At 35.6% G+C, this 47,992-nt stretch carries 45 protein-coding genes (1 of these 45 only partly in view); 24 read left to right on the top strand and 21 right to left on the bottom strand.

All coding sequences use genetic code 11. The annotated features are described in order from the left end of the window. Positions 1–423 precede the first annotated feature (423 nt). The 8 genes from M0R38_07560 to M0R38_07525 all read left to right on the top strand — a co-directional run bounded on the left by M0R38_07560 (position 424) and on the right by M0R38_07525 (position 9,021). Positions 424–774 (top strand): hypothetical protein, encoded by a 351-nt coding sequence (locus tag M0R38_07560; protein ID MCK9481599.1) that lies wholly within the window; start codon positions 424–426, stop codon positions 772–774. 215 nt (positions 775–989) lie between these two features. Then, positions 990–1,760, top strand: a complete 771-nt coding sequence (locus M0R38_07555) for a nucleotidyltransferase domain-containing protein (GenBank protein MCK9481598.1) — start codon at positions 990–992, stop codon at positions 1,758–1,760. 156 nt (positions 1,761–1,916) lie between these two features. Beyond that, complete coding sequence (locus M0R38_07550; protein MCK9481597.1) at positions 1,917–3,164, top strand: hypothetical protein; 1,248 nt, start codon at positions 1,917–1,919, stop codon at positions 3,162–3,164. A 641-nt stretch (positions 3,165–3,805) separates the two neighbouring features. Then, positions 3,806–4,483: a hypothetical protein gene (locus M0R38_07545; GenBank protein ID MCK9481596.1), complete on the top strand. Its 678-nt coding sequence runs from the start codon at positions 3,806–3,808 to the stop codon at positions 4,481–4,483. Between the two features lie 151 nt (positions 4,484–4,634). Beyond that, complete coding sequence (locus tag M0R38_07540; GenBank protein MCK9481595.1) at positions 4,635–5,351, top strand: hypothetical protein; 717 nt, start codon at positions 4,635–4,637, stop codon at positions 5,349–5,351. A gap of 762 nt (positions 5,352–6,113) precedes the next feature. After that, positions 6,114–7,181, top strand: coding sequence for a hypothetical protein (locus tag M0R38_07535; protein MCK9481594.1), 1,068 nt, complete (start codon positions 6,114–6,116; stop codon positions 7,179–7,181). A gap of 62 nt (positions 7,182–7,243) precedes the next feature. Beyond that, complete coding sequence (locus M0R38_07530; GenBank protein ID MCK9481593.1) at positions 7,244–7,612, top strand: hypothetical protein; 369 nt, start codon at positions 7,244–7,246, stop codon at positions 7,610–7,612. A gap of 206 nt (positions 7,613–7,818) precedes the next feature. Beyond that, on the top strand, positions 7,819–9,021 hold the full coding sequence (locus M0R38_07525) for a hypothetical protein (GenBank protein MCK9481592.1): 1,203 nt from the start codon (positions 7,819–7,821) through the stop codon (positions 9,019–9,021). 760 nt (positions 9,022–9,781) lie between these two features. Here M0R38_07525 and paaJ read toward each other — a convergent pair. From paaJ to M0R38_07490, 7 genes are all read right to left on the bottom strand, one after another. Next, a complete protein-coding gene (gene paaJ / locus M0R38_07520; GenBank protein MCK9481591.1) occupies positions 9,782–10,267 on the bottom strand; it encodes a phenylacetate-CoA oxygenase subunit PaaJ in 486 nt (161 codons plus the stop codon). 16 nt (positions 10,268–10,283) lie between these two features. Further along, positions 10,284–11,054 (bottom strand): phenylacetate-CoA oxygenase subunit PaaC, encoded by a 771-nt coding sequence (gene paaC, locus M0R38_07515; GenBank protein ID MCK9481590.1) that lies wholly within the window; start codon positions 11,052–11,054, stop codon positions 10,284–10,286. Further along, positions 11,051–11,428, bottom strand: coding sequence for a 1,2-phenylacetyl-CoA epoxidase subunit B (paaB, locus tag M0R38_07510; GenBank protein ID MCK9481589.1), 378 nt, complete (start codon positions 11,426–11,428; stop codon positions 11,051–11,053). The genes paaC and paaB overlap by 4 nt, the downstream gene beginning before the upstream one ends. 21 nt (positions 11,429–11,449) lie before the next feature. Further along, positions 11,450–12,439, bottom strand: coding sequence for a 1,2-phenylacetyl-CoA epoxidase subunit A (gene paaA / locus M0R38_07505; protein ID MCK9481588.1), 990 nt, complete (start codon positions 12,437–12,439; stop codon positions 11,450–11,452). A 13-nt stretch (positions 12,440–12,452) separates the two neighbouring features. Further along, complete coding sequence (locus tag M0R38_07500; protein MCK9481587.1) at positions 12,453–13,031, bottom strand: TetR/AcrR family transcriptional regulator; 579 nt, start codon at positions 13,029–13,031, stop codon at positions 12,453–12,455. Positions 13,032–13,130: 99 nt separating this feature from the next. Next, the gene (locus M0R38_07495; GenBank protein MCK9481586.1) at positions 13,131–14,522 is read right to left on the bottom strand and encodes a hypothetical protein; all 1,392 of its coding nucleotides are present in this window, start codon (positions 14,520–14,522) and stop codon (positions 13,131–13,133) included. After that, a complete protein-coding gene (locus M0R38_07490; protein MCK9481585.1) occupies positions 14,515–15,702 on the bottom strand; it encodes a glycosyltransferase family 4 protein in 1,188 nt (395 codons plus the stop codon). Before M0R38_07490 ends, M0R38_07495 begins: the two co-directional genes overlap by 8 nt. Positions 15,703–15,893: 191 nt before the next feature. Between M0R38_07490 and M0R38_07485 the strand changes: the two genes are divergently transcribed. The 7 genes from M0R38_07485 to bcp all read left to right on the top strand — a co-directional run bounded on the left by M0R38_07485 (position 15,894) and on the right by bcp (position 26,879). Further along, positions 15,894–16,694 carry an FkbM family methyltransferase gene (locus M0R38_07485; protein ID MCK9481584.1) on the top strand — a complete coding sequence of 267 codons (801 nt, stop codon included), beginning with the start codon at positions 15,894–15,896 and terminating at the stop codon, positions 16,692–16,694. 147 nt (positions 16,695–16,841) lie between these two features. Then, complete coding sequence (gene mfd / locus M0R38_07480) at positions 16,842–20,117, top strand: transcription-repair coupling factor (GenBank protein ID MCK9481583.1); 3,276 nt, start codon at positions 16,842–16,844, stop codon at positions 20,115–20,117. Between the two features lie 67 nt (positions 20,118–20,184). After that, a complete protein-coding gene (locus M0R38_07475; protein MCK9481582.1) occupies positions 20,185–21,807 on the top strand; it encodes a hypothetical protein in 1,623 nt (540 codons plus the stop codon). Between the two features lie 2 nt (positions 21,808–21,809). After that, positions 21,810–23,276, top strand: a complete 1,467-nt coding sequence (locus M0R38_07470; GenBank protein MCK9481581.1) for a DUF5723 family protein — start codon at positions 21,810–21,812, stop codon at positions 23,274–23,276. A 20-nt stretch (positions 23,277–23,296) separates the two neighbouring features. Continuing rightward, entirely contained in the window at positions 23,297–24,454 is a 1,158-nt protein-coding gene (locus M0R38_07465) for a hypothetical protein (protein MCK9481580.1), read from the top strand. 113 nt (positions 24,455–24,567) lie between these two features. After that, positions 24,568–26,424 (top strand): M23 family metallopeptidase, encoded by a 1,857-nt coding sequence (locus M0R38_07460; GenBank protein MCK9481579.1) that lies wholly within the window; start codon positions 24,568–24,570, stop codon positions 26,422–26,424. Further along, on the top strand, positions 26,421–26,879 hold the full coding sequence (bcp, locus tag M0R38_07455; GenBank protein ID MCK9481578.1) for a thioredoxin-dependent thiol peroxidase: 459 nt from the start codon (positions 26,421–26,423) through the stop codon (positions 26,877–26,879). The genes M0R38_07460 and bcp overlap by 4 nt, the downstream gene beginning before the upstream one ends. A 3-nt stretch (positions 26,880–26,882) precedes the next feature. Here the strand turns inward: bcp and M0R38_07450 are convergent, their stop codons facing one another. The 7 genes from M0R38_07450 to M0R38_07420 all read right to left on the bottom strand — a co-directional run bounded on the left by M0R38_07450 (position 26,883) and on the right by M0R38_07420 (position 32,671). Beyond that, the gene (locus M0R38_07450) at positions 26,883–27,479 is read right to left on the bottom strand and encodes a DNA-3-methyladenine glycosylase I (protein MCK9481577.1); all 597 of its coding nucleotides are present in this window, start codon (positions 27,477–27,479) and stop codon (positions 26,883–26,885) included. Positions 27,480–27,484: 5 nt separating this feature from the next. After that, positions 27,485–28,141 carry a hypothetical protein gene (locus M0R38_07445; GenBank protein ID MCK9481576.1) on the bottom strand — a complete coding sequence of 219 codons (657 nt, stop codon included), beginning with the start codon at positions 28,139–28,141 and terminating at the stop codon, positions 27,485–27,487. 115 nt (positions 28,142–28,256) lie between these two features. After that, entirely contained in the window at positions 28,257–29,942 is a 1,686-nt protein-coding gene (locus tag M0R38_07440) for a hypothetical protein (protein ID MCK9481575.1), read from the bottom strand. Between the two features lie 3 nt (positions 29,943–29,945). Beyond that, the gene (locus M0R38_07435; protein ID MCK9481574.1) at positions 29,946–31,061 is read right to left on the bottom strand and encodes an Ldh family oxidoreductase; all 1,116 of its coding nucleotides are present in this window, start codon (positions 31,059–31,061) and stop codon (positions 29,946–29,948) included. Beyond that, positions 31,033–31,755 (bottom strand): (Fe-S)-binding protein, encoded by a 723-nt coding sequence (locus M0R38_07430; GenBank protein ID MCK9481573.1) that lies wholly within the window; start codon positions 31,753–31,755, stop codon positions 31,033–31,035. Before M0R38_07430 ends, M0R38_07435 begins: the two co-directional genes overlap by 29 nt. Before the next feature lie 66 nt (positions 31,756–31,821). Beyond that, complete coding sequence (arsC, locus tag M0R38_07425; protein MCK9481572.1) at positions 31,822–32,166, bottom strand: arsenate reductase (glutaredoxin); 345 nt, start codon at positions 32,164–32,166, stop codon at positions 31,822–31,824. A gap of 10 nt (positions 32,167–32,176) precedes the next feature. After that, positions 32,177–32,671, bottom strand: coding sequence for a gamma carbonic anhydrase family protein (locus M0R38_07420; GenBank protein MCK9481571.1), 495 nt, complete (start codon positions 32,669–32,671; stop codon positions 32,177–32,179). Between the two features lie 30 nt (positions 32,672–32,701). On the opposite strand from M0R38_07420, the gene hutI reads away from it, so the two are divergent. Beyond that, the gene (gene hutI, locus M0R38_07415; protein MCK9481570.1) at positions 32,702–33,952 is read left to right on the top strand and encodes an imidazolonepropionase; all 1,251 of its coding nucleotides are present in this window, start codon (positions 32,702–32,704) and stop codon (positions 33,950–33,952) included. 176 nt (positions 33,953–34,128) lie between these two features. Here hutI and M0R38_07410 read toward each other — a convergent pair whose 3' ends face one another. The 6 genes from M0R38_07410 to M0R38_07385 all read right to left on the bottom strand — a co-directional run bounded on the left by M0R38_07410 (position 34,129) and on the right by M0R38_07385 (position 39,186). Continuing rightward, positions 34,129–34,569, bottom strand: a complete 441-nt coding sequence (locus M0R38_07410) for a DUF4920 domain-containing protein (protein ID MCK9481569.1) — start codon at positions 34,567–34,569, stop codon at positions 34,129–34,131. 1 nt (position 34,570) lies between these two features. After that, a complete protein-coding gene (gene fumC, locus M0R38_07405; GenBank protein ID MCK9481568.1) occupies positions 34,571–36,001 on the bottom strand; it encodes a class II fumarate hydratase in 1,431 nt (476 codons plus the stop codon). A 20-nt stretch (positions 36,002–36,021) separates the two neighbouring features. After that, a complete protein-coding gene (locus M0R38_07400; GenBank protein MCK9481567.1) occupies positions 36,022–37,293 on the bottom strand; it encodes an adenylosuccinate synthase in 1,272 nt (423 codons plus the stop codon). A gap of 26 nt (positions 37,294–37,319) precedes the next feature. Beyond that, positions 37,320–37,844 carry a transcriptional repressor gene (locus M0R38_07395; GenBank protein ID MCK9481566.1) on the bottom strand — a complete coding sequence of 175 codons (525 nt, stop codon included), beginning with the start codon at positions 37,842–37,844 and terminating at the stop codon, positions 37,320–37,322. A 101-nt stretch (positions 37,845–37,945) separates the two neighbouring features. Next, on the bottom strand, positions 37,946–38,332 hold the full coding sequence (locus M0R38_07390; protein MCK9481565.1) for a DUF1634 domain-containing protein: 387 nt from the start codon (positions 38,330–38,332) through the stop codon (positions 37,946–37,948). Between the two features lie 5 nt (positions 38,333–38,337). Then, positions 38,338–39,186 (bottom strand): sulfite exporter TauE/SafE family protein, encoded by an 849-nt coding sequence (locus M0R38_07385; GenBank protein MCK9481564.1) that lies wholly within the window; start codon positions 39,184–39,186, stop codon positions 38,338–38,340. Positions 39,187–39,460: 274 nt separating this feature from the next. On the opposite strand from M0R38_07385, the gene M0R38_07380 reads away from it, so the two are divergent. The 6 genes from M0R38_07380 to nth all read left to right on the top strand — a co-directional run bounded on the left by M0R38_07380 (position 39,461) and on the right by nth (position 45,763). Continuing rightward, positions 39,461–39,994, top strand: a complete 534-nt coding sequence (locus M0R38_07380) for a hypothetical protein (protein ID MCK9481563.1) — start codon at positions 39,461–39,463, stop codon at positions 39,992–39,994. Positions 39,995–40,004: 10 nt separating this feature from the next. Beyond that, the gene (locus tag M0R38_07375; protein ID MCK9481562.1) at positions 40,005–41,549 is read left to right on the top strand and encodes a methylmalonyl-CoA mutase family protein; all 1,545 of its coding nucleotides are present in this window, start codon (positions 40,005–40,007) and stop codon (positions 41,547–41,549) included. A 224-nt stretch (positions 41,550–41,773) separates the two neighbouring features. Beyond that, positions 41,774–43,216 (top strand): chromosomal replication initiator protein DnaA, encoded by a 1,443-nt coding sequence (gene dnaA / locus M0R38_07370; GenBank protein ID MCK9481561.1) that lies wholly within the window; start codon positions 41,774–41,776, stop codon positions 43,214–43,216. Positions 43,217–43,238: 22 nt separating this feature from the next. Continuing rightward, positions 43,239–44,153: a phosphatase gene (locus M0R38_07365; GenBank protein MCK9481560.1), complete on the top strand. Its 915-nt coding sequence runs from the start codon at positions 43,239–43,241 to the stop codon at positions 44,151–44,153. Then, on the top strand, positions 44,150–45,127 hold the full coding sequence (locus M0R38_07360; GenBank protein MCK9481559.1) for a lipoate--protein ligase family protein: 978 nt from the start codon (positions 44,150–44,152) through the stop codon (positions 45,125–45,127). The genes M0R38_07365 and M0R38_07360 overlap by 4 nt, the downstream gene beginning before the upstream one ends. A gap of 3 nt (positions 45,128–45,130) precedes the next feature. Beyond that, positions 45,131–45,763 (top strand): endonuclease III, encoded by a 633-nt coding sequence (nth, locus tag M0R38_07355; protein MCK9481558.1) that lies wholly within the window; start codon positions 45,131–45,133, stop codon positions 45,761–45,763. 52 nt (positions 45,764–45,815) lie between these two features. On the opposite strand, the gene M0R38_07350 is transcribed toward nth, so the two are convergent. Next, positions 45,816–47,333, bottom strand: coding sequence for a DUF5106 domain-containing protein (locus tag M0R38_07350; protein MCK9481557.1), 1,518 nt, complete (start codon positions 47,331–47,333; stop codon positions 45,816–45,818). A 65-nt stretch (positions 47,334–47,398) separates the two neighbouring features. On the opposite strand from M0R38_07350, the gene M0R38_07345 reads away from it, so the two are divergent. Both M0R38_07345 and M0R38_07340 read left to right on the top strand, forming a co-directional pair. Then, complete coding sequence (locus tag M0R38_07345; protein ID MCK9481556.1) at positions 47,399–47,743, top strand: MGMT family protein; 345 nt, start codon at positions 47,399–47,401, stop codon at positions 47,741–47,743. Between the two features lie 69 nt (positions 47,744–47,812). Further along, positions 47,813–47,992: the beginning of a hypothetical protein gene (locus M0R38_07340; GenBank protein MCK9481555.1), read on the top strand. The gene runs 399 nt beyond the window's last position; the window shows 180 of its 579 coding nt (coding positions 1–180); its start codon is at positions 47,813–47,815; its stop codon lies off the right edge, out of view.

The raw sequence follows: 47,992 nt of genomic DNA, 5'->3' as shown, positions 1-47,992 counted from the left end.
GCTGTATCAAGGGTTTGTGATAATAAGCGATAAAAATTGTCAGTTGGTACCAAGCTGTCAATGCTTACTTGATACAACATTTTTGGTTGAATATCCTTACGTCCCTGCATGCATCAAAGATAAAAAAAGAAATTTTTAAGGCAAAATATACGACACTGACAATCAATTAATTATGCACATTTATTGCACTTTTGTTAATACATGCATAATTGATTTATATTTGCCTAATGAAGTTATGGGTGTGGTTGTGCAACAGGCACAGGCGTTTGGCTCAATGGCGGGTGAAGTGCTTAATTGAACATTCTACCTCGCATCAACTTTTGTGGTGTATTGACAGTATTGTGCTCCGAAATCCGCCACTGCGCCAAGCGCCAAACCGTTGTCGGTAATTTTAGAACGAACCTTTAATAAAAACTTAATAATATGACTATAGATGAAATAAGAGAACAAATAGCTGAAGAAATTAGTACAGATATGGAAATTTGGAATGATGTCCTTAACAACACAAATCCGGGCAATTATGGTTGTGACTTTTGGGAAAGTGAAGTAGATTATAATAATATTTTCGTTGATATTCCTAAACGGGAATTTACGGTAAAAAGCGGAAACTTTTCAGCAGATTTGGTAATGGGAGCAAGTAAAGGCGATCATAGCTTTAATCAGAATTACAGTAAGCCATTTTCGGCAAAGGGAAAGTTTGATTTCAAAAATGCAAAACAAATTACTATATCTGACATTTCAATTGATATAGATTCAGATATCTACGGAGATTAAAAACTATCTTCATTTCAACATTTGTTGGTGAAAATCGCCACTTCAGCAAGCTAGTCAGAAGTTGGTGGTAATTTTACCGAACACTATAATAACATAATAGAAAAGATAATCCGATGAAGCTATAAGTAACTGTCCGAACAAATAAAACAGAACTCTCTAACATTGCTTTTAAAAGTAATGAGGGTTTGTATTATTCACTTTTAAACCCAAAAAAAATGATACAGTTACAAATGATTAGTAAAACTAAATCTATAGCCCAACAAGACAAAAATGTTTCCGTAGTTTTTATGTATGGTTCATTCACTAAAAACGAAGGAGACAAATATTCCGATATCGAATTTTATATTTTCTTGAAAAGTAAAGATGATTTTTCATCAGAAAAATGGGTAAGCCAAATTCACCCAGTTCTATTGTATTTTACCAACGAATATGGAAGTGAAGTGGCTATTTTCGACAATATGGTCAGAGGCGAATTTCATTTTTTAACAACAGAAGAAATTGAAATTATTAAATCGTGGGAAGGTATGGTTGCTTTTAGCGACTTTGACCAAATGAATTTAGTAGACAAAGACGGACTTTTAGCAAAAACGCTCAATCAGATTAAAATAAAATCACCAGAGCGAAATACAAATCAAAACACTCTGTGGCTAAGTGAATCGCTTTTGAATGTTTTGCTAACAACAAGCAACCTGATTAAACGTGGTGAATTTGCTCACGCTCATCAAAGTTTGTCTAATGTTCAGAAATATTTACTTTGGCTCTTAAGAATAACAGCCGACAAAATACAACATTGGGAAAGTCCGACCAAATGTCTTGAAAAAGATATTGACTCAACTTGGTATTCAGCATACAAGACAGTTACATCTGATTTGCAACCTGAAAATTTACGATTGTCTTTTAAAAACTCTTTAAAATTAGCCGAAAGGCTGTTTGAACAACTTAATGTCGAACCAAAATTGAAAGGAATCCTGAACAGAATAACATAAAAACTACCGCCAACAAGCGGTTTGAACGCAAGGCAGGCGAAACACTTCGATAGAACATTTTCGATATGATAAAAATATTATCTTCGTATCAACATTTGTCGGTAAAATCCGCCCTGCGTCAAGCCGCCAAACCGTTATGGCTAATTATAAAACGACATGAATAGAATTTCAGACAGAACATACGAAGACTTTTATAATGCCTTGTTCAACGACATAAAGTTGAAAATAGCGACTGAGTCGGATGACTATATAATAGCTCAACCGACCGAAGATTTGGTTAAATTTTATATGGACATTGCGCTAGACCCGATTGAACTCGACCCAAATAAGGAAGAATCAATTGAACATAAAAAATTCATCAAAACTATATATGCACATGAAAGAGAATCGGGCTATCAACAGGACGGTGATTTAAAAATCGAATGCGAGAATATTTTGGTAAAAATACCTATTCAACCAAATAAAAAAATTGACCAGATATTTAAGTTGAGAACGAATTCAATTTCACTTTCGGGCGGATCGCAGTTTGAAATTAAAGGCAATTATTTTGTTATTACAGTTGAGATGAAAGGATATGGACGAAATTTAACTAATGAACAAGTTCGAGATGTAATCACATCTAACAGGTCAGGAATTCAAAATTTGCTCCATTCAAAAAATGCTGAAATAGAGGTTGAAAATTCAAAGCTAGAACAACGATTGACGCAATTCATCAACGAAAGGAAAAACAAGTTAGACGCAGATAAAAACAGATTAAATGATTTAGTTAATCTCGTTAAAATACCACTAGCAAGAAAAGACAGTGACATAATTAAACAAATACAAGTAAATAAAAAGCCATTCATTGCTAAAATAAAACCAAAAACACCTGACGAAGATTATCAACTTGACAGAGAAAAGGTTGTAGATATTATTAAACTCTTAAATAACCAATGTCTTCAATTTGAAAAAACACCCAAGACTTATGAAAAGTTTGACGAACCCAATCTTCGTGATTTACTGCTCTCCAACCTTAACTCAATATTTGAAGGTCAAGCAACCGGTGAAACATTCAATAATAAAGGCAAAACAGATATTTATTTGAATATTGACAAGGGAAATATTTTAGTTACTGAATGTAAATTTTACGGAGGCGAAAAATTATACCACAAGACTATTGAACAACTTTTAGGATACTTAACGTGGAGACAGAATTATGGAATAATGCTTAGTTTTTGTAATCAAAAAAACTTCTCAAAAGTTCTTGACGAAGCAGAAACAATCATTAAGGCTCATGATTCTTATGAAAGTGGATTTCAAAAATTGGATAGAGCACATTTTATATCAAAACACAATCTCCCAGGAGACGAATATAAGTACGTTGAAATTCATCATTTATATTACAATTTATATTGCGAAAAATAACTAGCCATAACACGGGTAGCTGTTGCACAACTCTCTAAAAAAGAAAAAAACATCAAAAACGGCTTCATTAGAAGCGTTTTAAGCACACTTGTTTTTTCAACTATGCTTTTTAAGTTGGTTTTTTTGGTGGTTTATATAGGAGTTGTGAGCGTTGTGATGTAGTCAATAAAAAAACGAAAGGTGTTTTGCGCAGTTGCCTCTATTTTTTGCATGGCTTGCGCTATGCTGTATCAAGGGTTTGTGATAATAAGCGATAAAAATTGTCAGTTGGTATCAAGCTGTCAATGCTTACTTGATACAACATTTTTGGTTGAATATCCTTACGTCCCTGTATGCATCAAAGATAAGAAAAGAAATTTTTAAGGCAAAATATACGACACTGACAATCAATTAATTATGCACACTTATTGCACTTTTGTTAATACATGCATAATTGATTTATATTTGCCTAATGAAGTTATGGGTGTGGTTGTGCAACAGGCACACGGGTTTGGCAAAAGTGGCGGTTCAGTGCTCCGCAGACACATTTGTGGTTAATCAAAGTTTGGTTCTCCGCATCAACATTTGTGGTGAAAATCGCCACCTTCGCCAAGCCCTAAAACGTGCCTTATTTTAAGAGACCGACAATCAAACGACAATGAATGACTAAAATTAAGCTTAAAATATCATTATTGACACTGTTGACTTTGACTTCATGTATGGTTGTTAACCACAAGAAATATGTTATCAATTTAGACAAAGTTGGAGACAAGTTAAGACCTATAAGAACTGACGGCTATTACTACCAAGAAAAAGAAGAAATGACATTCCCTTATTTTAAAAACTCATACGGTGGTTTCAGTCAAGACAGCACAAAGCCATATTTACAAAAACAAATTAGACCTTTGACTCTTCACAAAGACGGTACTTTATTGACTTTTGGTATTTCAACAGGTTTTCAAGAAAACTATGTGTTTGACTATTCAACTAACTGCGGACTACTTGACCAAAATACATTTGACAATGCTAAAAAGCATTTTGAATGTGACATAAGAAATTACAAAGACAGGTATCCTATTTGGGGAAAAGGTGTTTTCAAAACGGAGAATAATGAAATTATTATTCAGTATTACGTAAATTGGATTGGAGCATATTATTTAGTTGAAAAGAAAGGCGATATATTAAATGACAGCACATTTGTTCTAAAGAAAGTGTTTGACTATAAATTAAACGAAGGAAAAGACATTAATGAACAATATAAATTTCAACAGTTTGACATTAAACCGGACTCTACAAATTACATAATGAAACACAGACGAAAATTTAAAAACAAGGCATAACAGGCGCTTGGCAAAAAAGCGGGTTTAGTGCTAAATTGAAGCTTTGTGCTTCGTATCAAGTTCAGTGCTGGCAGACTGTTTAGTGCTTCGAAATCCGCTTCTTCGCCAAGCGCCAAAACGTTATGGGCAACCTTAAAAGACGACACCGAAAATGAAAAGAATAACATTAATAATATTTTTAATCACGACAGGCTTTGTTTACGGACAATCTGACTTTAAATCACTATTAGAGAACGCACAAAATTTGAAAGTGCCATACACATCTCAATATAACAGTGACATTCAGAATCAAAGGAAAATATTGACTGATAAAGACAGTACATTTCTTGTAACTAAATTGATTTCAACTCAACCAAAAAGAGTCAACAATATTGTAAGTTCTCCGTTTGGACAAATGGACTGTGAAGACGTTAAAAACTGTCTGGACCTTGAAAACTTAGAAGAAATAGCAATAATTGGATTTATAAAAGTGGACAGTAACAACTATCTACTTCACATCACACTGACACCAAAAGGACAATACGCTATGTCTATAGGCATATTAGCAAGTATGAATAAGGAAGGACATTTAAGTGATTGGTTCTTTGCTGACTTAGGAACAGGTGGAAATCCTAATGGTAACCTATCAAGAGAATTTAAAATTGATAATAATTATATCATAACAATTTCAGAGTCATCTTGGGGCAGAAACAACATTAATTATTCCTTGACGGCAGAGTATAGAGTTTTTCGTTTTGAAAAAAATGACGATAGTGAAAATACTGAAGATGACCATAATGATTACGATAATAGCTTGGAAAATAAAATAGAATACTTTGATTTAGAAGAAGGAAAATTTGAACTGACTAAATTATGCTTGAACATCTGAAAACAAACGATAAGAGAAAGGCAGCCCATAATACGGGTAGCTGTTGCACAACTCTCTAAAAAAAGAAAAAAACATCAAAAACGGCTTCATTAGAAGCGTTTTAAGCACACTTGTTTTTTCAACTATGCTTTTTAAGTTGGTTTTTTGGGTGGTTTATATAGGAGTTGTGAGCGTTGTGATGTAGTCAATAAAAAAACGAAAGGTGTTTTGCGCAGTTGCCTCTATTTTTTGCATGGTTAGCGCTATGCTGTATCAAGGGTTTGTGATAATAAGCGATAAAAATTGTCAGTTGGTACCATGCTGTCAATGCTTACTTGATACAACATTTTTGGTTGAATATCCTTACGTCCCTGCATGCATCAAAGATAAGAAAAGAAATTTTTAAGACAAAATATACGACACTGACAATCAATTAATTACGCACATTTATTGCACTTTTGTTAATACATGCATAATTGATTTATATTTGCCTAATGAAGTTATGGGTGTGGTTGTGCAACAGGCACAGCGGTTTGGCAAAATGGCGGGTTCGGTGCTAAATTGAACTTTGGGTTTTCAAATGAACATTAGTGCTAAATTGAAAGTAAGTGCTTCTAAATCCGCCACTTCGCCAAGCTGCAAAACGTTATGCCCAATACTATGACAACCCATTAATTCACAAACAATAAGAAAAAATGACATGTACAATACTTACACAAAAAGGTTTGGAATCAAGAAAATAAAATTTGAACTTTATATACTAAATTTGAATGAACAATCCAAATGAAATTATCGTATAAAATTATTACCATTTACAATATAGGGAGTTTGGTTTACCTATTATCAGAATTCCTAAAAGGAATTTTGTTCATGCCAGCTTTGTTATTTATTTTAATAGTTTTTCATCCTCACAATGTTTTTAGTCAGGTACAGAGAATTCCGCATGGTGTTCTTATAGATTCAAATTCAATAAAATTAAGAGATAATTTACAATATTTCAATAGCAAGAAACACAGCAATCTTGACAGTTCATATTTTTGGGTCATGAATGCAGAATGCAAGCCAATAGAAAATGCCCGAATTATTTTAAGCAATTACAAGGGTTTTTCTGACACTTTTACAACACACAGTTATGATGGTCTATATTTCATAAAAACACCAACAGTAGGAGTCTATAAAATAGAAGTTGAGGCACAGGGTTATGAAAAACAAATGCAACACATACAACTTAATCCACATGGAAGGTTAAGAAAAAGGATAGCCTTGGGAAAACCGGGAGATTTTTATTTACCAACCCCCATGGGTTTTTTTCCACTTTCTTCACCTTTGGAGAATGTTTCTTTTGAATTGGCAGATTCTTACTATTCTGATTCTTCGAAGATGGCATCATTCATTCTTGAATTTTGGAAAGAAATAAAAAAACTTAGAAGGATTGCAGATCCATCAGACACCAACCATATTATATATGATACAAACATACATTGGCCTACAGACTCGGCAAAGAGAAGCGAGTTTAGAAAAGCCATTGAAGAAAGCCAGTATTTAAAAACTTATAAATTGCAGTATGTTTTAGAATGTGCTTATGGTGCCAATGGCATAGATAAAACTTTAGATTTTATGATAAATGAATTAGTTGACGAAAAAACCATTCGGTCAGTTTTAGAAAGCAATAATTTTGGTATTTATAGAATTCGAAAAACACTCGATAAAAATTGGATTATTACAACCAATTATAATGCCCCAATGTCTAGAGATATATTCACTGACATTCAAAAAATAAATCAGGCACTTCCAATGATTTGGGTCATATTAAATAGTTATGGCTGCATAGAACATAGTAATAGAAGATAAAAAAACCAATAATTAATATGAGAATAGTCCTTTTGATTCTGATAATCTGCATTCCAAAACTTATGCTTAAGGCTCAACCAGGTTGTGGGTTGACATGCATCAATATCAAAGAATGGAGACTGGCAGGACAAATGGTTAAAGTAGAAATAGGGCTGTCATCTAACGGAAAAAAAATTAGAAGCTTTAAGGTATCGGAAACTGATAGTGTGGTCACTTTCTCACATACTTCCGGTGCTATGTACTGCAAATTACAAATTGGCAGAAAGGAAATAAAGATAGTGATAGATTCTTTAAATTGCGACACATATTATCATTTCAGACTTGGAGATACGGCTGACAAAACAATCAAATTAATTCCTTCCGAAACTATAAAAGAAACAGGATGTTCCAATCAAAAAAGCAAATTACTGATTCCTCGAAAGGAAAATTGATGGAAGTGGTTTGGCTTGATATTAAACTTATGAAAAAGGACAAAGTACTGGGCATAGCAGCACCTACAATAAATTGGCGGTTGAGTGTTCCGCAGACATATTTGTGGTTAATGAATATTTGGTTCTCCGCACGGGTAGTTGTGGTGAAAATCGCCAACTTCTTGTAGCTGCCAACCGTTAGCAGGCATTTTAGGAAGACACAACAAATGACAAAGACAGCTTACATATTGACAATTTTCTTTTTGACTTTGGGACTTTCGATTTCAGGTCAAAATTTGCCGATTATTCAGGCGACAGTTAACGCTTCTAATGACTTTAAAAAAGCAGACCAAATAATTTGGCAAAAAGCACTTGACCAATATGGAAAAATCAATTCGGGTGAGATTGACTATGAGAAACTTTCAGAGCAAGACAAAAAAATGATTGACTCTTTAGAAAGCGGTTACGGTCCATTGACGCAAGGTGTTGGTTGCAGTTGGTATTGTGGCGGTGGACCTTACAAAATAACCTCTTCTTCGTATTTAAAAGACGAAGGAAAAATAACATACTTACCAGACAACATTCACGACTTTGACCTTTTTACTGCGTGGATTCCTGACAACTCAAACGGTTCAATCGGAAATAAAATAAATTTTCATTTCAAACCATATGCACCAAGGGTAAATGAAATAATAATTTGGAACGGGTACATTAAAAATACTGACTTGTGGAAAGCAAATTCACGAGTAGCAAAGTTCAAAATGATTGTGAACGGCAAACCGACAGCAATTCTTGAACTTAAAGACATTAACAACACTCAGTCTTTTAAAATCAATCCTATTCAATCTACTGATAGCACAAAGGACTTAATTCTAACCTTAGAGATTTTAGAAATTTACAAAGGCACAAAATACGATGACGTTGCTGTTAGTGAAATCAATTTTGACGGCTTAGACGTTCATTGTTTCGCAGCAGGGACACAAATCACAATGGCTGACAATTCAACAAAGAAAATAGAAGAAATAACAAATCAAGATTGGGTTCTTACATACAATAATTTGACAGGTAATTTGGACAAAGTGAAAGTTTCAGAACTTACTATAGCAAGACATACCTATCTTTTAAAACTACGCTTTTCAGACAGAGAAATAATTGCAACTGACGACCACCCATTTTGGACAGAAGACAAAATTTGGGCATCAGTAAACCCAACTAAATCAAACAACAATTACGAACAAACATCTGAAGTAATTCAATTAAAAATCGGTGACAGAGTTTTTATCCCGACTGAAAATAAGTTTATAAACATAATTTCCATTGAGACAATTGAAGAGGAACAATTAACTTACACAATAGAATTGACAACAGGAGATAGTTTTATTGCAAACGGACTTTTAGTAAAAACGGAGAGACCAAAATTGACGAATTGAAAAGAAAAACGAGTGCTAACACGGGTAGCTGTTGCACAACTCTCTAAAAAAAGAAAAAAACATCAAAAACGGCTTCATTAGAAGCGTTTTAAGCACACTTGTTTTTTCAACTATGCTTTTTAAGTTGGTTTTTTGGGTGGTTTATATAGGAGTTGTGAGCGTTGTGATGTAGTCTTTTATGCTAGCCGGAAACTCATTTATATATGCAACAAAAATACACAAATAATTTACTCTTGTTTGGCTTGGTGTATTATTCATACTACAAATCGCAAAACGGACTTTTGATGTTTTGGAAGGCTTTTTGTACCCTTATAAAATTAGATTTTTGTAGTTTTTCTATTATTGTATCTGAGTATCTTTTGAATGGAGCGCAGGTCGGTTTCGCTTGTCGGGAACTCACAAATATACTTCCCCTCTCCTTTTTTAAAGCACTCAATCTGCTTTTCAAACACTTGTGCTTAAATATTTTAAAATACGCCATCTTTCAAATGTTGTCCAATGAACTCTTACTTCTTTCAAATCATGATTTGCAACAGGTGTATTCATCAACTCTGTTTGAACATCATTTCGCCCAAAACAATCTTAGAATGACCATTGATAAGAATTTCTCCGTTGACGGAAATCTTACACATTGGCTCAATGCTTTTGTCAATTACAACATATTTTGCTAATGAGTTCTGTTGCAGTGCGATAGTCCAACATTAGCAATCACTACTCTATTGCATGATATACAATAAATCAGTTTGCAACCCGGCAAGGATTATTGTACGGGTTTAAACGCCTCGAACGTTTGCAGGCAATCGTTGCAATAGTGTATTGAACGACAGAGAGTTGGACCAAAAGGGCTTTTGAGTTCAGTATTTGGACTGTCGCAATAAGGGCAAGGGATTTTCTTTAAATCATTCAAATTTAATTCTCCATCAATCGGTTGAGGTGGAGCAAGTCCATGCTTCTTTAATGCAAACAAACCGGCTTCTGAAATCATACTTGTATTCCATTGAACTTCAAAAGTTGTTTTAGCTACAGGGTTAGCGAACCCTTTTTCACTTAGTTTATTTACTACCAATGTTTCCATTATTCTAAGTGCCGGACAACCTGCAAATGTAGGAGTCAGCTCTACGTATGTCTGTTCAGGATTAATAACAATTTTTGTAACAATCCCCAAATCCACAATAGAAATAGTGGGAATTTCAGGGTCGCTTACTTCTTTGAGCGCATTGAGCACATCTGCTTGGGTAACTAACATTTCACACCTCGCTTATCTACCATTCTGCTGCAGGGTCTATTCTAAATACTTCTGTCATTTCATTTAACAGCGATTGTAAATGTTCGGTATGATTTCCTTTACGTCCACCCATAGAAGCAGTTGTTGCATTTGGGTCCGGAACATTCAACCCTGACTTTTCAAGTATTGGAATCACTACATTGAGCCACTTGGCTTTAAGCGATTCTTCTCCATCAAAAATACCTTCTGATATTAACACATCTTCAAAATTTCCTTTTTCAAATATTCCTAGTGCCAATGAGAATGTGGCATTCAGCGCATTTTGCATTCTAATATTACTCTCTTCAGAAGCGTTGCCCAGCTGAGATATCCAAACATCCGCATGCATAGTATGATATTTGATTTCACCTTTAATTTTTTTAGAAAGGAAGGACAATGGTTCGAAAGATGAGTTTGCCAACATTTCGAAGCGTAATAATTCAGCATTATCAAAGAAAAAATGTCGCATTAAACTAAATTCATATTCTCCAATCGGGAGTTCAACCAAATGGCAGCAATGAAATTGCTCTGCATTACGCATAAACGCTATGGTATCAGGGTCTCCCTCTCCCATTTGGCTAAGAATTTCATATAACGCTTGTGCATGTCCAAGTTTATCTTGAGCCATTGAAGAAAACGCAATATCTTCTTCTAATACAGGACCTAACCCTGTCCATTCAGAATTTCTATGCCCAATAATCAATTGGTCATCAGCCATTTTATAGAGCAAATCCTTGATTGCTTCAAATCCTTTTTCAGATATGTTCATAACGATTGTTGTTTTTCTTTAAATGCTCTAATTCTATCCATCACTTTATAATAACCCGGATCTCGATATGTTTTGACTTCTTCTGCCTCAAAAATATCTGCATCTTCATAGTCAGATGCATAAATATTAGCAGACTTGGCTACCCACAGATTTACACACATACCTCTGCGTCCATACACTTCTTTAGCAAACAAGAGTGCCATTTCTGCGTTAGGTGCATGAACACAACCTACATGTTGATGTTGTAGCCCGCGCTTGGTTTGATGAAAAACCTCATAGGTTTGCCACTGATCTAATTCTTTAGCTACTTCAAACGGTTTTTCACTATCTATTTCTGCACGAGTAATTCTAGGGTCTAATGAATGTATTTTCATATTTTCTTTTTCATTATTTAATTAAACAAGCGGAGTAACATATTCTGCATCTTTCTTTAAAAGCGCCTTGCGCACCCATCTTCCTTTTTCTTCAGCATATTTTCTTACAGCAAGTCTTTCTTTATTACAAGGTCCATCACCATTAATAACTCTTTTAAATTCTTCCCAATCCGGCTCAGTATATTCCCAGAGTCCTGTACTCTCATTTTTCTTCAAGTTTGGGTCAGGAATTACAAGACCTAAATCCCAAATTTTAGGGACATACATATTAAGGAAAGTTTGGCGCATTTCATCGTTTGAAGCCATTTTTACTTTCCATTTCATCAATGTTTCAGTGTGTACTGAGATTTTGTCGCTTGGTCCAAAGAAATGCATGATAGGAGTCCACCATCTTGTGAGCGCATCTTGCACCATGTCGCGTTGGGTTTTAGTGCCGGTTGCTAAGAATACAACATTATCATGTCCATATTTCAAGTGAAAAGATTCTTCTACACAAATTCTTTCAAGTGCCCTGCAATAGGGACCATAGCTACCTTTTGAATTGGCAAGTTGATTTACGATTGCACCTGCATCTATCAACCATGCAATGATGGCAGAGTCTGCCCAAGTTACTGCCGGGTAATTGAACACATTAGAATATTTTGACTTACCGTTAATTAAGTCATTTATCATTTCTTCACGTGATTTACCAAGAGTTTCGGCAGCGCTATAAAGTAATTGAGCATGTCCTACTTCGTCTTGTACCTTAGCCATTAGTGCCAGTTTACGTCTAAAGCCGGGCGCACGTGTTATCCATGTACCTTCAGGCAAAGCTCCAATAATTTCAGAATGAGCATGCTGCTCAATCATTCTTACTAATTGCCTTCTGTACTCTTTGGGCATCCAATCTTTGGGTTCAATTTTATCTCCTCCTTCAATCCTTGCCTCAAATTCAGCAAGTTTTTCAAGATCTTCGTCTTGAGTATATTTGTTAGGGGTTTGGTCGGGGTCGATGTAAGCGTTTCCGTACATAAGTATTGATGATTTATATTTTTTCTTTTTTTAGTCCTGACAAAATAAAGTCAGTGAGTTTATCTGCAATTTCTTTTGGACTCATTTTGCCGTCCGGTCTATACCACTCTATAACCCAGTTTATTGCAGATAATATTGTTAGTGTTGCAAACTTGATATCACTTTCTTTAAACACACCTTCTTTTTCGCCTGTCATAATAATCTGTCTGTAACCGTCTTGGTATTGATGTCTTAATTCTACAAATTTGCTCAAATATGGCTCACTTAAATTCTGCCATTCATATAAAAACACATGGGTCGCATTTAAGTTCGCTGTAAGAATTTCTATATGATTTCTTATTCCCATGCGTAATTTTTCTTCGCCATTAAAATAAATATCATTGACTTCATCCAATGCAGTTATAAACTTATCTGCCATGCCAAAGCATGTTTCTTGTAAAATTTCTTCTTTAGAACTAATATGATTATATAAACTTGGGGCTTCCATGTCAAAAGCCTTTGCAAGTTCTCTCATTCCTGTTGCGTGGTATCCGTTTTTTCTGATTAATTCCAGCGCTTTATCTATTATTAACTGTCTTTTCGCCACCTTCATAGCTAACTAACGTTAGGTCTCTACAAATATATGCTCAAAGATTTTGAAATTCCAAATCGAATACCATAAGAAACATACACGACTTACCCACTAAAGGCATTATTCTACAAAATCAAGACTACCTATTTTCACCCATTCAGATTTTGATAGTGAAAAGTATTTTTTATTTAAAGTGTTCACATCCCATGCGCCAAACCAATCAGGTCCATAATATTGATGTGAATTAAGGTTGGGCAAGTTTCTTGTTGACATATCTAACACAGTGAGCTTACCAACTCCATTTTTTTCTAAAGACATTAACAAGGTTTCAAAAGGCAGAGCCCAATGGGTAAGCCAAACATCTCCTTTAATTTGTGCTTTTTCTACATAAAATTTGTCGTGTCCGGTTCGCTGTTGCATGGTTACTAATTTCTCTAAACGATTTAAACGCTTTGCATAGACTTCATTGCCAATTTTAGCAATGTTGCTTATACTGATTAAACTAATAACCCAAAAAGAAAGAAACACCATCCCTCCTATTCCTTTGTACAATTGGTAACTTCTAAAAATAAATACAAAAACTACGGGCATTACTATCGCTAAATAACTCTTTTCCATCATGGGATTTACATCCCCTTCTTTAAAAGTTACCATGACTAATACCCACAAAACCGGCAGCCCTATTAAGCTGAATAAAAATGTAGGACGTGCTTCATTTGTGTTGAGTCTAAACAAGGCTAATATCCAAAGCAAAATCAACAATAAATACATCCCGTTTTGTGCTTTAAAAAAGAATTGTACTGAATATAAATCTGTAAAACCTTGCACCCATGTTATGTCTTTAAACAATTTTGTATAAAATGATTCTTCATAAGAGGAAGTCGAAAAAAAAGCTGACTTTAACAGTATAACAATCAGCAAAGGAATGGCAAAATACCACCATTTCCTAAATTCCTTTATACTGTCCGTGAACTTCAATACTAATAAGAAGGATACTAATATCAAGCCAATGGGATGCGAGAAAACCGCCCCGATTACACCCAATAACCCAATCAATACCGGACGCCAATCTCGCACAATTTGATTATTATTCTGCCACCACAAAAACACACTAAACAATAACGAGAATGACACTGCAGCCGGTACTTCTGTCGTAATAAAGAAACTTTCTCTCATAAACCATACTAAGGAAATGACTAAGGTCAGCGACTCAACAGGTCTTTTTAAATAAACCAACAAACTAAAAACTCCCAATATCAACAACCAAGGTCCTATTGCATAAAGTTTAAAAATTAACGAAATTGGGGCATCAAAATACATCCCTAAATACGCAGGAATATTCACAATTGCCCCTGCATAACGATCATGCTCAACCGGTATCGATTCAAAATTCAGAATTTTAAAGACTGTAAAAGCAGAGTCTCCAAACATGGATTTAACATCTCCAAAATACGCAGCTTGTATAATCAGAGATAAGATAATAATGGCACCAAAAAAGCGAATCCTACCCATGCTTAATTTCTTTTAGATACTCTTCTAACACACTCGCAACAACATTCCAATCAAATTGTTTTCGAATCATTGCCTGTCCGGACAGCCCTGTACTTTTTCTTAATTCTTGATTGTCCAATAACTCCATTACCCTGTTTGCAAAAGCAGTATTTTCTGTTTCCATAAAGGCACCTTCACCTTGTTTAATTCCCAATCCTTCAAAACCAACTCGCGTACAAACCACCGGAATAGCCATAGACAAAGCCTCAAGCACTTTATTTTGAGTTCCGGCTCCTATACGCAAGGGTGCAACAACAACCGCTGCTTGTTTATAATAGTCCACAATATCTATTACAAAACCTGTAACTTCAACTTGTTCTGATGCCAATGTAAGAACAGAGTGAACAGGATTTTGTCCCGCAATAACAAATTTAACTTGCGGGTGTTTTTTATGAATCAATGGCAAAATATCCTTCACAAAGTATTGCACACCGTCAACGTTGGGAGCATAATTCATATTTCCCGTAAATAATAATATCTTATTCTGACTATAATCATGACCCATTCCTGAAGAAAACACTTCTACATCAACTCCGTTTGGCAATACCTTGATATTCGTCAATTCATGCTTTTTAATCAAATAATTTACATCCTCTTTAGAACATGCAACACAAAGGTTAAATCGTTTCAGAATAAGCTCATATTTTTCCAGCCTCTTAAATTCCATTGTGTTAAACATTTTTTTCAGCACTCCGGCAGCTTGATTTTTTCTTCGCTCCCAATACATACTGAATGCATCCGGCAAATCCAATAAAGCCGGAATTCCTGCTAATTGATTCAGATATTGAGACATACGCAAATGTTGCACATGCACAACATCCGGCTGTTCTTCTGCTACCACTTTTGACAATAATTTTTTAAACGCATTTGAGCGAAAATACAATACTTGTAATGGGCTTTTGTCAATTAAAAAACGGCTGCAAGACAACACTGACTTCCATTGAGGCAAGTGTATAGTTTCAACTCTCGAAAAAATATGGTTTAACTTAGAAAGATTTGCAAGGTCTTGTTTATCTTGCGTGAATGTAACCAATATTAACTCATGTTTTAACGCAAGTTTACGTGCCAGATTATAAATTTTAATCTTATCTCCTCTGTGTGGAGGAAAGGGAAAACGGTTGGCTACAAAAAGTATTTTCAAGATGTTTTATTGCAAAATCAGTCCGCAAATATAGCCATCAGAAATTCTTTTTGAGACTTATGTTGATGACTCTTCAACACCTTACCAAGAGACAAACTACACAAGTCAACATAAGCAATTACCATTGCTGCAAGATTTTACAACAAACTTGACACAGAATTTACTTTCCTTTGCAGAAATTTTATGGGTACATGCTTAGGGGCTTATTGATATATTTCTTTGGTGGACTTTTTAAGTTTATACTGCAAAAGGATTTTAGAAAGTTGTTTTTCTTAGGTTTACGTTTAGTTATATTTCCTGTTCAAAAGTTTAGAATAAACGGGCAGCCCTTTATTATCAACGACAAACTCGGTTTCTTCTGGCAATACCATGAAATATACTACCGTGAATACTATAGATTTGACACAACCACTACAACTTCAATAAATATCATTGATTGCGGTGCAAATATTGGGTTAAGTACTTTTTGGTTTGCAAAACATTATCCCGGTGCCAACATTTATAGTTTTGAAGCTGACACGGAAATTTTTGAAAAATTAAAACAAAATTTAGCACCAATAACATCGCCTAACGTTCATATACTCAATCAAGCAGTATATGTTAAAAATGAAAAAATCAGCTTTCTTTCTGATGGAAAAGACGGTGGTATGATAGTGGAAAGTACCGGTAACAACAGTGTAGAAGCAATTGATTTTAGCAACTATTTAGACTCATTTACTAACATAGACATGCTAAAAATTGACATTGAAGGAGCCGAAAGGATATTAATTCCACATATTGCCAAACATTTCCCAAAAATCAAAAACATCTTTATTGAATATCATCAACGAGAAAACGAAACTCCATTCTTAGCTGATATTCTGCAACAATTAGAAAATGCAGGATTTACATACAGGATGGAAGTACCTGTTAAACTTGCACAGCCATTTGTGAACAAAAAAATTGTCAATGGCTGTTTCTTACAAGCCAATATTTTTGCAACGCGACTATAAGTCATTCAAGGATTAACAAATAGGTTAAACCCAATATCAATACTTAAATTTTAATCTGCAATTTTTTAAGAACAAGTCTATGCAATCAACATTATGCAAACGCTATCTTTGCACACGTTATATTTGATCCTCGTTGGGCTTGGTTAAGTGAAGATTAGTGAATTAAAACATCTTTTTGAGTTTCATCCTGCAATCAAAGGAATGGGTGAATTTCTACGCCCAAATGGTAAAAGCATACATTTAAACAAGTTGTCCGGATCAGCGTCAGCCGTACTTTTCAGTTCATTATTTCAAAACCTGCAAAGTCATTTTGTTATCATCCTGCCTACAGAAGAGGAGGCGGAGTTTTTCAGAAATGATTTAGAAAACATGGAGATGGAAAAAAACACAGTGTTACTTTATGATTCCTATAAAAAGCCCTTTGATACAACTGAACAAATGCCTGACAAGCTACAGTTGAGAACAAGTGCATTAGAGCGAATTAACAACAGCAACAAACCCTTACTCATTGTAACTTATACCTCTGCAATTTCTGAAAAAGCAATAGAAGGCTCTTTGCTTGAAAACAAGACCGTTACTCTGAATGTAGCTGACAACTTTGACATTGACTTTATGATTGAGGTGCTAGATGAACAAGGATATGAACGTGAAGAGTTTGTATTTCAACCGGGGCATTTTGCAATTAGAGGCTCTATCATTGATATATTCTCTTATGATTCTAATTTACCCTATCGTATTGCTTTGGATGGAGATGCTATTGAATCAATCAGGGTTTTTGACCCTGAAACTCAACTCTCAGTCAGCAAAGTACAATGGTTCAAATTGGTGCCCAATATTTCTCAACTACAAAACGCACAAAATGCAGACTCATTTTTCAAATATCTCAAGTTAAACACTATTGTATTTGTTAAGGATTTAGCATGGATTTTAGAGAATATCGAAAAGGAAATTTCTAACTCGGAATTCTTTTTGAATATGGGGACAACTTATAGAGAGTTATGCAAATTTCCAATTGTTGAATTTGGCTCATACTTTAAACTCAAAAGTAATCACGATATTAATTTTAACCAAAAAGAACAACCCTTGTTCGGCAAAGGCTTAGACCTAGCGCTTAATCATTTGAAAGAAAATGAAGTTTTAGGAATCAAAAACCTTCTTTTTTCTGAGCAACCACGACAATTGGAACGGCTTGAAGCAATAATTAAGGATAAGCAACGCGACATCAAATTTGAACCTATTTACCATGCTCTATCATTAGGCTTTGTAGATAAAGATTTAAAAATTGCATTATATACTGAGCATCAAATCTTTAACCGCTATTACCGATATAAAAACAAACATAGCAGAACAAATAAAAATGCGGCTCTTACCCTAAAAGAACTTCAAGAGTTAAAAATAGGTGATTTTGTTACACATATTGATCATGGGGTTGGGAAATTTGCCGGACTACAAAAAATGGATGTTAAAGGCAAAATCCAAGAAGTGGTTAAGATTGTGTATAGAGATAATGATATGCTTTATGTGAGCATTAGTTCACTTCATAAGATTTCACGTTTTTCAGGACAAGAAGGCACCATTCCGAAAGTGCACAAATTGGGAAGTGGGGTTTGGGAAAAGCAAAAAGCAAATACCAAACGAAAGGTAAAAGACATTGCACGCGAATTAATAAAACTTTATGCAGCCCGAAAAGCGCAGCCCGGCTTTGCGTTTAGCCCTGATAATTATTTGCAAAATGAATTAGAAGCCTCCTTCCTCTATGAAGACACAGAAGACCAAGCTAAAGCAACAGATGAAGTAAAGAAAGACATGGAAAAAAACCAACCAATGGACAGGCTTCTTTGTGGTGATGTTGGATTTGGCAAAACAGAAGTAGCAATCAGAGCTGCATTCAAAGCTGTGTTGGACGGCAAACAAGTTGCTGTTTTAGTTCCCACTACCATTCTTGCTTATCAGCATTACAGAACATTTGGAGAACGCATGGAAAATCTGCCTGTATCAGTTGATTTTATAAATCGTTTTAAATCTCCAAGTGAGCAAAAAAAAACGCTTAAGAAATTAAGCGAAGGTAAAACTGACATCATCATTGGAACACATCGATTGATTGGAAAAGATGTTAAATTCAAGGATTTAGGTCTTTTAATCATAGACGAAGAACAAAAATTCGGTGTGAGTGCAAAAGAAAAACTGCGTGAACTCCGCGTAAATATTGACACCCTGACACTCACCGCTACACCAATCCCGCGCACACTTCACTTTTCATTAATGGGAGCAAGAGATTTGTCAGTGATTAACACCCCTCCTCCCAACAGACAGCCCATTCAAACTGAATTACATGTTTTTAACAAAGAAGTCATTATCAATGCTATTGACAAGGAAGTGAGCCGCGGAGGTCAGGTATTTTTTGTTCACAACAGAGTCAAAGACATTGAAGCAATTCGCAAAATGATAGAGAATGAAATGCCTGATATTAGAACAGCAGTTGCACATGGTCAAATGGAAGGTGATGATTTGGAAAAAACAATGATACGTTTCATTGAAGGCGAATTTGATGTACTCATCTCTACCACAATTATCGAAACAGGACTTGACATTCCAAATGGTAACACCATTATTATAAACAATGCACACATGTTTGGATTGAGCGATTTACACCAAATGCGAGGTAGAGTCGGGCGTTCTAACACAAAGGCATATTGTATTCTGCTTGCTCCTCCCCTTTCTTCGTTAACAGAAGAAGCTCGAAAAAGACTCAAAACAATAGAAGAATTTACAGACTTGGGCAGCGGTTTCCAAATTGCAATGCGCGATTTAGACATCAGAGGTGCCGGCAATTTATTGGGCGGAGAACAAAGCGGTTTCATTTCCGAAATTGGGTTTGATATGTACCACAAGATTCTGGATGAAGCTGTTGGCGAACTGAAAGAAGACGAATTCAAAGAACTCTTTGACAATCAGAATGAAGTAATTGCTTCTAAAGAATGTGTGGTTGAAACAGATTATGAAATGTTAATTCCGGATTATTATGTCAGTCAAATTTCTGAACGACTTCTATTGTATCAGGAGCTTTCAGCGATTGAAAATGATGCAGATTTAGCAAAGTTCGCAAGTAATCTCGAAGACAGATTTGGCACTATTCCTCCTCCAACATTAGAACTTATTGAAACAATACGATTGAAATGGAAAGGAAAAGAACTTGGGTTTGAAAAGATTACGCTATCAAATAATGAAATGAGAATTTATTTACAATCCAATCCCAACAGTGCTTATTTTAACCATGCCACATTCCAGCACCTACTGACTCAAATAACCAACAATCCACTCAAATACAATTTAAAACAAAGTTCAAAATCACTGATACTAAATGTACATAATATCAACAGCCTTAAAGCAGCACTCAACATTTTAGAGACCTTGAAATGTTAAAAAATATTACATAGTTTTCACGCAATAAATTACTTTTGTCAAATTACCTCAGCACATTAATATACTTATGAAAAATAAATTACTCTTTACTTTTATTCTTTCAGTCCTACTGTGGGGCTGTATCAAAGAAAGCGACTTTGATTTCAATAAGTCAAAAGGAATCGAAATTGATGGTACTTATGGTGTTGCTCTGTTTAATGACCAGTTCACCGCTATGGATTTACTGAGACGCTACGATTCATTGAATCAAATCTTCATTAATGACGAAGGCTATATCAGCTACATTGCCGGTCAGAACTCCTCTTCGCTCATAGGAAATGACTACATAGTACTTACAGACCAATCAGCAGGAAACACAATGCCCATGTCCGCTCCATTCATTGTTGCATTTAACTCTGCATCGGTTGGCACTTCTCTATATGACAGCATTACTTTTGACTGGGTGTTTAACTTAAATCCTTATGAAATTGACTCCATCATTTATAAAGAAGGAACATTAAACGTTTTGCTCAATTCCACCCTTCAAATCCCTGCAAATGTTTCATTTATCATAGAAAGTTTCTTGACACCAAGCAATGTACCCTACAATGGTAACTTTAACATCCCTGCAAATAATTCCGCATCTGACAATGTTGACATTGCCGGATACAAGGCAGACTTAACCTTAAACGGAATGAACACCAACAGATTACGTGTAAAAATGCTTATCAGATTAGACAAGAACTCGGTATCAGATATTATTACAAGTGGTCAAAACATCAGTTACAATCTGAATATAGTCAACCAAAATTTCAAACGCATTTTCGGCTATTTTGGAAATGCACCATTAAATATACCCACAAGAAACTTAGAGGTAAAACTCTTTGAACTTGCATCCGGAGAAGGTAACATCTCCGCAGAAGACCCTCGCTTTAATTTATACTTTGACAATACTTATGGTATGGCAGTCAGAATTAATACGCTCAATCCTTTTGAAGCAAAGAAACAAGACGGCTCTACAATGCCCATCACCGGAGTGGCGCTCCCCTTTACAATTGACAGACCAGCACAAATCTTTAATAACAAACGTAGTACACTCATTTTAAAATCACCTCAAGTCAATGTTAAACAACTGATTGAATCTAATATTACGGATATACAGTTTGGTGCTCAAGCTGACATCAATCCCGGTGGAATTACTAAAAACTTTGCACTCGATACCAGCAGAGTAACCATGACCTCCGAAATTGAATTACCATTTTATGGCTCATTTAAAAACTTTGGCTTTGTGGACACAGCAGAATTTACAGCTCCTAAAGATGCCGACATCATTGATTATGCTGAAATTAAATTAATCATTGAAAACACATTACCGGTAGGTCTCAATTTCCAAATCTATTTCTTAGACTCTGTAAATAATGTTGCAGTTGATTCTGTATTTAAAACTTTAAGCCAAACAGAAGTGGTAGTTCCCGCTCCGGTGGATGGAAACGGAAAAGTAACCAATGCAAGTAGAAAAACTACTTATATTCGTTTAGACCAAGTATTGCTAAAGAAACTGAACGCACAGAATGTGAACAAAATAGGAATAAAAGCCGAAGCATTGTCATTTAACAATGGCAATACTCCTGTAAAGATTTATCCTGATAATAAAATCGTGATTAAAGCTGGAATTAAAACAAGAGCTAAAGGTATTATTAAAAACAACTAATCATGAAAAAAATAAAATTCACCAACAAACTTTTGACTTTTGTTTTTATAGCTCTTAGCTCCTCTGTTAGTGCTCAAGAACTGACATTACACAATATGGAGTTTCTGGGTCAAAGACATTCACTCAATCCGGCTCTTAACCCTATTACTCGATTCTATCTGACTTTTTATGATGTGGGACTCGGATTTTCTAACAGTTTTGCAATAAACGACCTACGAAAATTTGATAACAATTCGGACAGCTTTACCTGGTCAACCGGTAAGTTCTTAGAAAGTATGCGTAGAAATAATGCTACAAAACTTGATCAACTTGTCAACTTTTCGTTTGGTGTACGTGTTACGCCAAAGTTGTTTATACATGCTGCTGCTGCGGAAAAATTTCAATTCAGGCTTAATTACCCTTATGATTTGTTTGCCTTTTTGCTTCAAGGAAACTTGGCAGATGAAAATGTAGGAAAGCCGCTCAACATTGGTGGTTTTAGAGTAAATAGCACAGCATATCTTGATTTCTCTGCCGGTGCTGCCTACCAAGTGAATTGCAATTTGTCAGTTGGCGCAAGACTTAAATACTTGAAAGGTTTAGCCAATATTTATACTAAAACGGCTAAGTTTAATATCACTACTAATTCCGAATATTATCAAGTTACTTTTGACAATGATCTGGATTTCAGAACAACATTGCCTGATGATAACCAAGATTTTTCTGATTTATTAAAACAAAAAAATCTCGGCTATGGAATTGATTTGGGAGCAACCTATTTGATGTTAGATAAAAAACTCTTACTCACAGGTTCATTGCTTGACTTGGGATTTATCAGCTGGTCTGAGGGCGGCAAACGTTATTACAACAAATCTCAAACAAAAACTTTTGAGTTTAGAGGATTTAATTCTGATGCATTATCCGGCAATAGTGATATGTTTGAAAAATTGGTGGACACAATTACACAGACATTTGACTTGGGTGATGAACCTTCTGCCAGATACAAAACAAACCTGATACCTAAAATTTATCTTTCAGGTTCTTATGAAATCTGGAAAGGCAATAGAGTGGGTGCTATGATGTATGGAGAAATTTCTAACAAAAGATTGAGTACCGCCTGGTCTGTAAACGGACAAATGAGATTAGGACGTATTTTGAATTTGCAAGGCAATATTTCATTAATGAATAGGAGGCTTTCAAACATTGGACTTGGACTCGCAGCCAACCTCGGTCCTATTCAGTGGTGGATTGTTACCAACAATGCCGGATTCTTATTTTTCAATCCTTTAGATACAAGAACTGTGCACCTGAGGACAGGTGTCAATATTGTATTCGCTTATGGTAAGGACAAGAAAAACCCTTGTTCTCCGGACTATATACCACCGGGTGAAAGAAATAAAAAGCAAACAAATAAGAAAGGTAGAAAATCACAACCGGATTCTCCACCTGACACCCCTCCCACAGAAGCTCAGCCTGCTGAAACTAAATAAACATTATACTCTTTACAGTCTTGCACAGGATTTTTTGTATTGGATTTTTATTGGTAAGTTGTCAAAGTTTATTCGCACAATTACCTAATAAGCCTTTCTATATTGCTACAAACGAGCGTACCTTTATCCCCGACAGGATTAAAAATGGAAGTACTGTTAATATTTTCAACCCATTAGGCAAGATAAACGAACAGTTTTATATTGATTTCATTACCTTGTGTTTTGTAAAAAACAATGAATATTTTAGCAATATTGAACCCGGTGAAACATTTTTCGGCTATCAACTCTACCCTACCCTTGTTTGGAAACCTTTTAAAGACAAGGAGTTTAAGTTAAAAGGCGGTGTTTTCCTTCAAAAAAACTTTGGAGAAAATACTTTTGCAAGCAATACCCCTACTTTCACATTTGACTATCAATTCAAACACACACGGTTTGTTTTCGGAACTTTATATGGAGGATTAGAACATAAACTCATTGAGCCTTTGTACAGATTTGAAAGGATGTTGTATGATAGAATCGAAAATGGATTCCAGGTCATTCATAGCAATAAAAAACTTTTTGCAGACATTTGGATTAATTGGAGACAAACAGCAAATGCTCAATTGAACAGACAAGAAATTTTAGAATCCGGTGTGTCCTTTGTATATTTATTGGTCGGAGATGCAGAATCTGCCTTTCAGACAAAACTGATTACCCAAATGACAAACCAACACAAGGGTGGTTCATCTGTGGACTTGCCTCTTGTGAATCACACAAATAATGCACTTGGAACTGAAATTACATTTGGCAATAAGAAAAAATTACAATGGACTTTTCAACCATATTTTCTTCATGCTTTAGACCATTCACTTGAATTAAGACAACCCTACAAAGACGGAATGGGAATTTATATCAATGGTGGTGTCGCACACAAAGGCTTTTCTTTTATGGCAAGCTATTGGAAAGGCTGGGAATATTTCTCTGCGTTGGGCACTCCGTTGTTTAACAGTTTTAATTATGACAACTTTTATTCACTTGAGCGAGAAAGAGAGTTGATTTTCTTCCGTTTTATCTATTCCAAACCACTTATAAAACATAATCTTAAACTCAACTTGAGATTCGAACCTATTTACGAAATCTCAACAAAAAAATTCCAACATTCAATTGGAATCTACTTTCTGTACCGTTTAGGCGTATAGAAATACCATTACTGTAGTGATTTGCTGAAAATCATAGACAGCATCTCAATGTTTTCAACCTATGTGAACATTTATTCAAACTCATCTCGTTGGCAAGCGTTTGTTTTGCAGTTGTGAAGGTTAAAAAAGAACTTAAATGGTCCGTATTATTGCTTTTATTGTTATTTCCCCTACTGGCATTAGTATTATTAAGTAATCCGGACAAAAAAAACCAAACACAAGTTGTCATTGAACAATCAGGAGACACCTCAATCATTGATATCGATTCAACAATAGCTCCGGATGAAGAACCTGAGCCTGCCCCGGAAATGATGCCGGATGGTCGCTTCCCTCAAAACTACTTTCAACTCCCAATGCATGATGATATTTACTTGGCAGGCACATTTGGGGAGTTGCGCTCAAATCATTTTCACACCGGTGTTGACATCCGAACCGATGGAGTAGAAGGAAAAGAGGTCTATGCTGCCGCAAAAGGTTATGTATGTAGAATTAATGTTTCTCAAAGTGGCTATGGGAACGCATTATATATCAGCCATCCTAACGGATACACTACAGTTTATGCCCATCTGCAACATTTTAGTAAAGATATTCAGTTTTATATACGTAAGCATCAGTATGCAAATCAATCTTTTGAAGTAGAACTTTACCCTGAAAAAGGTCTGATTGCAGTTGAACAGGGAGACTTAATTGCTTATTCCGGAAACACCGGTGGCTCAGGTGGACCTCATTTGCACTTTGAAATTAGAAAAACCAACACATCCGAACCGGTGAACCCATTATTATTTGGAATCAATATTACTGACAACCTTGCACCTGAAATATTGAAATTATTTATCTATCAAATTGACAACCAATATAGAGAACAAGAAGGCACCTACCCCTTTATCAATATTAGAACCAACAAAAACAACCTACCCTCCCGAAATAAAACAATCAAACTTCCTCCGGGAAAATATGCTGTAGGAGCCTATATGAAGGATTACTTTCGTTCTCATAATGAAAACCTTGGTATTAATTACTCTGAGTTGTTTGTAAATGACCAAGCTGTTTTTGAATGTAAAATTGAAAAAATCAATTTTAATACAACACGCTATATCAACAGCCATCTTGATTTTTGTGTTCACAAAACAGAAAATATTAAGGCTCAAAAATTTTTTAAAGATGATGGAAACAAACTGGATTTGTATTCGTATGGAAAAGATAAAGGCACTTTTTTATTGACGGATACAAGTAAGATAAAGATTGTAGCACATGATTTATCAGGCAGGAAAGATAGTGTATTATTCACTTTCATTGCTGACAGCTCTACATCCTTCTCCCCCGTTGAAGTTCAAGGCAATACAAAAAATGCAACAATATGTAAAGTCTTTGTTCCGGGTCAATCATTTGCACTCTCACATAACAAAGTGCGATTGACACTTCCTTCTAATGCACTTTATTTTAATTACCAAGTTTGCGTAAAAGAATTTACAGAACACAAAGGAGGATATTCCCCACTCTGGGCAATAGGCGAATTATATGTTCCTATCCATTTTGCTTCAAATATTGCTATCAAAGTAGAAGGCGAAGTCAAACCCGAACATCGTTCAAAACTTCTAATTGTTGAATTAGATAAAGGAAGAAAACATCCTGTTGGAGGCAGGTATAATGCCGGATTTATAGAAGCATCCATAAGAAATTTCGGTTCTTTTTATGTTGGAATCGACACCATAGCTCCTTCTATCTCTACAATCAAATTCAACCCCAATCATGAATTGATTTTCTCTCTGGGAGACAATCTTTCCGGTGTAAAAACCTTCAATGCTTATGTTGACAAACAATGGATATTAATGGAATTTGAACCTAAAACAGGTATTTTAAAAGGGAAAATTCCGGCATCCTTTGACAAAGGAAAACATGTATTTACCTTAAAAGTTAAGGATGAAAGAGGAAATGAGACTACTTTTGAAAAATCTTTTACATTACCATGAGCCAATCACCATTAAAAGAGGGCGACATCGCACCTTTGTTCACCTCAACAAACCAAGCCGGAAAAACAGTATCTCTTAATGATTTTAAAGGCAAAAAAGTAATCTTATATTTTTATCCAAAAGACAATACGCCAGGTTGCACTGCACAAGCCTGCAATCTGCGTGATAACTATGCACATATACTGAAACAAGGCTATGTTGTTTTGGGAATTAGTCCGGACAGCGAACAAAGCCACCAAAAGTTTATTAAAAACTATACACTTCCGTTTGACCTCATTGCAGATACAGATAAGTCAATTGCACTCAGCTATGGAGTTTGGGTAGAAAAAAGCATGTACGGACGCAAATATATGGGAATCGCAAGAACCACGTTTTTGATAGATGAATCAGGTAAAATTGAACGAATTATTGAAAAGGTTGATACGAATGGACATACGAAGCAAATTTTAGATTAAATACTAAAATACCGGCTTTTCTCCATATTTATTCTGTATTTCGTTATAACGCGGGCAGTGCACCAAATGGTCATTGATTAATCCCATTGCCTGCAGATAGGAATACATAATTGTGCTGCCAAGAAATTTAAAACCAAGTTGCTTCATATCCTTGGCAATTTTATCAGATAAAATTGTGCGGAACGGCACTTCAGCCATTGTTTTCCAACGATTCTGAATAGGTTGATTATTCACATAGTGCCAAATATACTGTGCAAATGAGCCATATTGTTCTTGGACTTTTATAAAACACGTGGCATTGTGTATAGATGATTCTATTTTCAACCTATTTCTAATGATTGCTGAATTCATTAGCAGTTCTTGTACGTGGGTATTGGTAAATTCAGATACAATGACCGGATCAAAGTCGGCATAAGCCTTGCGATATCCTTCTCTTCTTTTCAAAATGGTTGCCCAGCTGAGTCCGGCTTGAGCACTTTCTAACACAAGAAATTCAAATAGCTTTTTATCATGGGTACAAGGAACTCCCCATTCATTATTATGATAATCTACATAACTATCAAAGCCCAAACACCAAGGACAAAGTAGTTGTTTGTCCATTGAGATTATTTTTTCTGTTTTTGCAAATCTTCCAAGAATTGTTTTTGTTTGTCAATCTCAGAAGCAATAGACTCATATTTATTCTTGTTCTTGCCTATCTTCTTATTCAGCTTATCTATCTTTTTAGAATACTTGCGCTCCTTTTTCATTTTTTTCTTGTAGTCCTTTTCTAAATCATTAATCTTTTTCTCTTGAGCTACAATTTTCGCATTGAGCTGATATGCCTCAATTTCCTTTTGAAATTCAGATGCAAACATTGACAAAGATGCCAATACTTTAGGTTCGGTACTTGAGCTGACAAAATTATCGTAGCCCATCGACACCAGAATTATCAAAGTTGATTTCTTTTTATTGCCTTCTACTTTGTAATAAATATCCCCTTTGTCAAAAGGCATAATGCTCCACGAAGCAGCTATATATTGAACAAAACCTTCTGCTTTTGACTTTTTACCATTAATATTTTTTCCAAAATAACTTTCAGCAACTTGTTGTAGGTCAGCTTTTGACACATCATATTCAATTGAATATGATGCTACATCTTGCTTATTAAATGACAACTTGGTTTCATTGACTCTCTGAGCAAAGACTTGGTTGATGCTCATACTGAACATCCACAGTAAAATTACACTTGATATTTTCTTTAACATGATTGAATCTCTCATAATATGCTGCAAAATTAGCTTGATTAAAGGCTATTATAAAGTCCTGATTACAATACATATACACAAGTAATCAGCAATAAATTGTGTGATACAAGCGATTATCAATCGCCAAAGACTAATAATACATCAATCTCGTTTCAGAATCTATATTCCATCTGAACCCTACTTGAAACCATTTCGTATTTGGGTATCTGTCATTTTGATCATACAACTTGTAATACATACGGGCATCAATAAAGAAATTGTGTTGAAGCATATACGAAATATTCAAATCAAAAATTCCTGCGCCTATACCTTTTCCCTGCGCGATTGTATTGCCATAATCCTGTACTTTAGTAGAGTAATCTCGTAAAATATTTCCACCATAGTTTAATCCATTGAGTGTGAAGTCTTCTCCTTTCAGAAATTCAATAAAAGTAAATTCTGCTCTTAACCTTTTTAATGGTTGGGCAGAAATCTTAAAAATGATTTCTTTGAAATTAGCTCCCAACGGATGTGCAATTGCTTGTCCAAAATTTGCCCAGTTGCCACCGCTTCTAAAATGGCTGTATGTAAAAGGGCGAACCACATTTAATTCCGCTTGCCAATCTATATTTGGTAAGCCAAAAACATTCATGTACTTCGCTCCGACTTGCAATGCATATTTGTTTGCCCACCAACCATTTTGTGCCTTGAGCTCCTTTAGCATAAATTCATCCAACACAAATTGACCGTAGAATTGAAATCTTTTAAGAAAATTCCATTTCCAATCTATTCCTATCAGCGCATTGTCTTGGCTACCTAACTGTTGTTCAATCGCTCTATAGAAAATAATCGGATTGAGATATGCAATATCATAGCGATCACTTTGTGTTGAATCTTGTCTGCCAAACATCACTGCTTCAAACAGCCCAATATTGACATTTTTAGCAATATTAATTCCTAATCTATGAAAAGTCCCAAATTTACGCCTGAGTAAACTTGCACCTGTAATAGGTGAAAAATCAGTAAATTGACCATAATAATTTTGATAATTTACAATACCGAGATTAGTATTGATTTGGAAAAATAAATTTGCCGGTGAAAAGTCCCCCAAGATGAGTGAACGCATTCCATTCCCCCAAAAAATCTTGTCTTGACCAAAACGCAAATTCACAAATTCGTTCACATCCCACCATACATAACCTCTTGCTTGGAAATAGTCATAACCCTGGGCTTTGAACCTTTTCCAAAAAGTTTGATTGGGCAAATATCCAAAGCTATCAGTGTAATAATTTACGTACTTTGGTAAAGAAACCTGATTATCTGTCGCAAATGAATAAAAACCAAAAGATTGTTTTTTACCAATAAACCCTTTCAACTCACCACCCCTTGTATTCCTGAATAAATACTTGGAATTATCCAACATATCCTTGCCAATACCCATTGCTAACACAGGATTGAAAGTTATCCTATAATTTTTATGGACATCATAGTAATCAAGTAAATAGGCTGGTGAAGCATAAAAATTATCCCAAAATGGTTTTCTGTTAAATCCGGGATATTCTGTTGCCCTACCGCAAGCCAAATCTTTTTTTAAATATTCATCGCGGTTGAAAATATCTTGTTTTGATAATACAGGAAATGTATCATGTGTTGCAAGTATGTGTTTACGTTGAACAAAACCCGCTGTTAACTGAGTGCCATCTACAAACTTTCCTGTAATAATTTCATAACGGTCTGCCAGATTCATCATCCAATGACCTGCCGGTATTACATTATCTTGTGCTTGCAATCCGCAAGTAACTAACCATGATATGATGAACAAATAGAAATATCTCATGTTTTAAAAATGGTTGAAAATATCAGTGGTGATAGCCAATTTACCTGCTAAGTCTTTCATTTCCTTTCCAACAAGCGGATTAAGAGGTATGCCCTGCTCAATGCGTGTTGCTTCACATAGAAATTCAGGTTCACCGTGAATCATCAGTGGAGTATGTTTATCAATAGGTTGTGCATTTTTTATTTGAGTTGACCAAAGTTTCATTCTTTCATAAAAATGTTCCGGCTCAATAAATGCACTAATATCCATTGCTCCCATAAAGTGCCCAATACCTTTACCGGGCAAATTTTGAGCAACATTTAAAAACGAAACAAAAGGAGGCACAAAGGTGCTAAAGTTGGCTCCGGTCAATACACCTGTGAGGATATCAACCATTGCACCCAAGCCATATCCTTTATGTACCCCATGCTCAGCATCAATTCCAAGAGGTATTAATGCACCACCCTCTTTTAGAACATTCGGATTCTGCGAACTCATTCCATTCTTATCTTTTGCCCAACCTTGGGGAATGTCGAGCTGCTCTCTACCTGCAATTTCAAGTTTCCCATTGGCTGCGGCACTCGTTGCCATATCCAATAAAAATGGTCTTCCTGTGTCTGATAAGGGATTAGGAACCGCAACAGATATTGGATTAGTGCCAAAAAGTCTTTGCACTGTTCCATCCGGTGCTACCAATGGACTTGCATTAGTCATTGCCCATCCTATCATTCCATGTTGTGTAGCTAATTCACTATGCGCACCGGCAATTCCAAAATGATTTGAATTAGATATTCCAATAAATGCAACACCCGTTTGCTTGGCTTTTTCTATTGCTTTCTGCATGGCAACTTGTGCTGATACCAAACCAATACTGCCATCTGCATCAAGCGTACCTGCCGAAAGTCTGTCTGTTATCCAATTGAACTTTGGGTTTGGGTTCAAGCGTCCTGCATCAATCAATCGTAAATACCCTGTCAACCTTGCTACACCATGAGAGTCAATTCCTCTCAAGTCGGCTTTACACAAAATTTCTGCTGATAGTTTTGCATGTTCTTGAGTAAATCCATAATGATGAAAAACTTTATAGACAAAGTCTTTGAGTAATGGATAACTAATTGCTCGTGGAGTGGAGTTGTTCATAAAGAATATCAAATAAATGTCGGGTTTGCAATTGAATATGTGCATTTTCAAGCACTGATTCTGTGAAAGCAAGTGAGAACTCATCTGTAAAAGTCAAACTATCCACTTGGTGTTCCTTTGCAAATGAACAATATTCCAACACTGTGTCTTTAGCTAATTTGTTATTAAATCTATTGAAACCGCTACCGGCACCCGAACAACAATATCCGGAATCTTTTACAAGCCAATTACTTTCAGCTTTATGATAATTTGTAATCCGCTGAAGGCTTGCCAAATTAGAAAGATTATCAATCACTAAAACACTTTTCTCTTTTGGAGTAATAACTATTTCATGTGCTGCAATGAGCTCATACATATCTGCAACATCTGTTAAAACCTTTTGACACAAATTATGAGAAATGGAATTATGAAACAAATTTGGATATGAATTCTGAATTGTATGATGACACAGAGGGGATAAAGATAAAATCTTATGATCTCTTTTACCTGTTTGAAAATCAAAGAGTAATTTCTGTGCCAGTTCTTTGGCACCATGCTTATCTCCATTGATTAAATAGGGATAGCCACAACAAGCCTGATTTTCAACAATATTCACAGTATAACCCAGTTTCTTAAATATCTTCACGCCTCTTTCTGCTGTTTGAGGATAGAGATGATTTAACACACAAGGAATAAAAATGGATAGTTCAGACATGCCAACTAAATGATGTTGCAAATGAAAAGAATTTATACGTCTTTAGAAACTCAAAGGCGCAAAGAATTATCCCAAATCAATCACCTTTTGTAAAGGTCGTCCTATTTCGGCTTTATTTCCTTTAATCACAATGGGACGTTCAATTAATATGGGATTTTCATGCATCACCTTTATCCATTGCTCATTAGAATATTGTTTATCGGCATATTTCTCTTTAAATATCGGCTCATTTTTACGAATTAAATCTATAGCTGGAATCTTGAGCATTGCCAATAATTCAGTAAGCTCTTGAATGTCGGGTGCATCTTTTAAATACTCCTTGATTTCTATTTCCACTCCTTTCTCTTGGAGGTAACATAAAGATTCTCTACTTTTAGAACAACGCGGATTGTGGTATATAATGTATTTCATTGTTTTTGGATTATAACTCAAGATAAACTTTTGATAAATCAATATAATTCTGTGCGTTTTGTCTTATTCTGGCTTTGATAGATTCATCATACGTTTTTACAACTTTGCCAGGCACCCCCAAAACCAATGAAAAGGGCGGAATCTTGGTTCCTTGTGCTATAACAGCACCTGCACCTATGATCGAAAACTCTCCAATTTCTACATCATTCAACACTGTTGCATGCATCCCTACCAAGACATTATTTGCAAGTTTTGCTCCATGCACAATAGCACCATGCCCTATAATACATTCATCACCAATAGCGCAAGGTGAGTTTTTGTCCACATGTATCACTGCATTATCTTGTATGTTAGTTTTGTTTCCTATCATGATGTCATCTACATCACCTCTTAATACTGCTCCGTACCAAATTGAGACCTCATCTCCAAGCACAACCCTGCCTATCACTCTAGCATTATCAGCTATAAAAACTTCTTTCCCTTTTTTGATAGGATTTCGTAACATTTGCACCGTAATCATGTGAGCAAAATTAAGATGAAATCTCTGATTAAAAATATCGGCACTTTATATGGTATCCAACCCTCTGGCAAACAACTTTTGTCCGGCAAAGAAATGATGGAAGTACACAGTCTTGCCAATGCATGGCTGAGTATTGAAGACAGCATTATAACAGATTTTGGCACATTAAAGACCTATCCCAACGAAACCTATTTTGATCAGATAATAGATGCAGCACAACAAACAGTCATACCGGGACTTATTGATTCTCATACACATATTATTTTCTCTAAAACACGTGAAGAGGAATTTAAAATGAAGATAAAAGGGAAATCATACGAGGAAATTGCTGCTGCAGGTGGTGGAATTCTTAATTCTGCAAATGCAATGCAAGCCGCCTCTAAAGAACAATTGAAACAAGATGCATTACAACGCATTAATGACTGTATTCAAACCGGTACTGTTGCTTTTGAAATCAAAAGCGGATATGGATTGACTACTGAGAGTGAAATCAAAATGCTTGAAGTCGCCACAGAGCTAAGGGATATGAATTTGATTCCAATCAAAAGAACCTTGTTAGGAGCTCATGCCATTCCAACCGCGTACAAATCTGATCGCAAAGCCTACATAGAAAAAATTAAAAATGAATTAATCCCTCGTGTTGCACAAAGGAAACTCGCTGATTACATTGATGTCTTTTGTGATAAAGGGTTTTTTACACCTGACGAAACTTCGGAAATCCTCAAGACTGGAAGCCAATTTGGATTAAAAGCCAAAATTCATGCAAACCAATTGGCTACCTCCGGAGGTGTTCAAGTTGGTGTAGCATGTAATGCCATTTCAGTGGATCATTTGGAAAATATTGGCAATGAAGAAATAGAAACATTACACAAATCAAACACATTGCCTGTTTCATTACCGGGATGCTCTTACTATTTAAACATGCCTTTTACGCCCTCTCGCTCTATTATTGATGCAGGATTACCATTGGTTTTAGCATCTGACTTTAATCCAGGTTCATGTCCTTCAGGAAATTTGTTATTTGTTTGGAGTTTAGCGTGTACCAAAATGAAGTTATTACCGGAAGAAGCATTCAACGCATTAACCATAAACGCTGCAGCAGCAATTGAACTATCTGATCATTATGGTAGCATAACAAAAGGCAAAAAAGCATCCTTGCTTTTCTTTAGGACAGGTACAACTTTGACCCATATTCCATATCACTTTGCGATGTCAAGACCGGCTAAGGTCATGCTAGAAGGTCAATTCTTCAACGCAGAAAATTAATCCAAGCAGACATCCTACACCTCTTCATTGCGAGAGCATCGCCCGAAGCAATCCGGAAAAACTATTATGATACAAACATAAAAATGTATAAGGAATAACTAAAAATTAGGGCTAAGTATCCACCCTATAAATCCAATTACAATTTTACCCTGTCAACCCTGAGTAACAACGATTGGTTACTCTACAATAATACCGGTTGCTTCAATGCTAATATTATCAATCCAATCTAAATCCTCTGCATCTTCACCATTGGCAATCTCAATCTCTTTTTGCTTTTCTACTGACAGAGCCTTGCCTTTTGCAATAGCTGTTTTACCAACAACATCTTGAGGCAAACTAAAAGATTCATTAATCGTGTTGATATAGATTTGTTCGCCATCTTTGGTTGTAAAAGTAATCCAACAACCTGAATGTTTGCATACTGCAGAAATGCTGCCTTTTACTTCCACTTCCATTGACTCTTTGCCATTCATTTGTTGAAGGACTTCATCAATTGAAATCGGATTAGCAGGAGTGAATGATTCACCATAGGTTCCGCCTTTAGTAGTTCCACCACAAGATGCAATAGCAACAACTATCCCTACCAACAATACATTTACAAGAGTTTTCCTTATCATATTAATCAAATTTAATAGAATCATTCAAATCCCCAATCATGCTTTCGGGTTTCACCCATTCGTCAAATTGTTCGTTGGTCAAAAGACCCAATTCGATAGCTGCTTTACGCAAACTGGTATTCTCAGCATAAGCTTTTTTAGCAATTTTAGCAGCATTGTCATATCCGATGTGCGTATTAAGTGCAGTAACTAACATGAGCGAATTTTCAAGTTTATGTTTAATTTCAGGATAATTAGGCTCCACCCCAACCATGCAATGATCATTGAATGAAAGGCATGCCTCTCCGAGCAATCTTGCAGAATCAAGTAGATTAACTGCCATCAATGGTTTAAATACATTGAGTTGAAATTGTCCGTTTGAACCGGCTATTGAAACCGCTACATCATTTCCCATAATTTGAGCACACACCATCGTAAGTGCCTCCACCTGTGTCGGATTCACTTTTCCCGGCATAATGGAAGAACCGGGTTCATTAGCTGGTATTAGTATCTCTCCTATTCCGCTACGCGGACCTGAGCTAGACAAGCGAATATCATTGGCAATTTTCATACATGCCACTGCAACCCGTTTCAAAGAGCCATGTAGCTCAACTAGAGCATCATGAGCAGAAAGTGCTTCAAATTTATTAGGAGCAGACAATATAGGCAAGTCTGTCAGTGCTGCGATATGTTTTGCTACTAATTGAGCATATCCTTTTGGAGTATTAATTCCTGTCCCCACAGCAGTACCACCTAGCGCAATTTCAGCAACATCTTTCAATGAATGTTCTATTGATTTTAGTCCGTTTTCCAATTGTTGTCTGTAACCTGAAAACTCTTGTCCTACTGTCACCGGTGTTGCATCCATCATGTGAGTGCGACCATTCTTTATCACATTGGCAAATTCTCTTGATTTGTGTTTAATGGTAGTTTTCAATGCTTGCATACCCGGCAAGGTATAATCAATTACTTGTTTATAAACCGCTATAGACATAGCAGTTGGAAATGTATCATTGGAACTTTGAGATTTGTTTACATCATCATTGGGATGCAAGAATTTCTTTTCATCTGTAAGTTTACCGCCTTTGAGTACATGTCCTCGGTTGGCGATCACTTCATTAACATTCATGTTAGACTGTGTACCGGAACCTGTTTGCCAAATCACAAGCGGGAACTGATCATCCAACTTTCCTGCAAGTATCTCATCACAAACTTGACCTATCAAATCACACTTCTCTTTATTTAACACTCCTAATTCATAATTAGCCAATGCTGCTGCTTTTTTCAAATAGGCAAAAGCCCTAATAATTTCAACCGGCATTTTGTGCCTAGAACCTCCTATTTTAAAGTTCTCAAATGAACGCTCGGTTTGTGCTCCCCAATATACATGAGCAGGGACTTTGATTTCACCCATGCTGTCTTTCTCAATTCTGTATGCTGTACTATCTTTCATTTTAATATTATTTTTCTTTATTATTTATGATTCAAAATGGTCTGTTCCCTGTCAGGTCCTATAGAAATAATGGAAATTTCCACTCCGGTATAGTTTTCAATAAATGCTATGTAATCCAAAAATGTTTTAGGCAACTCTTCCATCGACTTACAAACACTAATATCTTCTTTCCAGCCTTCAAATTCTTTATAGACAGGCTCAATTGCAACATCACATAAGTTAGAAGGTACTCTATCTGTTTGTTTACCATCAATTTTGTAGTGTGTACACACTTGAATAACATCCATTCCGGAAAGTACGTCTGCTTTCATCATGATAAGTTTATTCACTCCGCTTAACATGATCGCATATTTCAATGCAACCAAATCTAACCAACCACAACGTCTTGGGCGACCTGTAGTTGCCCCGAATTCAAACCCCTTCTGCCGTAACTGTACACCAATTTCATTATCTAATTCAGTTGGAAAAGGTCCACTTCCAACACGTGTACAATAGGCTTTAAAAATACCCGATACATTTTTCACTTTTGAAGGTGCAACTCCCAATCCATTGCAAACTCCGCCTGAAATAGTATTTGAAGAAGTTACATAAGGATATGAGCCAAAATCAATATCGAGCATAGAGCCTTGCGCACCTTCCGCCAATATTTTCTTTCCTGTAATTGCCGCTTCATTTACCAAGTATTCTGTATCGTCAAATTGGAATTTTTTCAAGTATTCGATTGCAGTAAAAAACTCGTATTCTAAAGCAGACAAATCAAAATCAGTATAGCCATAATAGCCTATATACTTCAAATGCGTTTTCTTTAATTGCTCATAATGTTTGTTAAATTCTCGAGAGAATATTTCACCTAAAAACAAAGCTGTACGCCCGATTTTATCACGATATGCAGGAGTAATACCACGCAATGTAGAGCCTATTTTCTCTGCGCCTCTGGCAAATTCTGATGCAGCATCCAAAACCCTATGTGTAGGAAGTATAATTGTTGCTTTTTTACTAAACACTAGATTCTTCAAGGGATTACCCCCCATTGCTTCCACCTTAGCAATTTCTTCTTTGATACGAACCGGATCGACAACAACACCATTGCCAATGACATTGATACAATTTTCATGAAAGATACCTGAAGGGATAGTATTCAACACTACCTTTTTTTGGTTAAATGCAAGGCTATGTCCCGCATTAGGACCTCCCTGAAATCGTGCAACAACATCATATCTAGGAGTAAGAAAATCAGCTATTTTACCTTTTCCTTCATCTCCCCATTGTAATCCTAATACTACGTCAATCATTATTCTATACTGTCTGTGTTTATTTTTTAATTTGAATCAGGCATATCAGGTGACACGACCTTATTGCAGTTTTGACATACTGAGTTTTCATCCAAAGGAGGATTGCCAAACAAATGCAAACTGTGATGTTTTACTTGAAAATTTAGCATCTCTCCCATCGTATTTTTAATCAATTGTATGCGAGGGTCGCAAAACTCAAAAACTTTGCTACAAGCAATGCAAATCAAATGATCGTGTTGCATTGACCCATAGGCTTGTTCATACATTGCGAGATTTTGTCCAAACTGATGTCTTTTAACCAAGCCTGCTTCCAACAACAAATCTAAAGTGTTATAAACAGTAGCGCGACTCACCCTGTATTTGCGATTTTTCATTTGGATGTAAAGCGTATCCACATCAAAGTGTTCTCTTTTAGAATAAATTTCATCCAAAATTGCATATCGTTCAGGGGTTTTACGATGTCCATTCTGTTCAAGAAATTCAGTGAAAATCTTACGCACTGTTTCCTTGAGTTCAATGATGTTCTTTGTCACTGCTTTTGTCTCAGACATAATGGTTGCAAAGTTAGAATAATTTAGGCTGAGAATAGTGTACATCTTACTCACATATTTATAATGTAAAGCATGATACAGCATAGAATCATAGCTCACATCTATCCTTTTGCTCCAATTAAAACGCTAACTAAAATTATGCATAATACAGCTATGGTAATTATTTGATAGAGTTTGTTCTTTTGTTTTTGATATGCAAAGTGCAGTAAAACAACCCTTAACAAAGGCGTTGACAGCATTAATAATACTCCAAGCATTGCAACATCACTTGCATTCAGATTTATCAATCCTTGAACCCATCGAATCATGTCAAAACCACTAGGTTCTGAATATTGCATCGACTTTAAACTATCTGATTGTACTGTATTAATGAAGTGTAATACTACCCCCACAACAGAAATCCAAAATGACATCCAAACACCCCACGATAGTGTTTTACTAATAAGCATTTCAATTGATTTACCGGATATTTTTTTTGATTCCATCATCACTTTTACAATTGCTTTACACTAAAATTTCCAACCATTCCATTATATATCATATAAAGCGCAATAATTGCAACCAAAACAGCAAATATTCGCTTTAACAAATGCACGTTTATGTGTTTTAAAATTTTTGCTCCTACAAAAGCACCTAATATTATCCCTATTAGAACAGGGGCAGCAAGCAGCGGTTCTACATACCCATTTGCAAAATAAAGAATAGCACTTGAAACTGCAGTTACTCCAATCATAAAGTTACTTGTAGTAGTTGAAACTTTAAACGGAAGTCTCATAACATTATCCATTGCTAACACCTTGAACACTCCTCCTCCAACACCTAACAAACCGGAAATAAATCCTGCGAGTGCCATGATCAAAGAACCGAATATCGGAAACCTTGAACCATAATTTATAGTCTTATCATCTTGAGTAAAAGCACCATAAAGTTGCAGCTTCTGTGTCAAAGAACCTTCAATTACATTCTCACGATGATCCGGCTGTTTCTTCGCTGTCAATATTGCAGTGATTAACAAAACCAACCCAAATACAATCCCCAAAACATCAACCGGTACATCCATCCAAATAATAATTACAGCCCCTAAGATTGCGCCTATTGACGTTGCAATTTGTAAAAACATTCCAACCTGAATATTTGTAAAACCCTCTTTTACATAAGTTGCCGCGGCTCCACTAGATGTTCCAATAACTGCAATCAAAGAAGTGGCTACTGCATATTTCATCGGAACACCAAACACCAGTGTCAATACCGGTACAATTACAATACCTCCTCCAAGACCCGTTAATGCACCTACCAACCCGGCAATACCGGAAATCAAAATCATTTCAAACATATCCCCCATGCAACAAATATCTATTGTTGCAAATGTATGCGATAATTTTTCTACTCAAAGACAGCATACCTCTGCTAGTATCAAAATCGCTCTCATTTTCAGTAATTTACAAGATATATAATGCAATATAATGTACCTGTTTTCACCAAATAAAAGTTATATACATCAGATTAAATCAACATTTAGTCAAGCAATAGATATGTAAAAGTGTTTTTTCAATCTTCTTTTGTTAATTCAGAATTCAGACTTTATCTTCGCCCACCTTAAATTATTATCAGAATAAATGGAATCAGTTTTACTCATCTTGCTTGAAATCATTAAGTTTGTATTACCTTCGGTCGTAGTAGCAGTAATAACTTATTTATTAATTAGCAAGTTAACTGATGACAGTCAAAAGAGATTAGAACTAGATATACGCAAATCCAATAGCGTGTCTTTTACACCTATTAAACTACAAGCCTATGAGCGATTAGTATTATTAGTGGAAAGAATTAGTCCGGCAACGCTGATACAAGAATACAACTCACCCGGACTGAGTGCACTTGAATTAAAAAACATTTTAATTATTGCAATCAACTCAGAGTTTTCTCACAATATTTCCCAACAGATTTATATTTCTAATCAGGCATGGGCAATGACAAAGTTGGTGAAGGAAGAAGTATTAGAGTTTATCATCAATACATACCAACACCTACCTAAAGATGCGAGTGGAATTGATTTGAGTAAAGCTATGATTGATGCCATGATTGCTAGCAATTTGCAACCTACACAAAAAGCAATTGACTTTCTAAAAGCAGAAATTAGACTATATTTTTAAGTTCATCTGTATGTCTGCTAAAACGATTATTAACGACTCCGGTATAGAAATTAAAACTGAGTACGAAGGAGGCGCAGAATCATCAGGCGAATTTCCTTACACGCGCGGTATAAGAAAAGCTCAATACAGAGGCAAACTTTGGACAATGCGCCAGTATGCTGGGTTTAGCACTGCTGAAGAATCAAACAAGCGATACCACTACCTATTAAATAAAGGGACAACCGGTTTATCGGTCGCTTTTGACCTACCCACTCAAATCGGATATGACTCAGACCATGAAATGAGTATGGGCGAAGTGGGTAAAGTAGGCGTTGCTATTGACTCTTTAAAAGATATGCAAGTGTTATTTGATGGTATAAAATTAGAAGACATTACCACGTCTATGACCATCAACGCAACAGCTTCTTCTTTGTTAGCAATGTATATCGCATTGGCAAAACAACAAGGAGCCAATCTTAAGAATATTTCAGGTACTATTCAAAATGATATACTCAAAGAATATGTAGCACGCGGTACTTATATTTATCCGCCCAAGCCGTCAATGAAGCTCATTACCGACATTTTTGAATATTGTAGTCAAGAAGTACCAAAATGGAACACAATCTCAATATCAGGATACCATATCAGAGAAGCGGGCTCTACTGCAGTTCAAGAGCTGGCATTTACATTAGCCAATGGAAAGGCGTATGTTAAAGCTGCAATTGAAAAAGGGTTAGATATAGATGTATTTGGTAAGCGACTCTCCTTCTTTTTTAATGCCCATAATGACTTTTTTCAAGAAGTTGCAAAATTTCGTACTGCAAGAAGAATGTGGGCAAAAATCATGAAAGACATGGGAGCGAAAGACCCACATGCCATGATGTTACGTTTTCACACCCAAACCGGAGGTTCCACCCTTACAGCTCAACAACCCGAAAATAACATTATCCGTGTTGCAATACAAGCGATGAGCGCAGTTTGTGGCGGAACTCAGTCACTCCACACCAATGGATATGACGAGGCACTTTCGTTACCAACAGAAAAAGCTGCTTCACTTGCTCTACGTACGCAACAGATTATAGCACATGAGAGCGGTGCTGCGCTTACAGATGACCCACTTGGCGGTTCATATTATATTGAATACTTAACCGACAAAATGGAAGCCGAAGTTTCCAAATTGCTCCGCACAATAGACAGTATGGGAGGTGCAGTCTCTGCTATTGAGCAAGGATTTATGCAACAAGAAATTGCAAATAGCGCATACAAATACCAAAAATCAATTGAATCAGGTGAAAGGATTATTGTTGGAGTGAATAGTTTCATTGAAGAAGAAGCACAATCTGAATCAATTCTTAAAATTGATGACAGCATTAGACAAAGTCAGATAGAAAAATTAATCAGCCTCAAAAATAACAGAGACAACAAACAGGTTGAAATGTTATTGACTGATATAGAAAATGCTGCAAAAGAAAATCGCAACTTAATGCCATATATTTTAAATGCAGTTGAAGGTTTAGCCACATTAGGAGAAATCTCAGATAGTTTAAGAAAAATATTTGGTGAATATAAAGGATAATTATGTTAGTTTAGCCCCCACAACAATTAACAATTGTTAGTTCTTTAATGTATAATAACGAAATAGGGAGTATTGCTATGCAAAAAAGAATAGTAAAATACAAGTCATATTTTTTTTGTTTGCATTAAAATTATTGACAATTTAGCAACCTCAATGAGGGGCGGCTCACCACAGAGCGAGAACGTTATACATCAAGGAAAAACAAGAAAAGGAGAAATAGAAATATGATAGAAGAACAACTAAATCACGAAGGAGTATGGAATAAGTGCTTAAAAATATTCAGAGATAATCTGAATGCACAAAGTTTCAAGACTTGGTTTGAGCCTATGGCTCCATTAAAACTAGAAAACAAAATATTAACTATACAGGTACCCAGCCAGTTTTTTTACGAATGGATTGAAGAAAACTACGTGGATATTTTACAAAAAACCTTGCGTAAGGTTTTAGGTCCTGGCGCAAAATTAGAATACAACATTATTGTTGAGAACTCTAGCACAAACAAAGCTCCCTATACCATTAACTTACCTACTTCAAAACACAATAAAAACACAGGCAATGAAGTTAACATGCCCCTTGATGCTATTGCCGAAATTAAAAATCCTTTTGTCATTCCGGGCATTAAACGCCTTAATATTAATAGCCAGCTTCAAAATCGTTACAACTTCGACAACTTTATAGAAGGTGAATGTAATCGTCTTGCACGCTCCGCAGGTTTTTCAATCGCTCAACAACCTGGAGAGACTGCTTTTAATCCTCTCATGATTTTTGGCGGCACCGGGCTTGGAAAAACACACCTTGTGCAAGCAATTGGAAATCAAATAAAATTGAACCATAAAAACAAGGTGGTACTCTATATTCAAACTGGGAAATTCACTAATCAATATATAGATGCTTGTAAAAACAATACAAACAACGATTTCATTAATTTTTACCAACAGATAGATGTGTTAATTGTTGATGATGTACATGAATTAGCCAAAAAGGAAAAAACCCAAGAAATTTTCTTTCAAATCTTCAACCACCTCCACCAAAACGGCAAACAAATTATTTTAACTTCTGATAGACCACCTAAAGATATTAAAGACGTTGACGAAAGGTTATTAAGTAGATTTAAGTGGGGTTTAAGTGCAGACATTGACACTCCTGACTTCGAAACGCGCATTGCTATTCTTGAAAATAAAATATACAATGAAGGTATTACGCTGAATGAGGAAGTAATTGAATATATTGCTCACAATCTTGATAATAATGTAAGAGAACTTGAAGGTGCCTTGATTTCTTTAATGGCGCAATCATCTCTTAACAGAAAGAAAATTGATCTTGATTTAACTAAGCAAGTAATGAAGAATTTAGTGAAGAATACGAGCAGGGAAATATCTATTGACTTTATCCAAAAAGTCGTTTGTGAATATTATAATATTGAAGTTGACACAGTAAAATCCAAAACAAGAAAGCGCGAAATTGTGCAAGCCAGACAGATTGCAATGTACTTTGCAAAGGATTTTACAAAAGCTTCACTCAAGAATATTGGCTCTCATTTTGGCGGAAGAGACCATTCAACTGTAATTCACGCTTGTCAAACTGTGAACGACCTTATGGACACCGACAAGAAATTCAGATATGATGTTGATGAACTCCAGAAGAGAATCAAAATCAATACTTTTTGATGTGACTAAAGTCAAATAGCTTGTGAAACTTGCAGCTATCGATATTGGTTCTAATGGAGTAAAATTCCTGATTGTAAGACCGCTTGAACTTAATAATCCTTTTAGCAAATTAAAAAAAATAGAGTTTTCTCGCCTACCGCTGAGATTAGGTGATGACGTTTTTAAAACTAAAGAAATAAGTAAAAAGAAAGCTGAATTGCTGACAAAGTCTATTAAAGCATTTGGGCTTTTAATGGATGTTTACAATGTTGATTATTATCGTGCTTGTGCTACAAGTGCTATGAGAGATGCGGAAAATGCAGAACAAATAATTGCAAAGATTAAAGAAGAGACCGAGCTTAAAATTGAAATCATTTCCGGGGTGCAAGAATCTCAATTAATTATTAAATCCTTCTTACACCTTTTAGAAAAAAAATCCGATTATATCCATATCGATGTAGGCGGTGGAAGTACTGAGATTTCGCATTTGCACAATAGAGAAGTCATTGTTACTAAAAGTTTTAATATTGGCGCTGTCAGAATGAGAGAGGGCAAGGTAAAACAAAAGGCTTGGGACGAACTTGAAGAATGGGCAAACAACTATTTTGCTAAAATGGGACGTGTCAAATCAATTGGTACCGGTGGAAGTATGACTAAATTATATGAATTAGCGGGTGTGAAAGAAGGCTCTTTTATGTCTTTAAGAAAACTCAAAAACATTAATAACAAGATTCATAAGTATAGTCAAGAGGAAAGAGTTTATAAACTTCAACTCAATCCTGACAGAGCAGAAGTAATTGATTTTGCCGGAGATATTTATATCAAAATTCTTCAAATTGTTAAATCCAACCAAATCATTGCCCCTGACTTTGGTCTAAAAGACGGCATTGTGCAGGACATGTGGGCTACATTTTTACACAATAAGAAATCACATAAATTGAACACCTTACCCAAGTGATTCTTTTCTATAATCCATATACAAATCCATTTTTTAACTTAGCAGCGGAGGAATTTCTACTGAACAATTTCCCCGAAGGCTTTGTTATGTTGTGGCAAAATGAAAATACAGTCGTTGTAGGTAAACATCAGAACGCATTAGCTGAAATAAATTTCAAATATGTTATTGACAACCACATTAAAGTTGCACGCAGAATCTCCGGTGGAGGAACGGTATTTCACGATGCAGGAAATTTAAACTTCACTATAGGGTTACCCATAATCAGTGAAACCAATATCATTGATTTCCGAAGATTTATTGACCCCGTTATTGAATATCTACAATCGCTCGGTGTAAATGCAGTACCAAGTGGGAGAAATGATATTATTGTAAACAACCTAAAAATCAGTGGCAATGCGGAACATCATTTTCGTAAGGAAAAACTAATTCTGCATCACGGAACACTTTTGTTTGATTCCAATTTACGTAATCTCGGTAAGGCTATCCAAACATCCCCTGACAAATACACTGACAAAGCAGTACAATCAGTAAGGAGTAAAGTTGTCAATATTAGAGAACTACTATTGAGGGACATGGGATTAACCGAATTCCGTCAAGGACTGGAACAACATCTAATTAAACACTTTAACATTACTGATATTAGAGGATTTACATGTGAAGAAACCGACCTAATTGAAGCAATTACAGTAACTAAATTTGAAAAAGATGAATGGAATTATGGTTATTCACCGGCATATTCTTTCCATTCAAATTTCGAATATCACAACAAGTCCGGCTCTATTCTGCTTGAAGTTGAGAGAGAGTCACGCATTACAAAAGCAGAAATTATGCATCCCGATTCTGATTTATTTACTCAATTATCTTCAATATTAGTTGGAAAGCGGCATTTTCCCAAAGTAATTGATAGCATTATAAAACATGTAACTAAAGACATTAGTATGGGTTACGCTGATCTAACTTTTAATTTCTTTTAACTTATGACAAAAGCAGAAAAGGTAGAACGCATATTAAAAACATTGGATGAGTTTTTCCCCAATCCTCCTATTCCTCTCACTCACAAAGACTCATTCACATTATTAATTGCTGTGTTATTGTCAGCACAATGTACTGATGAAAGAGTAAATAAAATTACACCAATCCTATTTTCACTAGCAGATAATCCGTATGCTATGAGTACTCTTTCAGTTGAAGAAATTAGAGAAATCATTAAACCATGCGGTCTTTCTCCGGCTAAATCAAAAGCAATCTATGAACTGAGTCATATTTTAATTGAAAAATATCACGGACAAGTTCCAAATCAAATTGAACAGTTAGAAGAACTGCCCGGAGTTGGACACAAAACAGCTTCTGTAATTATGGCTCAATCTTTTGGAGTGCCTTCTTTTCCAGTTGACACGCACATACATCGACTTGCATGGAGATGGGGGTTGAGTAACGGCTCATCTGTTGTCAGAACCGAAAAGGACTTAAAAAGGCTAATTCCATCTACGCTATGGAACAAAGTTCATTTACAAATAATATATTTTGGCAGAAAATTTTGTTCGGCTCGTGGGCATAATCCACACTCCTGCCCTATTTGTAGTTTTGCCGGCAGAAAAGAACTTTTTTAATTAATACGAAGCTAACTGCGAATCCAGAGCCATCAATTCTCACATACTCTTGTTACTCATTTTCATGGTTCTGAACCGGTTCTTCCTTAGGTTCAGGATGCTTAGCTTGGAAATCTTTAATCCTTGCATTTACAACCTCTTTCGGTAATAGATTATCTTCACCCATCATGTAGATAATAAACTCTTCCAATCTGTCTTCGTCAATTTTCTTAGCGATGACCTTTTTCTCTGTGTCTAATAAGAAGATTGTCGGATTCGCTTGTATGTCGTAGTTCTGTCTGTTTATGGGCCATGGGAAATACCTGTCTGTTTTGCATACATTCGTAAAAATTTGCATCAATTCAGGGTGTTCGTGGGTGTATTTTACCCATTCATCATATTTACCTTCGGTTGCTACGGCATAAACCGAAATGGTATCTTTCATTCTCATTTTTAAATCTTCTACCTTAGGAAGCACTTTTTTACAATGTCCACAAGTGGGATCCCAGAAAATCAATATAGTGTAACGTCCTTTCTCTTGATACAAATGATGGTATTGATCGTTGATATCAGCACATCTTAAATCAGGCACTTTGGTTTTACATGTAGTGTAGCCAATCTTTTCAGCTTTTTCGCAAATTTTGGCAATCAATGTACTATCTGCCCAGAATGCTTTGCCGGTACAGTAAAAACTCTTAGCCATGTGTGCAAAGACTGCATCATGACACATCACTTTACTGGTTTCGTATTTACGAGTTAAATACCATATATAGAATCTTTCTAACTCTTTATTCCCGTCAATTTTCCTTTCAACAAGGTCAATATGTTTGATTAATGAATCCGGGTCTTGGCTAATCACTTTATCAAAATATCTATCAATTATGTTTTGAAAAATGGCTCCTGGAGTTCTGGTTAATCCTTCTTCTTTAAAATTAACATTATCCCAATAGTGCGCAACATAATAATTATACTGCCATTGTTTAGCATCCTCAGGGCTTAATCCGGCAGGGGCATCCGGCACTTTTGGTTGTTCCATCATTAAAAGTACATGGGTTAACAAATCATTAGGGAATTCTGATATTTGTTTTTGTTTAAACTCATTAACTTCAGTGTCAATCACACGTTTGGCTTTATCATCTGTAGCTTTACTTCTTTCAATTCCTTTCTTACTCAAAAATAAATTATAGGCTACAAATCGAGTATTTTCAGGGGAATTCAACACTTTCATATCCTGATAGTAATCTTCTTTGGTTGTATCGGTTTCAATTGTGAAATAATTATTATCAGTTGCCAAAATTTCAAAATATGACATACCGGGCAAGAGCACCATATAAATACCACGCTCCAATCGATCTTTGCCAGAAAATGTAGCCACCCCGTTGTTATCAACAAATGCAGTATCACGAGCATAAGGTTTATCACCTAAATAATTTGCCAATATTAATTGACTTCCTTGCTGTAACCCTTTAATTTTAATCGATATTGCATATCCGTCTTTTGCCGGAGGATAATCACTTTTATTGTTTTTATTTTGTGCACAAGCGCTTAGTCCTGTAAGTAAGATGGCTAAACTAACAAGGTATTTTTTCATATAACATTTTTGTTTTTAGATTTGCAAAGATAGTTTTTGACCTTACAATTATTACGCCAAAGTAGATGAATAAAGTGCATACATCGAATGATTTCTATGAGCAAGTTTGGGATACTGTAAAACAAATACCTTATGGTAGAGTTACATCCTATGGTGCGATTGCAAGGTTCTTAGGTACAACAAGGAGTGCAAGAATGGTAGGTTATGCACTCAATAATTTAGGAAATGATGACAATCAGAATGTTCCTGCACACAGAGTGGTCAATAGAATTGGTTTATTAACAGGCAAATTTCATTTTCAATCCCAAAGCATGGAGGAACTGCTGGCAGAAGAAGGCATTTCGGTTGTAAACAACAGAGTTCAAAATTTTGAAATCGTATTCTGGGACCCGGAAGAGCTACTAAAATAAATGCTGTTGAACAACAATCAGTAAGGATTATACTACTCTACGAACACATCTTGCACACTAGCTACTTCAATGTTTACCTTTGCCAATGTGAAAAAGTGGATTTTATCTTTATTGCTAACGAGCTGTGTGCTACCTCTAATAGCACAGCAGCAAACTTTTATCCCCTCTCCAATTCCTTTTAGAAGTTTTGAAGACAGTACTTTTATTGACAGCAATAAATCTCTGATTCAATTAGCCGACACATTTTTC

It is taken from the genome of Bacteroidia bacterium (assembly GCA_023228875.1).
Classification (GTDB): Bacteria; Bacteroidota; Bacteroidia; order NS11-12g; family UBA955; genus JALOAG01.
The sequence above is the reverse complement of the archived record's forward strand: the minus strand, read 5'-3'. Positions and strand labels throughout refer to the sequence as shown.

Excerpts from the sequence above, each read along its gene's own strand:
- M0R38_07560 (MCK9481599.1), top strand. The coding sequence starts at position 424 with ATGACTATAGATGAAATAAGAGAACAAATAGCTGAAGAAATTAGTACA.
- M0R38_07555 (MCK9481598.1), top strand. The coding sequence starts at position 990 with ATGATACAGTTACAAATGATTAGTAAAACTAAATCTATAGCCCAACAA.
- M0R38_07550 (MCK9481597.1), top strand. The coding sequence starts at position 1,917 with ATGAATAGAATTTCAGACAGAACATACGAAGACTTTTATAATGCCTTG.
- M0R38_07545 (MCK9481596.1), top strand. The coding sequence starts at position 3,806 with ATGACTAAAATTAAGCTTAAAATATCATTATTGACACTGTTGACTTTG.
- M0R38_07540 (MCK9481595.1), top strand. The coding sequence starts at position 4,635 with ATGAAAAGAATAACATTAATAATATTTTTAATCACGACAGGCTTTGTT.
- M0R38_07535 (MCK9481594.1), top strand. The coding sequence starts at position 6,114 with ATGAAATTATCGTATAAAATTATTACCATTTACAATATAGGGAGTTTG.
- M0R38_07530 (MCK9481593.1), top strand. The coding sequence starts at position 7,244 with ATGCTTAAGGCTCAACCAGGTTGTGGGTTGACATGCATCAATATCAAA.
- M0R38_07525 (MCK9481592.1), top strand. The coding sequence starts at position 7,819 with ATGACAAAGACAGCTTACATATTGACAATTTTCTTTTTGACTTTGGGA.
- paaJ (MCK9481591.1), bottom strand. The coding sequence starts at position 10,267 with ATGTTAGTTACCCAAGCAGATGTGCTCAATGCGCTCAAAGAAGTAAGC.
- paaC (MCK9481590.1), bottom strand. The coding sequence starts at position 11,054 with ATGAACATATCTGAAAAAGGATTTGAAGCAATCAAGGATTTGCTCTAT.
- paaB (MCK9481589.1), bottom strand. The coding sequence starts at position 11,428 with ATGAAAATACATTCATTAGACCCTAGAATTACTCGTGCAGAAATAGAT.
- paaA (MCK9481588.1), bottom strand. The coding sequence starts at position 12,439 with ATGTACGGAAACGCTTACATCGACCCCGACCAAACCCCTAACAAATAT.
- M0R38_07500 (MCK9481587.1), bottom strand. The coding sequence starts at position 13,031 with ATGAAGGTGGCGAAAAGACAGTTAATAATAGATAAAGCGCTGGAATTA.
- M0R38_07495 (MCK9481586.1), bottom strand. The coding sequence starts at position 14,522 with ATGGGTAGGATTCGCTTTTTTGGTGCCATTATTATCTTATCTCTGATT.
- M0R38_07485 (MCK9481584.1), top strand. The coding sequence starts at position 15,894 with ATGCTTAGGGGCTTATTGATATATTTCTTTGGTGGACTTTTTAAGTTT.
- M0R38_07475 (MCK9481582.1), top strand. The coding sequence starts at position 20,185 with ATGAAAAATAAATTACTCTTTACTTTTATTCTTTCAGTCCTACTGTGG.
- M0R38_07470 (MCK9481581.1), top strand. The coding sequence starts at position 21,810 with ATGAAAAAAATAAAATTCACCAACAAACTTTTGACTTTTGTTTTTATA.
- bcp (MCK9481578.1), top strand. The coding sequence starts at position 26,421 with ATGAGCCAATCACCATTAAAAGAGGGCGACATCGCACCTTTGTTCACC.
- M0R38_07450 (MCK9481577.1), bottom strand. The coding sequence starts at position 27,479 with ATGGACAAACAACTACTTTGTCCTTGGTGTTTGGGCTTTGATAGTTAT.
- M0R38_07445 (MCK9481576.1), bottom strand. The coding sequence starts at position 28,141 with ATGAGAGATTCAATCATGTTAAAGAAAATATCAAGTGTAATTTTACTG.
- M0R38_07440 (MCK9481575.1), bottom strand. The coding sequence starts at position 29,942 with ATGAGATATTTCTATTTGTTCATCATATCATGGTTAGTTACTTGCGGA.
- M0R38_07435 (MCK9481574.1), bottom strand. The coding sequence starts at position 31,061 with ATGAACAACTCCACTCCACGAGCAATTAGTTATCCATTACTCAAAGAC.
- M0R38_07430 (MCK9481573.1), bottom strand. The coding sequence starts at position 31,755 with ATGTCTGAACTATCCATTTTTATTCCTTGTGTGTTAAATCATCTCTAT.
- arsC (MCK9481572.1), bottom strand. The coding sequence starts at position 32,166 with ATGAAATACATTATATACCACAATCCGCGTTGTTCTAAAAGTAGAGAA.
- M0R38_07420 (MCK9481571.1), bottom strand. The coding sequence starts at position 32,671 with ATGTTACGAAATCCTATCAAAAAAGGGAAAGAAGTTTTTATAGCTGAT.
- hutI (MCK9481570.1), top strand. The coding sequence starts at position 32,702 with ATGAAATCTCTGATTAAAAATATCGGCACTTTATATGGTATCCAACCC.
- M0R38_07410 (MCK9481569.1), bottom strand. The coding sequence starts at position 34,569 with ATGATAAGGAAAACTCTTGTAAATGTATTGTTGGTAGGGATAGTTGTT.
- fumC (MCK9481568.1), bottom strand. The coding sequence starts at position 36,001 with ATGAAAGATAGTACAGCATACAGAATTGAGAAAGACAGCATGGGTGAA.
- M0R38_07400 (MCK9481567.1), bottom strand. The coding sequence starts at position 37,293 with ATGATTGACGTAGTATTAGGATTACAATGGGGAGATGAAGGAAAAGGT.
- M0R38_07395 (MCK9481566.1), bottom strand. The coding sequence starts at position 37,844 with ATGTCTGAGACAAAAGCAGTGACAAAGAACATCATTGAACTCAAGGAA.
- M0R38_07390 (MCK9481565.1), bottom strand. The coding sequence starts at position 38,332 with ATGATGGAATCAAAAAAAATATCCGGTAAATCAATTGAAATGCTTATT.
- M0R38_07385 (MCK9481564.1), bottom strand. The coding sequence starts at position 39,186 with ATGGGGGATATGTTTGAAATGATTTTGATTTCCGGTATTGCCGGGTTG.
- M0R38_07380 (MCK9481563.1), top strand. The coding sequence starts at position 39,461 with ATGGAATCAGTTTTACTCATCTTGCTTGAAATCATTAAGTTTGTATTA.
- M0R38_07375 (MCK9481562.1), top strand. The coding sequence starts at position 40,005 with ATGTCTGCTAAAACGATTATTAACGACTCCGGTATAGAAATTAAAACT.
- dnaA (MCK9481561.1), top strand. The coding sequence starts at position 41,774 with ATGATAGAAGAACAACTAAATCACGAAGGAGTATGGAATAAGTGCTTA.
- nth (MCK9481558.1), top strand. The coding sequence starts at position 45,131 with ATGACAAAAGCAGAAAAGGTAGAACGCATATTAAAAACATTGGATGAG.
- M0R38_07350 (MCK9481557.1), bottom strand. The coding sequence starts at position 47,333 with ATGAAAAAATACCTTGTTAGTTTAGCCATCTTACTTACAGGACTAAGC.
- M0R38_07345 (MCK9481556.1), top strand. The coding sequence starts at position 47,399 with ATGAATAAAGTGCATACATCGAATGATTTCTATGAGCAAGTTTGGGAT.